The organism is Streptomyces sp. NPDC051211, from assembly GCF_040689505.1.
Taxonomy (GTDB): Bacteria; Actinomycetota; Actinomycetes; order Streptomycetales; family Streptomycetaceae; genus Streptomyces.
Map to the genome: position 1 here is coordinate 119,702 of NZ_JBFBAV010000014.1, position 56,859 is coordinate 176,560.

General features: G+C 72.3%; 44 protein-coding genes and 1 other RNA gene (1 of these 45 running past the window's edge). 23 read left to right on the plus strand and 22 right to left on the minus strand.

The window, feature by feature from the left end; genetic code table 11:
- Both AB0447_RS16710 and AB0447_RS16715 read right to left on the minus strand, forming a co-directional pair.
- On the minus strand, positions 1–404 hold the 5' portion of the coding sequence (locus AB0447_RS16710; RefSeq protein WP_366477386.1) for a nitrate/nitrite transporter. It extends 976 nt beyond the left edge of the window; 404 of the gene's 1,380 nt are visible here — the first part of the coding sequence; its start codon is at positions 402–404; its stop codon lies beyond the left edge, outside the window.
- A gap of 95 nt (positions 405–499) precedes the next feature.
- A complete protein-coding gene (locus AB0447_RS16715; protein ID WP_366477443.1) occupies positions 500–1,483 on the minus strand; it encodes a LysR family transcriptional regulator in 984 nt (327 codons plus the stop codon).
- 87 nt (positions 1,484–1,570) lie between these two features.
- Here AB0447_RS16715 and AB0447_RS16720 point away from each other — a divergent pair, with 87 nt between their 5' ends.
- Positions 1,571–2,887, plus strand: a complete 1,317-nt coding sequence (locus AB0447_RS16720; protein WP_366477387.1) for an MFS transporter — start codon at positions 1,571–1,573, stop codon at positions 2,885–2,887.
- A 129-nt stretch (positions 2,888–3,016) separates the two neighbouring features.
- Entirely contained in the window at positions 3,017–4,570 is a 1,554-nt protein-coding gene (locus AB0447_RS16725) for an SH3 domain-containing protein (protein WP_366477389.1), read from the plus strand.
- Positions 4,571–4,633: 63 nt separating this feature from the next.
- Here AB0447_RS16725 and ssrA read toward each other — a convergent pair.
- From ssrA to ftsE, 5 genes are all read right to left on the minus strand, one after another.
- Positions 4,634–5,022: a transfer-messenger RNA gene (ssrA, locus tag AB0447_RS16730) on the minus strand.
- Positions 5,023–5,107: 85 nt separating this feature from the next.
- Positions 5,108–5,593: an SsrA-binding protein SmpB gene (gene smpB / locus AB0447_RS16735; protein ID WP_366477390.1), complete on the minus strand. Its 486-nt coding sequence runs from the start codon at positions 5,591–5,593 to the stop codon at positions 5,108–5,110.
- 18 nt (positions 5,594–5,611) lie between these two features.
- Complete coding sequence (locus AB0447_RS16740) at positions 5,612–6,838, minus strand: S41 family peptidase (protein WP_366477391.1); 1,227 nt, start codon at positions 6,836–6,838, stop codon at positions 5,612–5,614.
- 67 nt (positions 6,839–6,905) lie between these two features.
- Positions 6,906–7,871, minus strand: coding sequence for a permease-like cell division protein FtsX (ftsX, locus tag AB0447_RS16745; RefSeq protein ID WP_366477392.1), 966 nt, complete (start codon positions 7,869–7,871; stop codon positions 6,906–6,908).
- 25 nt (positions 7,872–7,896) lie between these two features.
- Positions 7,897–8,586 carry a cell division ATP-binding protein FtsE gene (gene ftsE, locus AB0447_RS16750; RefSeq protein WP_351320538.1) on the minus strand — a complete coding sequence of 230 codons (690 nt, stop codon included), beginning with the start codon at positions 8,584–8,586 and terminating at the stop codon, positions 7,897–7,899.
- A gap of 248 nt (positions 8,587–8,834) precedes the next feature.
- On the opposite strand from ftsE, the gene AB0447_RS16755 reads away from it, so the two are divergent.
- A complete protein-coding gene (locus AB0447_RS16755) occupies positions 8,835–9,026 on the plus strand; it encodes a hypothetical protein (protein ID WP_366477393.1) in 192 nt (63 codons plus the stop codon).
- Between the two features lie 127 nt (positions 9,027–9,153).
- Here the strand turns inward: AB0447_RS16755 and prfB are convergent, their stop codons facing one another.
- The gene (prfB, locus tag AB0447_RS16760) at positions 9,154–10,263 is read right to left on the minus strand and encodes a peptide chain release factor 2 (RefSeq protein ID WP_366477394.1); all 1,110 of its coding nucleotides are present in this window, start codon (positions 10,261–10,263) and stop codon (positions 9,154–9,156) included.
- A gap of 273 nt (positions 10,264–10,536) precedes the next feature.
- Here prfB and AB0447_RS16765 point away from each other — a divergent pair, with 273 nt between their 5' ends.
- Complete coding sequence (locus AB0447_RS16765; RefSeq protein WP_366477395.1) at positions 10,537–11,586, plus strand: 2-oxoglutarate and iron-dependent oxygenase domain-containing protein; 1,050 nt, start codon at positions 10,537–10,539, stop codon at positions 11,584–11,586.
- A gap of 837 nt (positions 11,587–12,423) precedes the next feature.
- Here AB0447_RS16765 and AB0447_RS16770 read toward each other — a convergent pair.
- Together AB0447_RS16770 and AB0447_RS16775 are read right to left on the minus strand one after the other, a co-directional pair.
- On the minus strand, positions 12,424–13,692 hold the full coding sequence (locus AB0447_RS16770) for a serine/threonine-protein kinase (protein ID WP_366477396.1): 1,269 nt from the start codon (positions 13,690–13,692) through the stop codon (positions 12,424–12,426).
- A gap of 145 nt (positions 13,693–13,837) precedes the next feature.
- Complete coding sequence (locus AB0447_RS16775; protein ID WP_366477397.1) at positions 13,838–15,625, minus strand: protein kinase; 1,788 nt, start codon at positions 15,623–15,625, stop codon at positions 13,838–13,840.
- Between the two features lie 381 nt (positions 15,626–16,006).
- Here AB0447_RS16775 and AB0447_RS16780 point away from each other — a divergent pair, with 381 nt between their 5' ends.
- The 5 genes from AB0447_RS16780 to AB0447_RS16800 all read left to right on the plus strand — a co-directional run bounded on the left by AB0447_RS16780 (position 16,007) and on the right by AB0447_RS16800 (position 25,233).
- Positions 16,007–19,138 (plus strand): FtsK/SpoIIIE domain-containing protein, encoded by a 3,132-nt coding sequence (locus AB0447_RS16780; RefSeq protein ID WP_366477398.1) that lies wholly within the window; start codon positions 16,007–16,009, stop codon positions 19,136–19,138.
- A 98-nt stretch (positions 19,139–19,236) separates the two neighbouring features.
- Complete coding sequence (locus tag AB0447_RS16785; protein WP_366477399.1) at positions 19,237–20,616, plus strand: ABC transporter substrate-binding protein; 1,380 nt, start codon at positions 19,237–19,239, stop codon at positions 20,614–20,616.
- Positions 20,617–20,729: 113 nt separating this feature from the next.
- A complete protein-coding gene (locus AB0447_RS16790; RefSeq protein WP_366477444.1) occupies positions 20,730–21,992 on the plus strand; it encodes a sugar ABC transporter permease in 1,263 nt (420 codons plus the stop codon).
- Entirely contained in the window at positions 21,989–22,855 is an 867-nt protein-coding gene (locus tag AB0447_RS16795; RefSeq protein ID WP_366477400.1) for a carbohydrate ABC transporter permease, read from the plus strand. The genes AB0447_RS16790 and AB0447_RS16795 overlap by 4 nt, the downstream gene beginning before the upstream one ends.
- Before the next feature lie 119 nt (positions 22,856–22,974).
- Positions 22,975–25,233, plus strand: a complete 2,259-nt coding sequence (locus AB0447_RS16800) for a bifunctional glycosyltransferase family 2 protein/CDP-glycerol:glycerophosphate glycerophosphotransferase (protein ID WP_366477401.1) — start codon at positions 22,975–22,977, stop codon at positions 25,231–25,233.
- Here AB0447_RS16800 and AB0447_RS16805 read toward each other — a convergent pair whose 3' ends face one another.
- Both AB0447_RS16805 and AB0447_RS16810 read right to left on the minus strand, forming a co-directional pair.
- A complete protein-coding gene (locus AB0447_RS16805) occupies positions 25,234–25,818 on the minus strand; it encodes a DUF6232 family protein (RefSeq protein ID WP_366477402.1) in 585 nt (194 codons plus the stop codon). It abuts the gene before it with no gap.
- A gap of 102 nt (positions 25,819–25,920) precedes the next feature.
- Positions 25,921–26,556 (minus strand): TetR/AcrR family transcriptional regulator, encoded by a 636-nt coding sequence (locus tag AB0447_RS16810; RefSeq protein ID WP_366477403.1) that lies wholly within the window; start codon positions 26,554–26,556, stop codon positions 25,921–25,923.
- A gap of 155 nt (positions 26,557–26,711) precedes the next feature.
- Between AB0447_RS16810 and AB0447_RS16815 the strand changes: the two genes are divergently transcribed.
- The 6 genes from AB0447_RS16815 (at position 26,712) to AB0447_RS16840 (ending at position 31,177) form a co-directional block, all read left to right on the plus strand.
- A complete protein-coding gene (locus AB0447_RS16815; RefSeq protein ID WP_366477404.1) occupies positions 26,712–27,620 on the plus strand; it encodes an ABC transporter permease in 909 nt (302 codons plus the stop codon).
- A complete protein-coding gene (locus AB0447_RS16820) occupies positions 27,613–28,431 on the plus strand; it encodes an ABC transporter ATP-binding protein (RefSeq protein ID WP_366477405.1) in 819 nt (272 codons plus the stop codon). The genes AB0447_RS16815 and AB0447_RS16820 overlap by 8 nt, the downstream gene beginning before the upstream one ends.
- A gap of 176 nt (positions 28,432–28,607) precedes the next feature.
- On the plus strand, positions 28,608–29,552 hold the full coding sequence (locus AB0447_RS16825) for a pentapeptide repeat-containing protein (RefSeq protein ID WP_366477406.1): 945 nt from the start codon (positions 28,608–28,610) through the stop codon (positions 29,550–29,552).
- 11 nt (positions 29,553–29,563) lie between these two features.
- Complete coding sequence (locus AB0447_RS16830) at positions 29,564–30,088, plus strand: hypothetical protein (RefSeq protein ID WP_366477407.1); 525 nt, start codon at positions 29,564–29,566, stop codon at positions 30,086–30,088.
- 10 nt (positions 30,089–30,098) lie between these two features.
- Positions 30,099–30,935: a helix-turn-helix transcriptional regulator gene (locus AB0447_RS16835; protein WP_366477408.1), complete on the plus strand. Its 837-nt coding sequence runs from the start codon at positions 30,099–30,101 to the stop codon at positions 30,933–30,935.
- Positions 30,932–31,177 (plus strand): DUF397 domain-containing protein, encoded by a 246-nt coding sequence (locus AB0447_RS16840; protein WP_366477409.1) that lies wholly within the window; start codon positions 30,932–30,934, stop codon positions 31,175–31,177. Before AB0447_RS16835 ends, AB0447_RS16840 begins: the two co-directional genes overlap by 4 nt.
- Before the next feature lie 66 nt (positions 31,178–31,243).
- Here AB0447_RS16840 and AB0447_RS16845 read toward each other — a convergent pair whose 3' ends face one another.
- The 3 genes from AB0447_RS16845 to AB0447_RS16855 form a co-directional block, all read right to left on the minus strand.
- Positions 31,244–36,208: an NAD-glutamate dehydrogenase gene (locus AB0447_RS16845; RefSeq protein ID WP_366477410.1), complete on the minus strand. Its 4,965-nt coding sequence runs from the start codon at positions 36,206–36,208 to the stop codon at positions 31,244–31,246.
- A 360-nt stretch (positions 36,209–36,568) separates the two neighbouring features.
- Positions 36,569–37,225: an HAD hydrolase-like protein gene (locus AB0447_RS16850; protein WP_366477411.1), complete on the minus strand. Its 657-nt coding sequence runs from the start codon at positions 37,223–37,225 to the stop codon at positions 36,569–36,571.
- Positions 37,222–37,722, minus strand: a complete 501-nt coding sequence (locus AB0447_RS16855) for a hypothetical protein (protein WP_366477412.1) — start codon at positions 37,720–37,722, stop codon at positions 37,222–37,224. The genes AB0447_RS16850 and AB0447_RS16855 overlap by 4 nt, the downstream gene beginning before the upstream one ends.
- 593 nt (positions 37,723–38,315) lie before the next feature.
- Between AB0447_RS16855 and AB0447_RS16860 the strand changes: the two genes are divergently transcribed.
- Positions 38,316–38,852 carry an Rv3235 family protein gene (locus AB0447_RS16860; protein ID WP_366477413.1) on the plus strand — a complete coding sequence of 179 codons (537 nt, stop codon included), beginning with the start codon at positions 38,316–38,318 and terminating at the stop codon, positions 38,850–38,852.
- A gap of 97 nt (positions 38,853–38,949) precedes the next feature.
- Here the strand turns inward: AB0447_RS16860 and secA are convergent, their stop codons facing one another.
- Positions 38,950–41,733, minus strand: coding sequence for a preprotein translocase subunit SecA (secA, locus tag AB0447_RS16865; RefSeq protein WP_366477414.1), 2,784 nt, complete (start codon positions 41,731–41,733; stop codon positions 38,950–38,952).
- A 226-nt stretch (positions 41,734–41,959) separates the two neighbouring features.
- Between secA and AB0447_RS16870 the strand changes: the two genes are divergently transcribed.
- Positions 41,960–42,562 carry a GNAT family N-acetyltransferase gene (locus AB0447_RS16870; protein ID WP_366477415.1) on the plus strand — a complete coding sequence of 201 codons (603 nt, stop codon included), beginning with the start codon at positions 41,960–41,962 and terminating at the stop codon, positions 42,560–42,562.
- A 29-nt stretch (positions 42,563–42,591) separates the two neighbouring features.
- Positions 42,592–43,752 (plus strand): crosslink repair DNA glycosylase YcaQ family protein, encoded by a 1,161-nt coding sequence (locus AB0447_RS16875; protein WP_366477416.1) that lies wholly within the window; start codon positions 42,592–42,594, stop codon positions 43,750–43,752.
- On the opposite strand, the gene AB0447_RS16880 is transcribed toward AB0447_RS16875, so the two are convergent.
- The 6 genes from AB0447_RS16880 to mtrA all read right to left on the minus strand — a co-directional run bounded on the left by AB0447_RS16880 (position 43,749) and on the right by mtrA (position 51,038).
- Positions 43,749–44,459 (minus strand): response regulator transcription factor, encoded by a 711-nt coding sequence (locus AB0447_RS16880; protein ID WP_366477417.1) that lies wholly within the window; start codon positions 44,457–44,459, stop codon positions 43,749–43,751. The genes AB0447_RS16875 and AB0447_RS16880 overlap by 4 nt on opposite strands.
- Before the next feature lie 167 nt (positions 44,460–44,626).
- Positions 44,627–45,382 (minus strand): ribosome-associated translation inhibitor RaiA, encoded by a 756-nt coding sequence (gene raiA / locus AB0447_RS16885; protein ID WP_366477418.1) that lies wholly within the window; start codon positions 45,380–45,382, stop codon positions 44,627–44,629.
- 275 nt (positions 45,383–45,657) lie between these two features.
- Complete coding sequence (locus AB0447_RS16890) at positions 45,658–46,398, minus strand: ComF family protein (RefSeq protein WP_366477419.1); 741 nt, start codon at positions 46,396–46,398, stop codon at positions 45,658–45,660.
- 155 nt (positions 46,399–46,553) lie between these two features.
- On the minus strand, positions 46,554–48,383 hold the full coding sequence (locus tag AB0447_RS16895) for an LpqB family beta-propeller domain-containing protein (protein WP_366477420.1): 1,830 nt from the start codon (positions 48,381–48,383) through the stop codon (positions 46,554–46,556).
- The gene (gene mtrB / locus AB0447_RS16900; protein WP_366477445.1) at positions 48,367–50,310 is read right to left on the minus strand and encodes an MtrAB system histidine kinase MtrB; all 1,944 of its coding nucleotides are present in this window, start codon (positions 50,308–50,310) and stop codon (positions 48,367–48,369) included. The genes AB0447_RS16895 and mtrB overlap by 17 nt, the downstream gene beginning before the upstream one ends.
- A gap of 38 nt (positions 50,311–50,348) precedes the next feature.
- On the minus strand, positions 50,349–51,038 hold the full coding sequence (gene mtrA / locus AB0447_RS16905) for a two-component system response regulator MtrA (protein WP_189747360.1): 690 nt from the start codon (positions 51,036–51,038) through the stop codon (positions 50,349–50,351).
- 213 nt (positions 51,039–51,251) lie between these two features.
- Here mtrA and AB0447_RS16910 point away from each other — a divergent pair, with 213 nt between their 5' ends.
- From AB0447_RS16910 to AB0447_RS16930, 5 genes are read left to right on the plus strand one after another with little or no spacing between them, the layout of a single operon-like run.
- Positions 51,252–52,487, plus strand: coding sequence for a hypothetical protein (locus tag AB0447_RS16910; RefSeq protein ID WP_366477422.1), 1,236 nt, complete (start codon positions 51,252–51,254; stop codon positions 52,485–52,487).
- Positions 52,488–52,491: 4 nt separating this feature from the next.
- Positions 52,492–53,193 carry a DUF4129 domain-containing protein gene (locus AB0447_RS16915; protein WP_366477423.1) on the plus strand — a complete coding sequence of 234 codons (702 nt, stop codon included), beginning with the start codon at positions 52,492–52,494 and terminating at the stop codon, positions 53,191–53,193.
- Positions 53,190–54,431, plus strand: coding sequence for a DUF4350 domain-containing protein (locus AB0447_RS16920; RefSeq protein WP_366477424.1), 1,242 nt, complete (start codon positions 53,190–53,192; stop codon positions 54,429–54,431). Before AB0447_RS16915 ends, AB0447_RS16920 begins: the two co-directional genes overlap by 4 nt.
- Positions 54,428–55,411 (plus strand): MoxR family ATPase, encoded by a 984-nt coding sequence (locus AB0447_RS16925; protein ID WP_366477425.1) that lies wholly within the window; start codon positions 54,428–54,430, stop codon positions 55,409–55,411. Before AB0447_RS16920 ends, AB0447_RS16925 begins: the two co-directional genes overlap by 4 nt.
- On the plus strand, positions 55,411–56,721 hold the full coding sequence (locus AB0447_RS16930) for a DUF58 domain-containing protein (protein ID WP_366477426.1): 1,311 nt from the start codon (positions 55,411–55,413) through the stop codon (positions 56,719–56,721). Before AB0447_RS16925 ends, AB0447_RS16930 begins: the two co-directional genes overlap by 1 nt.
- Positions 56,722–56,859: the final 138 nt, after the last annotated feature.

Here is a 56,859-nt window from a genome sequence, read left to right on the forward strand (position 1 = left end):
ACCGCCAGGAAGGTGCCGTAGGAGGTTCCCGGCTCCATCACCACGAGCGCGGCCACGGTCGGCGCGAGCAGCAGCAGGGCGCTGACGACCGTCCAGTTCCGGCCACCGAACCGGGCGACGGCGAAGGTGTACGGCACCCGGACGAAGGCGCCGACGAAGGTGGCGGTGGCGATCAGGAAGAACTTCCCGGCCGGGTCGATGCCGTACTGCGGGCCCATGAAGAGGACCATGACCGACCAGAGGGACCAGATGGAGAACCCGATGTGCTCGGACAGCACCGAGTACAGGAGGTTGCGGCGGGCGGTCCGCTCACCCGACTCCTTCCAGAACGTCTCGTCCTCGGGGTCCCACCGTTCGATCCAGCGGCCGCCGGTCCGGGCTGCCCTCGGCAGAGTTTCGGTCATCACGCCTCCACAGCTGTCGCGTCGTGAGGCCCGACCTTAGGGATGGCGCGTTTCGCTCCCGGTCTCCGGACGGTGACCACCGGGAAACCTTGCTCTCACCCGCTGCCGGGCCCCGATGTGAGCGGTTCGGGTGTGAGCGGTTCCGGCAGCCAGCTGTCCGCCGGTACGCCGAGCCAGCCGTGCGCGGCGGCGAGGGAGCCGGCAGCGGCGCGCAGCGCATCGATCCCCGGGTGGCTGAAACCTTTCCGCCAGACCATGGACAGCGGGGACAGCGGTACGGGGTCCACCAGCGGCCGTTTCACGCTGCCGGGCATGTCCAGGAAGCCCACGGTCGCCAGGACCGGGTTGCGGGTCTTGGCCATCACCCGGCGGAACTCCTCCTTGCCGACGGCCACGGGTGCGGGCGGTGCGACCTCGATGCCCCGGCCGGCGAACAGGCGGTGGGCGAGGTCGGTCCACTCCGCGGTGCGCGGGTTGCCGGCGCCCGCGTACACCGCCTGCCCGGCGAGTGCCGCGACCGGCACGGCCGGGTGCCGGGCCAGCGGGTGGTCCTCGGGCAGCAGCACGGCGAGCGGCTCGTACCGTACGGGCTGCCGGGCGAGCCGGGCCCGTACGGCCGGCTCCAGTCCGCCGACCCGTCCGAAGGAGACGTCGAGGCGGCCGGCGAGGATCTCGGCGGCGGCGTGGGTCAGGCCGCTCTCGAAGCGGGCCATCAGTTCGCAGCCGGGGGCCAGTTCGCGGGCCCGTTCCAGGACGGTCCGGGCGGTGCCGGGCCCGTCGGTGTTGAGGTCCACCAGCAGGGCGCGGCCGGTGTCCCCGGCGAAGGCGGCGGCCAGGTCCTCGTGGGCTGCCAGGACCCGGCGGGCGTGCGGCAGCAGCCGCTGCCCGTCGGCGGTGAGTTCGACCTGCCGGGTGGTGCGGACGAACAGGTCGGCGCCCAGCTCCCGTTCCAGCCGGCGCACGTCCCGGCTGAGGGCCTGCTGGGCGACGTACAGGCGGGCGGCGGCCCGGGTGAAGTGGAGTTCTTCGGCCACCGCCAGGAATCCGCGGAGCAGGCGCGGTTCGACATCGCGGTTCATCACCGCAGGAGATTAACAACGCCGTCGCGTGAATGGGGGCCGTACAGGTGTTGGACCGCGGTCCGGGTGCGCGGCGAGGCTCATCCCATGACCTCGATCTCCCGCCGCCCTGCCGCGCCCGCGCCCCTCCTCACGGCCACCGGCCAGACCCTGGTGCTGGCCGAGACGGGCCCGGCGCCCGCCCGCCGGCGGCCGCAGCAGCCGCAGCGGCCGGGGGCGTTCGCCCCGTACCGCGCGCTGTTCCGCCGGCCGGGCACCCGCGGGTTCACTGCGGGCAATCTGATCGCCCGGCTCCCCATCGGCATGTTCGGGGTGAGCGCGGTGATGATGATCGCGAGCCAGCGGGGCTCGTACGCCCTCGCGGGCGCGGTCGCCGCCACCGGGATGGCCGCCACCGCGGTGGTGGCCCCGTGGATCGCCCGCCTGACCGACCGGCACGGCCAGGCCCGGATCGCCCTCCCGGCCACGGTCGTCTCGGTCCTCGGCGCGCTGTCCCTGATCCTTTGCGTCCGCCACCAGGCCCCCGCCTGGACCCTGTTCGCCAGTTACGCGGGGACCGCCGCCACCCCCAACATCGGCGGCATGTCCCGGGCCCGCTGGACCCATCTGCTGCGCGGCGACGCGGCCGCGCACCACACGGCGATGTCCTTCGAGCAGGCGGCGGACGAGGCCTGCTACATGCTCGGGCCGGTCCTGGCCGCCTTCCTCTGCACCGCCGTCTTCCCGGAGGCCGGCACGCTGGCCGGGGCGGTGTTCCTGCTGACCGGCATGCTGGTCTTCACGGCCCAGCGGGGCACGGAACCGCCCGTCTCCCCGGCCCGGCACCACGCCTCGCCGCTGCGCACGCCCGGCATGCGGCCGCTGCTGCTGCTCTTCCTCGCCCTGGGGGCGCTGTTCGGTTCGATGGAGATCGCCTCGATCGCCTCGCTCGACGCGCGGGGCCTGGGGGCGGCCTCCGGGCTGGTGCTGGCGCTCCAGGCGGCGGGTTCGTGCGTGGCGGGCCTGGTCTACGGCACGGTGCGGCCGAAGTCCCTGCGGGTGTGCGTCCTCGTACTGGCCGCGGCGATGACCCTGCCGCCGGCCGCGGCCGTCACCGGTCTGCTGCCGCTGCTGGCGGTCGCGCTGCTGGTGGCGGGGATGGCCACTGCGCCGACCATGGTCACCGCCATGTCGCTGGTGCACCGGCTGACTCCGGCGGACCGCCTCAACGAGGGCATGACGCTGGCCGTCACCGCCATCCTCGCGGGGATCGCGGCGGGTTCGGCGACGGGCGGTGCGGTGGTGGAACACCTCGGCCCGACCGCGGCGTACGCCGTGCCGGTGGTGGCGGCGCTGGCCGCACTGGGAGGTTCCCGGGCGGCCCAACGGGCTTCCGGCGTCCGGGTGACCGAAGTCGCGTCCTGAACGACTCGGTGTCATGATCCGCTTTTACTGGTGGGGGCCTCTCGCCCACCGGCCGGCCGCGCTCAGCGGCCGCACGCCGGATCCGTCGCCTTCCCTCGCGGAGGAACCCCCTTGCCTGCTTACCGCTGCATGCCTGCGACCGCTCTGGTGGTCGCTGCCGTCACGGCGACCTGTCTGGTGCCCGTGGCACCGGCCTTCGCCGACTCGGCGAGCATCCGGTTCTCCCAGCCGTACGTGCCGTCCATTGCCCCCGGCAAGACGGGCCGCATCGTGATCGTGGCCGACAACGGGGCCGATCAGGCGGTCAGTTCGACGTTCCGGATCACCGCTCCGGAGCGGACGAGCTTCCCCGAGGCCCGTTTCTACTGGAACGGGCAGCGGGCGTCGGTGCCGTGCACCCGGTCCGCCGACGCGCGGCTGCTGACCTGCGACGCCGGCAACCGGGCCGGCTTCACCTTCCCGGCGAACGAGCGGACCCGGCTGGGCGTGGCCCTGCGGGTGCACGCGAACGCGCCGGAGGGCACCACGCTGGACGGCGGCGAGTGGGCGACCGGGGCGGATGCGCCCACGCTGTTCGCGGTGGCCACTCCGGTCACCGGTCCGAAGGGCGACAAGGGGGATCCGGGCGATCACGGCAAGCCCGGCATCCCCGGCCTGCCCGGCCACCACGGCAAGCCGGGCCGGCCCGGCCCGAAGGGCGAGAAGGGCGAGCAGGGGGAGCGGGGCGAGCGGGGTGAGCGGGGCGAGACCGGCCTCCAGGGCCCCGTCGGCCCTCGGGGCCCGCAAGGCCCCAAGGGCGACCAGGGTGACCAGGGCGAACAGGGCGAACAGGGCGAACAGGGCGAACAGGGCGAACAGGGCATCCCGGGCGAGCGCGGCCCGGCCGGCCCCCAGGGAATCCGGGGTCCGGCCGGCCCCCAGGGCCCGCAGGGACCGGAAGGCGGCCCGCAGGGTCCGGCCGGCCCCCAGGGACCCCGGGGACCGCAGGGAATCCAGGGACCGGCTGGACCTCGGGGCCCCCAGGGCACCAAGGGAGACCAGGGCGCCACGGGCGACCTCGGCCCCGCCGGCCCGCAGGGACCGAAGGGCAAGCCCGGCAAGCAGGGCGACCGCGGCCCGGCCGGGCCACAGGGCCCCAAGGGCCGCCAGGGCGAGAAGGGTCCCAAGGGCGAAAAGGGCAGGCAGGGCGAGAAGGGCAGGCAGGGCGAGCCCGGCCTCGCCGGCCCGCAGGGACCCCGGGGCCCGCAAGGTCCGCAGGGCCCGGCGGGCGGTCCCGCCGGACCGCAGGGTCCCCAGGGAATCCAGGGCCCGGCCGGCCCGCAGGGCCCCAAGGGGCCGAGGGGTGAGAAGGGCGAGAAGGGCAACCAGGGCAAGCCGGGCGTCTGCAGGAAGTGCGGCAAGCCCCACGGCCACGACAACGGCAAGCCCGGCCAGCCGAAGCCCCAGCCGCAGTACAAGGCCCGCATCGTGTCCCCGGACCACAAGCTGAAGGTCCGCTCCGGCCCGAGCACCGGATACGCCCAGACCCACAAGATCAAGAACGGCACCGTGGTCCCGGTGCAGTGCAAGGCCAACGGCCAGCAGGTCGACGGCAATTCGATCTGGTACAAGCTCGCCGACGGCCGCGGCTGGATCGCCGCCCGCTACGCGAAGAACCTCAACAAGATCCCGTACTGCTCCTGAGCAGCCGCACATGACGAAGGCCCCGCGACCGAACCGGTCGCGGGGCCTTCGCCCACATGGGATGAGTGGAGATGGCGGGAATCGAACCCGCGTCCAACGGTGCAGAAGCAGGGCTTCTCCGAGCGCAGTCCGCTGCGATTTTCTCGGCCCCGGAGATCACACGGACAAGTCTCCGACGGGCTCAGTCACTGTTTGATTTCCCTCCAACCCCCGTGACCGGGGCTAGAGGTTTAGATCCCTTGTTGACGCCAGGATCCGGACCGGGACCACTTCCGGGCTGACGCTCCTCACAGAGGCTTCAGCTCACTGTTATTAGGCAGCGAGGGTGAAGCGGGAGTTATCGCTCTTGGAGTTGGCGATTATTGTTTGCGACATATGGTTAGCGAGATCATTGCCGCTTCCTCGGCTCGCTTCCCCTGCATCGACATCCGCTGTCGAAACCGATCATCCCCATGTTTTTTTAACAAGCTGCTCCCACCCGCAAGCGGGGGGTGCTGACGCCATGGTACGCGAAGTGGACCACCGCGTGCCAGGAGATTAAACAGTACCGCGCTGCTTGCGACGGATGGCCGAGATCGCCCGGTTCGTCTCGCGGGTGTCCTGCTTCTCCCGCAGCGTCTGCCGCTTGTCGTACTCCTTCTTGCCCTTCGCCAGCGCGATCTCCACCTTCGCGCGGCCGTCCTTGAAGTACAGCGACAGGGGCACGACCGTGTGACCCGTCTCGTCCGCCTTCCGCTCCAGCTTGTCGATCTCCTCCCGGTGCATGAGGAGCTTGCGCTTGCGCCGGGCGCTGTGGTTGGTCCACGTCCCCTGGCTGTACTCCGGCACGTGCACGTTGTAGAGCCACACTTCGCGCCCCTCCACCGACACGAATCCGTCCACCAGCGAGGCCCGGCCCTGGCGCAGGGACTTGACCTCGGTGCCGGTGAGCACGAGGCCGCACTCGTAGGTGTCGAGGATCGTGTAGTCGTGCCGCGCCTTCTTGTTCTGGGCGATCAGCTTGCGCCCTTTTTCCTTAGCCATAGTGCGGTCATTTTCGCACTAAGGGGTGCCCCCGAGGCCACCCAATACCGTGCGGGCCCGCTCCTCGGTCCGCTCGCCGCCGGCGTTGAGGTCCGGGGTGATGCCCCTGCCGTCCAGGCTGCGGCCCGCGGGCGTGCGGTACGTACCCACCGTCAGCTCGGCCACCGAGCCGTCGGGGAGCTCCGTCGGCAGCTGCACCGAGCCCTTGCCGAAGGTACGGCTGCCCACGGCGACGGCGCGGCCGCGGTCCTGGAGGGCTCCGGTGAGCAGTTCGGCGGCGCTCATCGTGCCCCCGTCCACCAGCGCCACCAGCGGGCGGACGGTGTCGCCGCCGCGGTCGGCGTAGAGGGCGCGCTGGGCACCCCGTACGTCGTAGGTGGCGACCAGGCCGCCGTCGAGGAAGGCGGAGGCGGCCCGCACGGCCTCGGCGACCAGGCCGCCGGGGTTGCCGCGCAGGTCCAGCATGACGCCGGCGCCGGGCGGGGCGCCGCGGACGGCCTCGCGGACCCGGTCGCCGGAGCCGCGGGTGAAGGCGGACACCTTGATCACGGTGATGCCGCCGGGGAGGCTGCGGACGGTGACCGGCTCGATGCGCAGCTGGGCGCGGTGCAGGGTTTCGGTGCGGTCCCGGCCGTCCCGGCGCAGGTCCAGCACCACGGCGGTGCCGGCGGTGCCGCGCAGCAAGGTGACGACCTCGGCGGTGGTGAGGCCGGTGACCGGCTTGCCGTCCACGGCGAGGAGCCGGTCGCCGGCCCGGATGCCGGCCCGGTCGGCCGGACCGCCGGGCTGGACCCGGTCGACGGAGATGCTGCCGTCGCGGTGGCAGCCGGCCCACAGGCCGACCCCGGTCCAGCGGCCGTCGAGGTCTTCTTCGAAGCCGGCGTACTCGGTGCGGTCGTAGACCACGCCCCAGCGGTCGCCGCTGCGGCTGACCACCTCCTGGGCGGCCTTCTTGCCGGACTTTCCGTCGGCGACGGCCTCGGCGGCGGCCCGGGCCACCGCTTCCCGGTCGGCGGTCCCCGGCCGCGCCGGGGAGGCGGCGGGGCCGGCGGCATCGGCAGCGGCGGGGTCGGCCGGTGCGGCGGCCGGTGTCCCGGCCCGGGCGATGTCGACCGTACGGTCCGCCGTTTCGCCGAAACAGCCGGTGCTGGCGGCCGTGCCGAGGGCACCGAGTAAGGCCAAGGTGAGGACGGCCCCGCGACGCAGGTCGCGGGGCCGGAGACAGTACGGGGGGCGGCCCGGCATGGCGCCGAGTCTAGGACAAACCCCGCGGCGGGACGGCTGGTTGCCCGTACCGCTCAGGGGGCGCTTGTCACACCTTCAGGTACTTGCGCAACGCGATGAACGCGGCAAGCGAGGGCATCAGCACGCCGATGACGAGGACCAGCGGCAGCTTGGTCAGCACCGAGTCCCAGCCGATGAAGTTGATCAGCTCCATCTTGGTGCGCAGCGCGGCCCCGTGGTCGATCACGAAGTACTGGCCCGCGCCGAGCATCCCGCAGGCGAGGACGGCGCCGATGAGGCCGGCGAAGGCGGCCTCCATGATGAACGGGACCTGGATGTAGAAGCTGGAGGCGCCCACCAGCCGCATGATCCCGGTTTCCCGCCGACGGCTGAACGCCGAGACGCGCACCGTGTTGACGATCAGCAGCAGCGCCACGATCAGCATGATCAGCATGATGCCGAGGGCGGCGTAGTTGAGGTAGTTCAGCATCCGGAACAGGTTGTCCAGGTAGGAGCGCTGGTCCTGTACCGAGTGCACCCCGTCGCGGCCGGCGAAGGCACTCGTGATGACCTTGTACTTCTCCGGGTCCTCGAGCTTGACCCGGAAGGACTCCTGCATCTGGTCCGGGGTGATGGTGGAGGCCAGCGCGGTGTGCCCGTACTGCTCCTTGTAGTGCTTGTAGGCCTCGTCGGCGGACTCGTACCGGACCGTCTCGACGATGTCGAGCTTCTTGAGCTCGCCCTCGATCTGCTGCTTCTGCTCCGCGGTCACCGCGCCCTTGGCGCACAGGGCGCCGCCGGTGCCGGTTCCGGCGCCCGTCCCGCCGGCGCCGACCTTGGCACTGTCCTCCGCGTCGTTCTTGTTGCAGAGGTAGATGGTGACGTTGACCTTGTCGTACCAGTAGCCCTTCATCTTGCTCACCTGGTCGCGCATGAGCAGGGAGCCACCGAACAGGGCCAGCGAAAGGGCGACGGAAATGATGACGGCGAAGGTCATCGTCAGATTGCGGCGGAGACCGACGCCGATCTCCGACATGACGAACTGGGCGCGCATGGCGTCTCTACGGCCTTTCGGTCTTTCAGTGCTGGTAGCCGTAGACGCCGCGCGACTGGTCGCGGACGAGACGGCCCTGTTCGAGTTCGATGACGCGCTTGCGCATCTGGTCGACGATCTGCTGGTCGTGCGTCGCCATGATCACGGTGGTGCCGGTGCGGTTGATCCGGTCCAGCAGCTTCATGATGCCGACGGAGGTCTGCGGGTCGAGGTTGCCGGTGGGCTCGTCCGCGATCAGCAGGGCCGGCCGGTTGACGAAGGCCCGCGCGATGGCCACGCGCTGCTGCTCGCCGCCGGACAGCTCGCCGGGCATCCGCTCCTCCTTGCCGCCCAGTCCGACCAGCTCCAGCACCTGCGGGACGGCCTTGCGGATCTCGCCGCGGGGCTTGCCGATGACCTCCTGGGCGAAGGCCACGTTCTCCGCGACGGTCTTGTTGGGGAGCAGCCGGAAGTCCTGGAACACGGTGCCGAGCTGGCGCCGCATGTGGGGGACCTTCCAGTTGGAGAGCCGGGCGAGGTCCTTGCCCAGGACGTGCACCTGGCCGTGGCTCGCCCGCTCCTCGCGGAGGACGAGTCTCAGGAAGGTGGACTTTCCGGAGCCGGAGGAGCCGACCAGGAAGACGAACTCACCCTTGGCGATCTCCAGGGACACGTCCCTGAGTGCCGGGCGGTTCTGCTTCGGGTAGGACTTGGAGACACTGTCGAATCGGATCACGGGTGCACCACGGTCGCCGGGAGTAGGTGTGCGTGACCATACGCGAACGGGCGGGAGGCCGGGACCCAGCGTCCGGAGTTGCCCGATATATCCCTCACCATGTCCCTCGCCGAGTCCCGCCCGCGATACCGCACGGACGGTCGGGTCCCGGGCGGGCCGCGCCGAATGCCGCGCGAGCTGGCACAGTGGTAGGGGGAACGGTTGCGTTCCCCCCGCCGTTGTTCCAGGGGACGAGAGGAGGAGAGCGCATGACATATGACCGGCTCGTGTGCGCGAACTGCGCCGCGCCCGTCAGCCAGGGCCGCTGCCCGGTGTGCCGGGCCAACCGGGAGCGCCTCCAGCAGGAGCGCCCCTTCGCCGGCCTGAACCCCATGGCGCTCATCGCGCTCATGGTGGTGCTCTTGGCAGCTCTGGCTCTGGTGGCGTACCAGACCGCGTAGGGCTGTCCGTCGTCGGCGCTGTTCCACCGCGTCCCGATCATGCATGCAGAACACGGGTGGGGCCCGGACACCTGAAGGTGTCCGGGCCCCACCCGTGTTCTGTTCCGTACCGCTACCGGGGACGGGCCTAGGCGGTCTGCTCCTGCTGCTTGCGCCAGCGGATGCCGGCCTCGAGGAAGCCGTCGATCTCGCCGTCCAGGACGGCCTGCGGGTTGCCGACCTCGAACTCCGTCCGCAGGTCCTTGACCATCTGGTACGGGTGCAGGACGTAGGAGCGCATCTGGTTGCCCCAGGAGCTGCCGCCGTCCTTGAGGGCGTCCATCTTGGCCTGCTCCTCCTGGCGGCGCCGCTCGAGCAGCTTGGCCTGGAGGACGTTCATGGCGCTCGCCTTGTTCTGGATCTGGGAGCGCTCGTTCTGGCAGGACACCACGATGCCGGTCGGGATGTGCGTGATGCGGACCGCCGAGTCGGTGGTGTTGACGCCCTGGCCGCCGGGGCCGGAGGCGCGGTACACGTCCACGCGCAGCTCGGACTCGTCGATCTCGACGTGGTCGCTGGTCTCGACGACCGGGAGCACCTCGACGCCCGCGAAGGAGGTCTGGCGGCGGCCCTGGTTGTCGAAGGGCGAGATGCGCACGAGGCGGTGGGTGCCCTGCTCGACGGAAAGCGTGCCGTAGGCGTACGGGGCCTTGACCACGAAGGTGGTCGACTTGATGCCGGCCTCTTCCGCGTACGAGGTCTCGTACACCTCGGTGGCGTAGCCGTGGCGCTCGGCCCAGCGGAGGTACATGCGCTGGAGCCGCTCGGCGAAGTCGGAGGCGTCGACGCCGCCGGCCTCGGCGCGGATGTTGACCAGCGCCTCGCGCTCGGCGTACTCGCCGGACAGGAGGGTGCGGACCTCCATCTCGTCGAGCGCCTTGCGGACGAGCACCAGCTCGGCCTCGGCCTCGGCCAGGGTGTCGGCGTCGTCCATCTCCTGGGCGAGCTCGAACAGCACGGCGAGGTCGTCGATCCGGCCGCGCAGCGCCTCGGTCTTGCGGACCTCGGCCTGGAGGTGCGAAAGCTTGCTCGTGATCTTCTGGGCTGCCTCGGGGTCGTCCCACAGGGACGGCACCGCGGCCTGCTCCTCGAGCACGGCGATTTCTGCCCTCAGCTTGTCGAGGTCCAGGACGGCCTCGATCGACCCCATGGTCGAGGAGAGGGACTTCAGCTCTTCGGATACATCGACGACTGCCACGGGTCCAGCGTAGCCGGTCCCCGGACAGAGCCGTCCGGCGTACCCTCGGGCTATGCCCCTTCTCGTGAAACGACGCCATGTGGACTTCATGCGTGTCACCACGACGAGCTGTCTGCCGCCGGACTAGAACCAGCGCTTCACCCGCCTGATTCCTCCGGTCCTGTACGCGGCACACGCGGCCCCGGCGCCACCCCCTGCCGGCGGTCTCTCCCTCCACCCGCTCTCCCGCCATCCCTGGGAGCAGGACCCCGTGACATCCGAAACGGAGCCGTCATGCCGTCCGCGCACACCCCCGACCACACCCGCGACCACTCTCCGGTCTCTCCCGTCTCCTCTTCTCTGCCCGTGCTGGACCTCTCGCTGGCCGACGATCCCGCCCGGCGGGACGCCTTCCGCGAGGAGCTGCACGCGGCCGCCCGGGACACCGGATTCCTGCACCTGACCGGGCACGGCGTCACCGCCGCCGAGATCTCCCGAATACTGGATCTGACCAGGGCCTTCTTCGCCCTCCCGGAAGCCGACCGGCTCGCCGTGAGCAATCTGAACTCCCCGCACTTCCGCGGCTACACCCGGATCGGCCACGAGGTGACCGGCGGCTCCTCCGACTGGCGCGACCAGTTGGACGTGGGCGCAGAACGGCCGGCGCCCGAGCTGAAGCCCGGGGACCCGGCCTACCTGTGGCTGGAGGGGCCCAACCAGTGGCCGGCGGCCCTGCCCGAGCTGCGGACCGTCGTCCTGGACTGGCAGGAGCGGCTGGCGGCGGTGGCGCACCGGCTGCTGCGGGAGCTGCTGGCCTCGATCGGGGCCCCGGAGGACTTCTTCGACGCGGCGTTCGCGGACCGGCCGCACCTGCACACCAAGCTGATCCGCTACCCGGGGGCGGACCCGACCGGTGCCGGGCAGGGGGTGGGGGCACACAAGGACTACGGCTTCCTGACCCTGCTCCTCCAGGACTCGGTCGGCGGGCTCCAGGTGGTGAAGGACGGGGGGTTCCTGGACGTGCCGCCGCTGGAGGGTGCGTTCGTGGTGAACCTGGGGGAGCTGCTGGAGATCGCGACCGAGGGGTATCTGAAGGCGACCGACCACCGGGTGGTGAGCCCGCCGGGTGCGGTGGAACGATTCTCCGTACCGTTCTTCTACAACCCCCGGCTGGACACGGTCGTGGAGACGGTCCCGGGGGCTTACCTGGAGCACGCTCCGGGGCTGTCGCACGATGCGGCGAACCCCCTGTACAAGGAGTACGGCCGCAACGAACTGAAGGGCTTCGCCCGCGCCCACCCGGCAGTAGCCCGCCGCTGGCACCCGGACCTCCTGCCGGTGTAGCCGTCCACCGTCGCCGGGGCCGGGCCCCCCGGCGACGTCGGCAGGACTACGCGACGCGGAGCTCCCCGTGCCCCCCGCCGGGCACCGCCCCGGCGACGTTTGCGCGACGCGGAGCTCCCCGCGCCCCCCGCCGGGCACCGGCAGGGCCGGGTCGGTGGGCGGGGGGGCCGCTGCGCGGAGCCTTTCCCCACCCCGCCCCTTCCCGAACCGGGGGCAAGCCCCCAGCCCCCCGCCGGGCGCACGGGCTCCGCCCGGCACCGTTCCGTGCGCTCCGCGCCCGGCGCGCTCAAACGCCGCGCGGGCTGGATGTGCTGCGCCCATCCAGCCTCGCGCGGCGTTTGAGACCCGGCGCCCTTTCCGGCCCGGCGCCCATTTCCGGCCCGCCGGCATTCCCAGCCCCGCCGGCGATTGAGGCGCGGGGTCCGGGGCAGCGCCCCGGGAAGCCGGCCCGCAGGGCGCCACAAGCCCCGACACCGCGGCCGAAGGCCAGGGCCACCCCGCACGGCGGTACCCCCCAGCCCCGCCGGCGTTTGAGGCGCGGGGTCCGGGGCAGCGCCCCGGGAAGCCGGCCCGCAGGGGCACCACAAGCCTCCACCCACCCCCCCGGCCGAAACCCAGGCACATTCAGCCCCGCCCCGCGGTACCCACCCAGCCCCGCCGGCGATTGAGGCGCGGGCCCGGGCAGAGCCCGGTTACGGGAAGGGGCGGGGTGGGGAAAGGCTCCGCGCAGCGGGCAGCGGGCAGCGGGCAGCGGGCAGCGGGCAGCGGGCAGCAGGCAGCAGGCAGCAGGCAGCAGGCAGCAGGCAGCAGGGGCTACGGCAGCGGCGGCGGCCGGGGTTATGGGTGGGCTGGGACCGATTGTTTCGTGTCCGAGGGTGGGGGCGGGGCAGCGTCGGAGGTGGCGAACCACCCGCCCACCGCGACGGCCGCAGCCAGCACCACCGCAGCGGTGGTCAACAGCAGCCGCCGCCTGCGGACCGTGTCCGCCCGGTGCCGGGCGGAGCCCGGCCGGTGGCCCCCGGCCGGACGGGGCACGCGGGCCGTGCCCAGGGCGCCGCCCGCCAGTTCCTCCGGCCCCGGCACCCGCATGGACGTATGCGTGTCCCGGTTCGAGTCGGTCGAAGAACCCGGCACGAGCGGAACCACCCCCCGCCGCCTCTCCGCCCCGGAAGGAGCCGGCTCCTCCGGTACGGCGGCCACCGCCTCCGCCTGCTCCAGGTCGTCGGGCTCGTCCACGTCCAGCGGCGGCATCCCCGCCAGCAGCGGCAGCAGCTCGCGCAGCCGGACCGACATCTCCGAGGCGCGCAGCCGCGAGGCCGGCCCCTTGGCCAGGCACTGGACTATCAGCTGCCACAGCTCGTCCGGGATCCCGGGCAGCGGAACGACCGTCTCGGTGACATGACGGCGCAGCACCGCCCCGGGGTGCCCGCCGCCGAACGGCGTGAACCCGGCGAGCAGCTCGTACAGAACGGTCGCGAGCGCGTATATGTCCACCGCGGCCCGCGGCGGCAGCCCCTCGACGATCTCGGGGGCCAGGTAGTCCGGGGTGCCGATGATCCGGGTGGGCTGGGCGGAGCGCGCGGCGCCGGGCGGCGGTCCGGCCCGCCGCGGGGAGTCGATCAGCTTGGCCACGCCGAAGTCGGTGAGCAGCGCCGGGTGCGCGCCGCCGGGGCCGAGCGGGCCCTGCATGTCGAGCAGGACGTTCTCCGGCTTGACGTCGCGGTGCACCACCCCCGCCGCATGCGCGGCGGCCAGCGCGTCCGCGACGTCGGCGACGATCGCGACGGCCGCCTCGGGGGCGAGCCGCCGCTCGCGGTCGAGCCGGGTCCGCAGGTCGGTGCCGCGGACCAGGTCCATGACCAGCGCGAGGTCGTTGCCGTCGACGACGAGGTCGCGGACGGACACGACGTGCGGATGCTCCAGGCCGAGCAGCGCGCTGCGCTCCTGGACGAACCGCCCCACCAGCTCCTGGTCGGACGCGAGGTCCTCGCGCAGGAGCTTGACGGCGACGGGCCCGTCCGGGCCCTCCCCGAGCCACACCGTGCCGGCACTGCCGCGCCCCAGGATCTGGTGAGCGGTGTACCGGCTGCCGATCTTCCGTGCCACGACTGCTCCCTCAGCGGCTGGCGTACGCCCCAAAGCTACGCGGCCGCGTGAGCGTTGGAGGCCACTAGGGGGCTCGATTCGCGGCGACCTTCACTTCTGCGGGGGAAATCACGTCCCGGATGTCGACAAATCCACGAACTCGGCGCTACGGGGTGCCGGAACCAGAGCCTCCGCCGCTGCCGCCGCTGCCCTCGCTCCCGCCGAGCTCGCCGATCCAGTCCGCGACGCCGGAGCCCCAGGACCAGAGCTGGTCCCACCAGCCCTTGCCGGTGCCGACCCACTCCTGGAGTCCGGTGAACTCCCAGATCAGCCAGCCCGCCACGACGAAGATCACGATCATGAACAGGCAGCCCTTGAGGCAGCCCAGGCCCGGGATCCGCATCGGGTTGGCGCTGCGGCGGCGGGGCTCGCGGGGTTCCCGCTCGCGCGGGCCGGGCTGCTGGGGCGGCGGGGCCTGCGGCGGCTGGTACTGCGGCCGGTGCGGCTGCGGCTGCGGCTGGGGGCGCTGCGGCTGCTGGTACGCCTGCGGCGGGGGCTGCGGCTGGTAGTGCTGCGGCGGCGGGGGCGCGTACTGCGGCGGCTGCTGCTGGTACTGCGGCGGGGGCGCCTGGTGGTACCCCTGCGGCGGCTGCTGCTGGTACGGCTGGGGCTGCTGCGGCTGCTGGGGCCGACGTCGGCCGGGCTCCTGGTACGGCGGGGCCGGCGGCGGGGCCTGCCGCTGCGGGCGGCGCCGCAGGGGGTCCTCGCTCGGGTCCAGGTACTGGATCTGGGTCTGCTCGTTGCGGTCCCGGGCGGCCTGCATCTGGGACTGCCAGGGGTGCGGCGAGTCGGGGCGCTGGACGGGCGGCATGACGGCGGTGGGGTCGGCGGCCGGGGCGCCCTGGCCACCCTGGCCACCGGCTGCCCCGGGGCGGCCGGTGCTGGGCAGCACGGAGGTGGCGCCGTTCGGGTCGTACGCGCCGAGCGGGGACCCGCCCCCGCTGGGCAGCACCTGGGTCGCGTCGGCGGCACCCGGGATCTCCGGGACCGGCGCCGGCGACGGGTCGGGGGCGAGCAGGGCGCCGACCCCGAGGGCGGCCTCGACCTCGGGCGGGGCGGAGTGCACGCCGATGCCGGCGGCGACCACGCGCAGGGCGCGGGCCAGGCTCTCGGCGCTGGGGCGCTCGTCCGGCTCCTTGCGCAGGCAGCGCTCGATGACGGTCCACAGCGGCTCGGGCACCGTGGACGGGCGCTGCGGCTCCTCGCTGAGGTGCCGGTGCAGCACCTCCAGCGCGGTGCCGCCGGCGAACGGCGGGCGGCCGGTGACCAGTTCGTACAGCAGGATGCCGGCGCCGTAGATGTCGACGGCTGAGGTCTGCGGGCGGCCCTCGGCGGACTCGGGCGCCACGTAGGCGGGGGTGCCGACGAACTCGTGGGTGCGGGTCAGGCCCGGGGAGTCGGCCAGCCGGGCGATGCCGAAGTCGGTGAGCATCGGGCGCATCTGCCCGTCGCTCTCGTCCAGCAGCACGTTGGCGGGCTTCAGGTCGCGGTGGACCACGCCGTCGGCGTGGCTGGCGGCGAGCGCGTCCGCGATCTGGGCGGTCAGCAGGCTCGCGGCGACCGGCGTGAGGGGGCCGTTCTCCCGGATGTACTTGTGCAGGTCCGGGCCCTCGACCAGGTCCATGACCAGGGCGAGGAGGTCGCCCTCGACGACGAGGTCGCGGGTGCGGACGATGTTGGGGTGCGTCAGGCGGAGCAGGACCGAGCGCTCGCGCAGGAAGCGCATGACGATGTCGGCGTCGTTCGCCAGCTCTTCCTTGAGCACCTTGATGGCGACCGTCTCGCCGGGGCCGCCGGACTGTCCGGCATCCTGCTGGCGCGCACGCCAGACGGTGCCCGTGGCGCCGCGTCCGAGCGGCTCCTCGAGCAGGTACTTGCTGCCGACTGGCCGCACGTCTCGCGCTCCCCTGCTGTCGCTGTTGCTATCGGCCCACTCTAGGGGGTGTCCCCCCGGTAGACGCGGGGCACGGAGGGTTGGTTGCCGCACATATGTGCGAAGGGTGATGTTTGTGGGGTATGCCGGGGGCGGTTTACGTCCGTATTTTCGCGGCGGAACGATCGTTCAAGATCACTTGTTGGTGGGTGCCGGGCGTGTTGTCGGCGGCAGGTGCGAGGATGCACCCAGCACGGAACGGCGGGGCGGGAGCCCGGTGTTCCGGCAGACCTGACCGGACGGACGCGTCCGTGCCGGGTGGGGGGCGGACCGGGCAGCATGTCCCGTCGTCCGTGACCCGCCGGGCGCCGCACGCACCGCGCAGAAGGGACCGCGACGGCGATGCAGATCCGGCTGACCGTCATCGGGCCGCGCAACGGCCACCAGACCGTGCCCGCGACCTGTGACGTGCTCGTCACCGCGCCCGTCGGCACGACTCTGTCCGCGGTGGCCTCCGGCCTCGCCGCGACCGTCGGCGGCCCGGACACCGGGGGCACGGTCGTGCTGTACGCCGGCGCGGAACGGCTCGATCCGCAGCGCCGGGTGCTCGGGGAGCCGCCGCTGGTGGACGGGGCGGTCCTGGCCGTGCACACACCGGTCCCCGACACCGCCGGCATCACGACTTCGGGCGCGGCGGCCCAGCTCCAGGTGGTGGCCGGCCCGGACGCCGGCGGGGTGCACCTGCTGCACCCCGGGCAGCTGCGGATCGGGAGGTCCGGGGATGCGGACGTGCCGCTGGACGATCCCGACGTGTCGCGGCTGCACTGCGCGGTGGTGGTGGGTGAGGACGGGCGAGTGCGGGTGGCCGACCTCGACTCCACGAACGGGACCACGGTGGACGGCGGGACCGTCGGCGGCGAACCGGTCCTGCTGGCCCCGGGCGCTCTGCTCCGCATCGGCGAATCCACCCTCCGCCTCGCCTCGGCCCCCCAGATCCCGCTCCCCCTCACCCCCGACTCCGAGGGCCACCTGGCCCTCCCCCCGGCCCCGGACCTCTCGGCCCCGGACTTCTCGGCCCCGGGCGGGGCGGACGCGGGCGCGGGCTCCGGCCCCGCCGGATGGCCGCAGGCCGGCAGTCACGCCGGTGCGGAGCACCACGGCCCCGGGGCCACGCCCGCCGGCGCCCAGCCGCAGCCCGGCCCGTACGACCCCGCCGGGTCCACCGGCGCACCCCAGCCCGGCGCCGGCCCCGCCGGGTGGCCGCAGGCCGGTCATGCGGGGCCCCGCGGCGGCTCCGGCGCAGCCGCGGCTGCGGGCGCGGGCACGGCCGCCGGGCCGTACGCCCCCGGCGGGATCGACGGCAGCCGCGGGCCGGACGGCAGCGGCAGCCGCGACGGGCGGGCGGAAGAGGCCGGGCAGGTCGGGAAGGGCCGGCGGCGGGGCATCGGGGCGTGGGCGCGGAAGTGGGTGGGGCGGGACGAGGCCGAGCCGGTCGAGCCGGTGGCCGTCGAGGCCGAGGCGGGTTCCCTGCCCGGCCGGGACAACCCCGCCGCCCTGCTGCTGGCCGCGCTCGGGCCGACGCGGGAGCTGTGGGCCGGCGGCGGTGAGCCGCTCGGGGTGGGCCTCGGGGCCGGCTGCCGGGTGTCGCTGCGGGAGTCCGGCGCGCTCGGGCTGGCCGGCCCGCGGGCCCGGCTGACCGGCCTGGCCCGCTCGGTGGTGGCACAGCTGGCCGCCCGGCACTCCCCCGGCGAGCTGGAGATCGTACTGCTCGCCACCGACCGCGCCCGGCCGGTCCCGGACCGGGTCCGGGACTGGGGCTGGCTGGGCTGGCTGCCGCACACCCGGCCGGCGCACGGCCAGGACTGCCGGCTGCTGCTGGCCTACGACCGCGACCAGGCGGCCGCCCGGACCGCCGAGCTGACCCGGCGGCTGGACGACGGCCCGCTCGGCACCGGCTGGGCCGCCGCCGGCCCTGCCGAGGTGCGGCAGGCCTCGCAGGCGTACGAGGGCTCGTACACGCTGGTGGTGCTCGACGGGGATCCGGGGCCGGGCCCGCTCCGGGATCTGACCGGCCGGCTCGCCTCGCACGGCCCCGCCGCCGGGATCCACCTGCTCTGCCTCGCCGAGGCGCCGGCCGCCACCCCCGCCTCCACCCTCACCGAGACCTTCGAGGCGGCCTGCGCCGTCGTCCCGGCGTTCCGGGACTGCGGTGAGGTCGCGCTGCTCAGCGGGGACGTGGCCACCACGGTCCGCAGTTTCCCGGTCCGCGGCGGGCAGTTGACCGGGCACGGCCGGGGCGCCACCGCCGACGGCGTCTCCGCCGCCTGGGCGGAGCGGTTCGCCCGCGCCCTGGCGCCGCTGCGCCCGGAGGCCGGTACGCCCGGCCCGGCCCGCCCGGCGGCCGCGGCCGCGCTGCCGCAGACCGCGCGGCTCCTCGACGAGCTGGGGCTGGCGCGCGCCACCCCAGCCTCCCTGATGGCCCGTTGGGCGGCCGCCACCGAGCAGGGGCAGAGCGTCGGCGGGCTGGCCGAGGTGATCCTCGGCAGCGGCCGGCGCGGGCCGGTCGGGGCCGAGCTGGTGGCCGACGGGCCGCACCTGCTGATCGAGGGTCCGCCCGGCAGCGGGCGGACCGAGCTGCTCCGGTCGGTCGCCGCCTCGCTGTCCTCGGCCGCGCGCCCGGACCGGCTCGGACTGGTGCTGCTCGACGGGGCCGGCGGTGAGCGCGGCGAGGGCCTGGGCCCGTGCACCGAGCTGCCGCACGTCTCGGCGCACCTGGTGGCTTCCGATCCGCTCCGGATGCGCGAGTTCGCGCAGGCCCTCGGCGCCGAGCTGAAGCGCCGGTCGGAGCTGCTGGAGGGGATGTCGTTCAGCGAGTGGCACGCCCGGCGGGAGGTGTCCGACCGGATGGTCGCCCCGCGCCGGCCCAGCCCCGGCGAAGTGCGCGGGAACGGCGACCTCGACCCCCCGCGCTCCGGCACGCTGCGGCTGCGGGCGAACACCAGGACCGAGCCGGCCGCCGGGCCCGGCCCGCTGCCCCGGCTGGTGGTGCTGGTCGACGATTTCGATGCGCTGGTCGCGCCGGCGCTGGGCAGTACCGGCCGGCCGGCCGCCGGTTCGGTGGTGCGCGCCCTGGAGGCGGTGGCCCGCGAGGGCGGCCGGCTCGGGGTGCACCTGGTCGCGGCCACCGCCCGCCCGGAGCGCACCGCGGAGACCGAGCCGGCCCGGCTGGCGCGGCTGCGGGTGGAGCTGGACGCACCCGATCAGCCGGGCCCCGGCCGGGGTGTGCTGCGGTATCCGGACGGCCGCGGCATCCCCTTCCAGGGGGGCCGGGTGACCGGCCGGATTCCGCGGACGGCCACCCTGCGGCCGACGGTGGTGCCGGTGGAGTGGGACCGGATGGGTGATCCGCCGGCCCGTCGTCCGGTGCGCGAGCTGGGCAACGGCCCGACCGACCTCGCCCTGCTGGCCAGCGCCCTGGAGCGGGCCTCCCACCTGGTCTCGGCGATACCCGTGCTGTTCCCGGCCGCGCCCTGAGCCCGACGGCCTTCGGGCCGACGCGGTATTGCGGGCGGCAGGAGTGACGGCGTAGACCTTGTGGCACGGAACACACCACGGGCATCGGGGGCACAGCCATGCGCATCCGCGGACGAAGCCGTACGACGACGCACGCCTGGGTGGCGATGGCCGCCCTGGGCGCGCTCGCACTCACCGCCTGCGGGGGCGGGGACGGCGACGGAGGGAAGAAGGAAGGGGCCCCCTCGGGCGGGGCCTCCCAGCCCGGCGCCGGCGGGGTGCGGTTACCTTCCCTTTCCGGCGAGAAGATCGAGGTCGCGGCCGTGTGGACGGGCCCCGAGCAGGCCAACTTCACCAAGGTGCTCAAGGAGTTCGAGAAGCGGACCGGGGCGAGCGTCACCTTCGTGCCGGCCCAGGACCCGATCGTCAACTTCCTCGGTACCAAGGTGGCGGGCGGGCAGCCGCCGGACGTGGCACTGCTGCCGCAGGTGGGCGCGCTGGTCTCGGCCGTGCAGAACAAGTGGGCGCAGCCGGTGGGCCCGGAGGCCCAGGCGCAGCTGGACAAGAACTATTCGGCGGGCTGGAAGTCCCTCGGCGCGGTGGGCGGCACCCAGTACGGGGTGTATTACAAGGCCGCGAACAAGTCGCTGGTCTGGTACAACGCGAAGGCTTTCGAGGCGGCGGGGGCGAAGGTCCCCAAGACCTGGAAGGAGTTCCTGGCCACCGCCGAGACCATCTCGGCGTCCGGCATCCCGGCCGTCTCGGTGGGCGGGGCGGACGGCTGGACCCTCACCGACTGGTTCGAGAACGTCTACCTCTCCCAGGCGGGCCCGGAGAAGTACGACAAGCTGGCCAAGCACGAGATCAAGTGGACGGACGACAGCGTCAAGCAGGCGCTGACGACGCTCGGTGAGCTGTTCGGCCGCAAGGACTATCTGGCGGGCGGCCAGACCGGCGCGCTGGCGACCGAGTTCCCCAAGTCGGTGACGCAGACGTTCACCGGCGGCGACCAGCCGGCCGCGGCGATGGTCTTCGAGGGCGACTTCGTGGCGGTGAACATCGCGCAGACCGAGGCGAAGATCGGTGAGGACGCGCTGGTGTTCCCGTTCCCGGCGGTCGGTGAGAAGGCGCCGGTGGTGTCGGGCGGCGACGTGGCGGTGGCGCTGAAGCCGTCGAAGGGCGCGCAGGCCCTGCTGACCTTCCTGGCCTCGGCGGACGCGGCGGAGATCCAGGCCCGGGAGGGCGGGTTCGTGTCGCCGAACAAGTCGGTGCGGCCCGAGGCGTATCCGAACGACATCCAGCGGGAGATCGCGAAGGCGCTGATCGCGGCGGGCGACGACTTCCGGTTCGACATGTCCGACCAGGCGCCGGCGGCGTTCGGCGGCACGCCGGGCGCGGGTGAGTGGAAGGGGCTGCAGGACTTCCTGAAGAACCCGTCCGATGTCGCGGGCGCGCAAGCCCGGCTGGAGGCCGACGCGGCAAAGGCGTACGGGAACTGATCCCGGTGACCGGGACATCACGGCCCGGCACGACCGGGCCCACGACGACCCGTACGCGGCCACCACGGCCCGCCGCGAAGCAGCAGAACCAGCAGCGGCAGCGGCAGCGGCTCGTGGCGGCGGCCTTCCTGCTGCCCGCGCTGGTCCTGCTCGGCGCGCTGGTCGTGCAGCCGATCGGCTATTCCGTCTACCGGAGCCTCTTCGACCGGTCGGGCGGCTCCTTCGTGGGGCTGGGCAACTACGGGGAGATCCTGCGGGACGACACCATCCGCACCGCGCTGCAGAACACCGCGGTGTGGGTGGTGCTGGCGCCCACCACGGCGACCGTGCTCGGTCTGATCTTCGCGGTGCTGACCGAACGGGTGCGCTGGGGTACGGCGTTCAAGCTGCTGGTGTTCATGCCGATGGCGATCTCGATGCTGGCGGCGGGGATCATCTTCCGGCTGGTGTACGAGCAGGATCCCGACCGGGGTGTGGCCAACGCGGTGTGGGTGGGGGTGCACGACACCTTCGCGGAGAGTTCGGCGTTCCCGAAGGCCCGGCCGGGCCGTGATTCGCCGCTGGTGGCGGCGGGCGGCGGCGCGTACGTGACCCGTGATCCGGTGCGGGCGGGTGCGCCGGTGCTGCTGCCGCTGGTGGGGGTGGCGCCGGGGGCGCTGCCGGAGGGCACCAGGACCGCGGTGCCGGCCACGGCCGATCCGGGGAAGGTCACCGGGACGGCCTGGCAGGACTTCACCCGGGGCGGGGGCGGCCGGACGAACACGGTGGATCCGAGCGAGTCGGCGTTCGCGGGCATGCGGATCGAGGCGGTGAAGGACGGAAAGGTGGTGGAGTCCACCCGGGCGCGGGCGGACGGCACGTTCAGCCTGTCGGCGAAGGCCGACGGGGCGGTGCTGCGGCTGCCGGCGGAGAACTTCCGGGAGGCGTACGCGGGGGTGGACTGGCTGGGGCCGTCGTTGGTGACCCCGGCGGTCATCGGGGCGTACGTGTGGATGTGGGCGGGCTTCGCGATGGTGCTGATCGGGGCCGGGCTCGCGGCGGTGCCGCGGGAGCTGCTGGAGGCGGCCCGGGTGGACGGGGCGAACGAGTGGCAGGTGTTCCGGCGGATCACCGTGCCGGTGCTGGCGCCGGTCCTCGTGGTGGTCCTGGTCACCCTGGTGATCAACGTGATGAAGATCTTCGACCTGGTCTTCGTGATCGCGCCGGGGTCGGTCCAGGACGACGCGAACGTGCTGGCGCTTCAGCTGTACCGGACCTCGTTCGGGACGGACGCCGACCAGGGGGTGGGCAGCGCCATCGCGGTCCTGCTGCTGATCCTGGTGGTGCCGGTGATGCTGGTGAACATCCGCAGGCTGCGGAAGGAGAGGTCCCGATGAGCGCCCCCGCCAAGGCACCGCTGGCCGGCCGGCTGGCGGCACGGGCCGCCGGCGGGGCGGTCCGGGTCTTCCTGGTCCTCGCGGCCCTGTTCTGGCTGCTGCCGACGCTGGGCCTGCTGCTGTCCTCGTTCCTGGCGCCCGCCGATCTGAACCGGGAGGGCTGGTGGCAGGTGTTCGCGGAACCGGCCCGGCTGACCACCGGCAACTACGCGGACCTGCTGGCCAACGACACCATCACGGGTTCGCTGCTCAACACGGTGGCCATCACCGTGCCGGCGACCCTGCTGGTGGTGGTGCTCGGCGCGTTCGCCGGGTACGCCTTCGCCTGGCTGGAGTTCCCGGGCCGGGACTGGCTGTTCCTGATCGTGGTCGGCCTGTTGGTGGTCCCGGTCCAGGTGGCGCTGATCCCGGTGTCCGAACTCTTCGGCACCATCGGCCTGTTCGAGACCACGGCCGGAGTGGTGCTCTTCCACACCGCCTTCGGCCTCCCCTTCGCCGTCTTCCTGCTGCGCAACTTCTTCGCGGAGATCCCGCGCGAACTGCTGGAGGCGGCCCGGCTGGACGGGGCGGGGGAACTGCGGCTGTTCGCCCGGGTGGTGCTGCCGCTGGGCGGTCCGGCGATCGCCTCGCTCGGCATCTTCCAGTTCCTGTGGGTGTGGAACGACATGCTGGTGGCCCTGGTCTTCGCGGACTCGGCCTCGCCGCCCGTCACGGTGGCCCTGCAGCAGCAGGTACGGCAGTTCGGCAACAACATCGACGTCCTCGCGCCGGGCGCGTTCCTGTCGATGGTGGTGCCCCTCGTCGTCTTCTTCGCGTTCCAGCGGCAGTTCGTGACGGGGGTGATGGCGGGCGCGGTCAAGTAGCGGACACCGGCTGACGTGCGGAGTTGACACTCCGTAACCCGATTGCCACGTCTCGCGTAACCCGCTGATCGCCGGAGCGGTTCCTGGGCAATATGCCCGCGCCGACCCCTGGATGTGCCGTGCCCCGGTTCAGCGTCATCGTGCCCGCGTACAAGGTCCAGGCGTACCTGCAGGAGAGTCTGGACTCGGTCCTGTCCCAGTCGTACCCGGACCTGGAACTGATCGCGGTGGACGATGCCTCCCCGGACGCCTGCGGTTCGATCCTCGACGAGTACGCGGCCCGCGATCCGCGGGTCACGGCCGTTCACCTGGCGCACAACCTGGGCCTGGGCCCGGCCCGCAACGCGGGTCTGGCCCGGGCCACCGGCGATTACGTGGTGTTCCTGGACGGGGACGACACCCTCGCCCCGGGCGCGCTCCAGGCCATCGCGGACCGGCTGAAGGCCGCCGGCTCCCCCGACGTGCTGGTGTACGACTACGCGCGCACCTTCTGGACCGGTGAGCTGCTGCGCAACCGGCTGTCCCACCGGCTGTCCGAGGAGGGCCCGGCCAGTTTCCGGCTCGTCGACCGGCCGGCCCTGCTGGGCATGCTGATGGTGGTGTGGAACAAGGCGTACCGCCGGGATTTCGTGGAGCGGGAGGGCCTGGAGTTCCCGCCCGGCCTGTACGAGGACACGCCCTGGACGTATCCGGCGCTGCTGGCCGCCGAGTCGGTGGCGGTCCTGGACCGGGTGTGCGTGCACTACCGGCAGCGGCGGACGGGTTCGATCCTGACCACGACCAGCCCCCGGCACCTGGAGATCTTCGACCAGTACGACCGGGTGTTCGCCTTCCTGGGCGGCCGGCCGGAACTGGAGCGCTGGCGGCCGGTGGTGCACCGGCGGATGGCCGAGCACTACTGCGCGCTGTTCGCGGACCGGGTGCGGCTGCCGCGGGCGTCCCGGGCCGAGTTCTTCCGGCGGGCCGCGGACCAGCTGCGCCGCTACCGTTCGGCGGGGTCCGCGGTGCTGCCGGTGTCCCGGGTGGACCGGGTGCGGCACCTGCTGATGCGGTTGGGCGTACGGCGCCTCTACCGCAGCCTTTCGGTGCTGCGGGCGGCCGGGCTGTCGGCCGGGCGGGGCGCGGCGGCGGCCCGCCAGGGGCTGCGCGAGACGGTGTGCCGGCTGCACTACCGGCTCCAGCGGCTGCTGCCGGTCCGCTCCGATCTGGCGGTGTTCAGCGCGTACTGGCACGGCGGGTACGCCTGCAACCCGGCGGCCATCGAGGCGAAGCTGCGGGAGCTGGCGCCGGGCATGCGGACGGCGTGGATCTGCGGGCCGGGCCACGCGTCCTCGCTGCCGCGGCAGACCGTGGCGCTCCGCCCCGGCTCCTTCGCGTACTGGACGGCCCTGGCGCGGGCCCGCTATCTGGTCACCAACGTCAACTTCGACCGGGCGCTGGTCAAGCGCCGGGGCCAGATCCTGCTCCAGACCCAGCACGGCACCCCGCTGAAGCGGGTGGGCCTGGACCTGCAGGACCGCCCGGCGGCCACCCCGACCACGGACTTCGCGGGGCTGCTGCGGGGCGCCGACCAGTGGGACTACCTGCTGTCCTCGAACCGCCACTCCACCCTGGTCTGGGAGAAGGCCCTGCCCTCCTCCTACACCACCCTGGAGTACGGCTATCCGCGCAACGACGTCTTCCACCGGGCGACCGCGGCGGACGTGGCCGAACTCCGGGACCGCCTGGGCATCCCGGCCGGTTCGATCGCCGTCCTGTACGCCCCCACGCACCGCGATTACCGGCGCAGCCGGCCCGAGCACCTGGACTTCGAGCGGGTCCTGCGCGATCTGGGCCCCCGCTTCACGATCCTGGCCCGCGCCCACCTCACGTACGGCGACCTCCCGTTCTCGGGGGACCCGCACCCGCGGCTGATCGACGTGTCCTCCCACCCGTCGGTGGAGGAGCTGTGCCTGGCCTCCGACGCGCTGGTGACGGACTACTCCTCGCTGATGTTCGACTATGCGGGGCTGGACCGGCCGATCGTGATCCACGCGGACGACTGGGAGGCGTACGAGGCGGCCCGCGGGACCTACTTCGACCTGCGGTCCTTCCCGCCGGGTGCGATCGCCCGGACCGAGGACGAGCTGGTGGACATCTTCGCCACCGGCCACTGGCAGGGCTCGCGCTCGGCCCAGCTGCGGGCGGCGTTCCGGGCCCGCTTCTGCACGCTGGACGACGGGCACGCAGCGGAGCGGGTGGTGCGGCACGTGTTCCTGAACCAGACCTCGGGACTGCCGCCGTTCGTCCCGCTGGAGGACCGCAGCCCGGCCCCTTCCCCGGCCGCCTCCGCCCCGCAGGCCCCACTGGCCGGCCTGGGGGCGGGCCGCTGGCCGTAGCTACTTGATGATGCCGATGTTGTTGTTGCCGTAGGTGTTCACGGTGTCCCCGAAGTGGTAGTGCTTCGGGTTGACCATCAGCTTCTCCACGCGCACCTGGAACTCGGCCTCCGGATTGTCGATCGCGTTGACCAGGTAGAGGACCAGCTGGCGGAGCTGCTCCGGCTGGGGAAGCGTCACCAGGGCGACGGAGCTGCTGGCCGTCTCGACGGCCAGAACGTACTCGGACGGCGCCGACAGTTCTTTCACCAGCCGGACGAGCAGCACGATGAACACGATGACGCCGATGGCCCAGATCCCGTCGGCGGAGTCGTCGTACTCGTACGGGGAGGACGTTTCCTCGTTGTACATCTGGAGCAGTACGAACACCACGGACGTGATGCCGAACCACTTCAGGAAGCTCAGGAAGGCCTCCGCGCGCTTGGGCTTGAGCTCGAAGGTGTGGACCCGGGTGATGTTGTGCAGCGGGTACGCCGCCTCCCCCACCCACAGCAGCCGTTTGCTGATCTTGAGTTCGACGGTGTTTCCGCTGGGCGGAGGCGGCGGTGTGGGCAGTGAGCTTCCGGCCGTCCCGGTGATCTCCATGAGTCCCCCCGTATGCGCTCGGCCCTCCGAGCGCGTGGGGACCATTAAGTACGGCCACTCCCTACTCTGCGAGAGACGAAATACGGCCAATTCCCGTTCAGATCAAGCGACTTGGCCCGCGCGCAGGCCCGCGACCACGGACCGGGCCAGGTCGTCCAGGTAGGCGGCCGGAACGGCGTCCCGGACGACGGTCTGGCGCCAGTACAGCGGGCCGATCGCCAGGTCCAGCGCATGGTCCGGGTCCGTGCCCGCCGCCAGCTCGCCCCGCGACACCGCCTCCGCGACGATTCCCTCGGCCATCCGCCGCTGCCCCTCCAGCAGCGCCCCCCGCACCGCCTCCGCGATCTCCGGGTTCCGCGCCGCCTCCACCAGCAGGTCCGGGATCACCGCCGAGGCCACCGGGTGCTTCAGCACGTGGGACATGACCTCCAGCAGCGCCCGTACGTCCCCGTACAGGGAGCCGGTCGCCGGCACCGGCAGGCCGTCCGCCGCGAAGACGCCGATCAGGTCCAGCACCAGGTGCAGCTTGGACTTCCAGCGCCGGTAGACCGCCGTCTTCCCGACGCCCGCCCGCCGCGCGATCCCCTCTATGGACATCCGCGAGAAGCCGACCGCCGCCAGTTCCTCCACCACCGCCGCCCTGATGGCTTCGGTCACGTCCTCGCGCAGGACGGCGGCACCGGCCGGGGCCCGTCTGGGTGCGGGGGCGGCAGGGGTGGCGGCAGGGTCGTTGGTCATGCACAGAGCATAGCCGCGGACGCCGCCACCCCTCCGTCACGACGATACGGTTGCGTTCCGACGCGCTGCGCCCTACCCTCGCCGTAGCGACGATACGGACCCGTTCCATCGCCAGCGACGCCCCGAGACCCGGACCCCGGCGAAAGCGACCACCCGTGACCACGACGACCCTGGACAAACCCGCGGCGCCCCCGGCGCCCGGCCCCGCGGAGCTGGCGGCCGCCCACGGCCTCACCGTCAGCGGCGCCCGCCCCACCCTCCCGAGGTACGTCCGCGAGCTATGGGGCCGCCGCCACTTCGTGACCGCCTTCGCGACGGCCAGGATGGCCGCGCAGTACAGCACGGAGAAGCTCGGCCAGGTCTGGCACCTGGCCACCCCGCTGCTCAACGCGCTCGTCTACTACTTCATCTTCGGCATCGTCATGAGGGCCGGCCACGACGTCCCCGACTACGTCCCCTTCCTGATCACCGGCGTGTTCGTCTGGGACTTCATCGGCAGCTCCGTCAACGCCGGCACCCGCGCCATCCACGGCAACCTCGGCCTGGTCCGCGCCCTGCACTTCCCGCGCGCCGGCCTGCCCATCGCCACCGTCCTGCAGCTCTTCCAGCAGCTGCTGGTCACCATGGCGGCCCTGGTCATCCTGCTCCTCGGATTCGGGCAGACCCCGAGCCCGTCCTGGCTGCTGGCCGTCCCCACGCTCATCCTGATGGCCGTGTTCTGCGCCGGCTGCGCCATGATCATGGCCCGGATCGGCAGCCGGACCCCGGACATCAGCCGGCTGATGCCGTTCGTGCTGCGCACCTGGATGTACTCCTCGGGCGTCATGTGGAGCATCGACCGGATGCTCGGGAACGACCACCTGCCCGCCTGGGTGTCGATGGTGCTCAAGACCAACCCGGCGGCCGTCTACATCGACCTGATGCGCTTCGCCCTCATCGACAGCTTCGGCGCCCACAACCTCCCGCCGCACGTCTGGCCGATCGCGGCCGGCTGGGCGCTGCTCGCCGGCGTCGGCGGGTTCGTCTACTTCTGGAAGGCTGAGGAGGAGTACGGCCGTGGCTAGTACGACCACCCTGCGGCACCCCGCCCCCACCGCGGCGGCCGCACCCGACACCCGCATCCCCACCGTCATCGCGGACGAGGTCCACGTCATCTACAAGGTCCTCGGCAGCGGCGCCGGCCGCGGCAGCGCCACCGCCGCGCTCAGCCGGATCATGGGCCGCAAGAAGCCCGGCCCGGCGGTCCGCGAGGTGCACGCCGTCCGCGGCGTCAGCTTCACCGCGTACAAGGGCGAAGCCATCGGACTGATCGGCTCCAACGGCTCCGGCAAGTCCACCCTGCTCAAGGCGATCGCCGGGCTCCAGCCGGTGGCCGGCGGCCGGATCTACTCCCACGGACAGCCCTCCCTGCTCGGCGTCAACGCGGCACTGATGAACGACCTCACGGGCGAGCGGAACGTGATCCTGGGCGGCCTGGCCATGGGCATGACCCGGCAGCAGATCCGCGACCGCTACGACGAGATCGTCGACTTCTCCGGCATCAACGAGAAGGGCGACTTCATCTCCCTGCCGATGCGCACCTACTCCTCCGGCATGGGCGCCCGGCTCCGCTTCTCCATCGCGGCCGCCAAGAACCACGACGTCCTGATGATCGACGAGGCCCTGGCCACCGGCGACGCCCGCTTCCAGCGCCGCAGCCAGGCCCGCATCGAAGAACTCCGCAAGGAGGCCGGCACGGTCTTCCTGGTCAGCCACGGCATCGGCACCATCCGCGAGACCTGCGACCGGGCGATCTGGCTGGAGCGCGGCGAACTGCGCATGGACGGCCCGACGGCCGAGGTCTGTGACGCGTACGAGGCATTTGCCAAGGGCTAGGGATGCGCCGCTCGTGATCCCGGGAAGCCATGGGAAACATGAGCAGAACACCCACGCCCCGCGAAGGCGCGAGCCGCTCGGCCCTACGACGGGTGGCCGCGCGCCGGCGGGTACGCAGGCGCCGCCGCCTCCGCCTTCGCCAGAGCGGCGGTGCGGGCGGCGGGAAGCAGTGGCCCATGATGGCGGCCGCCTGGCTCCCCGGCATCGCCGCGGTGGCGGCGGCCCTCTTCACCTGGATTTCGATCGGGCAGGCCAAGAAGGAGCTGCGCATCACCGAGGACGCCCAGATCGCGGCACGGTTCAACGCGGCGGTCGCCCACCTGGGACACGAGTCCCGGGACGTCCAGTTCGGCGGCATCTACGCCCTGGAGCGGGTCATGGAGGACTCGGCCAGCGACCAGCCCCGCGTCGTCTCGGTGCTGTCGGCGTTCGTGCGCCGGCACTCACCGGTTCCCCCCGGGGGATTCGCGGAACAGCGCGGTGCGGCGCCCCAGCTACCCGTCGAGGTGGTTGCCGCGATCAACGTTCTGGCCAAACAGCCCCCGGACCGGAAACAGCAGGGCGAGGTCGATCTGAGGCGAACCGACCTGCGGGCAATGGAGCTGAACGGGCAAACCCCCGACACACGGCCGCTGCACCCTCGCCAGCCGAGCCTGGCATCCGCGCAACTCACCGGAGCCGATCTGCGCGGAAGCCGCATCTTCAGCACCAATCTGGATGATGCGAACCTCGAGGGGGCGAATCTCAACCGCGCCGTCTTCGTGGACGTGCACATGAACGGGGCGCACCTGGGCAAAGCGGGGCTCGTGAATGCGGACCTGGCCGACTCCCACCTGTCCGGGGCCCGTTTGAAAGAGGCAGATCTCAGAATGGCCCACCTGCAGAACACCGACCTCGACCGCGCCGACCTCAGCGACACGAAGCTCACCGGCGCCGATTTCAGCGGGGTGTCCCTCAGACACACGCGCCTGGAAGGCTCGGGCATCACGGTTGACCAGCTCCTCTCGGCACTCCCCTACTCCACGACGCGCCTTGACGAGGAGGTGCGCAACGACCCCCGTGTGCGTGCACGGATCGAAGAGGTCGAGAAATTGCAGTCGCCGGCGACTCCCGCGCCGTAGAGCATGACGCCATGCCGGAACAGTGGGAGGACCTGCCCGCCGAGGTGCGCGAGCAGGTGGACGCGGCCCTGGCCAAGGGCCGGATCATGGAGGCGGTCAAGGCCGCCTGGGACGAACTGCGCGAGTGGGGGCTGGGGCTACGGGAAGCGCAGGAGTTCGTGTACGCCCGGTACGAGGCCCTGGGCGACCGGGGGAACCCCGACGACCCGCTCGACGTCGACTCGCTGGCTGCCCGTGCGGCCGCACTTCCCAGCCGGGTCGTGCGCATCGAGGCCGTCTGGGACGGGGACACCGTCCACGACTGGTTCGTGCTGCTGATCGCGGTCCTGGACGAGCCGGCCGGGGAGCAGTGCCTGGCGACCGTCTACAACCGCAACGGCCCGCATACCGAGGCCTCCCGCGCCAGGGCGGCGGGCCGCGCACTGGCGGCGCACCTCGGGGTGCCGTTCCGCTTCGCCAGCCCGGATGGCCCGGACAACTCGTACAACGGATCTGTACGAGTTCACCCTCTGGACAGTTCCGGTCACCGTACGTGACTCTGCTTGCATGGCGAGTGTCGACACTGACGGTGGCCCCGAGGCCGAACCGGACAAGCACCTGCGGAACTTCGGCGACACGGTCAAAGCCTTCCGCAAACGGGCCGGCCTGACCCAGGAGCAACTGGCCCCGGAGATCGGGTACTCCGTCCAGTACGTCGGCTCGGTCGAGCAGGGCCGACGCCACCCCTCGGATAAGTACGTGACCCAGCTGGAGGAGGTCCTCGACGCCTTCGGCGTCATCCGGCTGGCGGCCAAGCACCTCAACCGGCAGCGGGGGCTGGCGTCCTGGTTCCACCGGTGGGCGGAGCTGGAGGAGTCCGCCGTCGCCCTCAACACGTACGAGTGCCGGTCGGTACCGGGCCTGTTACAGACCGAGACCTATGCCTGGGCCCTGATGGCGGACGCCCTACCGCCGCTGCCGCGCGAGAAGGCGCAGGCCCGCATCACGGCCCGGCTGCAACGCCAGCAGCTGCTGACCCGAACGCCGTACACGGCCTTCAGCTTCATCATCGACGAGGCCGTTCTACGACGGCAGACCGGCGGACCGGAGGTGACCCGCGAGCTGATCGACCACCTGCTGGAGTGTGCCCAACTGCCCAACCTGGATCTCCAGATCATGCCGCTGATCAGCCCACGGCACGCCGGACTCGGGGGTCCCTTCTGCCTCCTCGAAACCGAGGACCACGCATGGGCTGGCTACGGCGAGGGGCAGCAGCTGGGGCGGGTACTCACCGACCCGAAAGACCTCAGCCTGCTCCACCAGCGGTATGCCAAACTTCGCATTCAGGCCCTCAATCCGGCAGACAGCGCCGGGTTGTTGACGCGAATGCGAGGATCCCTGTGAACAACGCCCAGCTCCGGTGGTTCAAGAGCAGTTACAGCAGCGCCGACGGCGACAACTGCGTCGAAGTCGCCCTCTCCTGGCACAAGTCCAGCTACAGCAGCGGCGACGGCGACGACTGCGTCGAGGTCGCCACCTGCGCAGACACGGTCCACGTCCGGGACTCCAAGGTCACCGCCGGCCCCGAGCTGGCCCTCGGCCCCGCCGCCTGGACCCGGTTCATCGGCCACGCCGCCTCCGCGTAAGCCGAAGGCCCCGGCCCCCGGAACGGATCCGGGGCCCGGGGCCTTCGTACGGCCGGTAGCGGCAGGCTACGCGTGCGAGCGCAGCAGGCTGCGCATCGTACGCATCGCCACCGACAGGTTCGCCAGGTCGAAGTCGTCCGAGCCCTGGATCTCGTCCAGCGTCGTCCGCGCCCGGCTGATGATCGCCGCGTTCTTCTCCTCCCACGCCTTGAAGCGCTGCTCGGGAGTCGAGTCGCCGTTGCCCACCGCCAGCACGTCGGCCGTGAGGGCCGCGTGTGCCGCGAACAGGTCCTCGCGGATGGAGGCGCGGGCCATGGACTGCCAGCGGTCGGCCCGCGGCAGTTCGATGATCCGGTCCATCAGCTTGGTGATCTCCAGGCGGTCGGCGAGGTCGTAGTAGACCTCGGCGACGTCCAGCGGGGCGATGCCGGTGCGGTCCGCGATGGCGACGATGTCCAGCGTCGGGAAGGCGGAGGAGAACCCGGCGACCTTCGCGCCCAGCTCGTCCGGTACCCCGGCCGCGGTCAGCTCGTCCAGGACCAGCTGGTACCACTCCAGGTCCGCGCCGCGCAGCAGCTTCGGCATGTCCGCCCAGACCGCCGTGACCCGGTCGCCGAAGAAGGCGATGGTCTCGGTGATCTCCAGCGGCTGCGGCCGGTTGTTGAGCAGCCAGCGGGTGCCGCGCTCGACCAGGCGCCGCGAGTGCAGCCGGATCCGGGTCTGCACATCGGCCGCGACGGTGTTGTCGAGGGACTCGACGCCGTCCCAGACCTCGGCCAGGCCGAAGATCTCGCGGGCCGAGAGCTGCGCCCGGACGATCTCTTCCAGGGAGGCGCCGGTCTCCTCGCGGAGGCGGTGCAGGAAGGTCGAGCCGCCGGTGTTGACGGTGTCGTTGACCAACAGGGTGGTGATGATCTCGCGGTTCAGCGCGTGTGCGTCGATCTGCTCCGGGAACTTCTCGCGCAGCGCGGTCGGGAAGTAGGCGTGCAGCAGGCGGCGCAGGTACGGGTCGTCCGGGAGCGCGGTGTGGATGAGCTCGTCCGCCACCGTGATCTTGGTGTAGGCGAAGAGGACGGCCAGTTCCGGCTGGGTCAGGCCCTTGCCCTGGTTGAGCAGCTCGCGGATCTGCCGGTCGTTGGGCAGGAACTCCAGGGCGCGGTCCAGCTTGCCCTCGCGGCCCAGGCGGCGCATGAAGCGCTGCTGGGCGTGCAGCAGGCTGGGGGCCTGGGCGATGCCGTTGGCGAGGGCGGTGTTCTGCGCGTAGTTGTTGCGCAGGACGAGCCGGCCGACCTCGTCGGTCATCTCGGCGAGCAGCTTGTTGCGCTGCTTGACGGTCATGTCGCCGTCGGCGACGACCGCGTTGAGCAGGATCTTGATGTTCACCTCGTGGTCGGAGGTGTCCACGCCGGCGCTGTTGTCGATGGCGTCGGTGTTGATCTTGCCGCCTTCGCCGCCGGCGCCGAGACGGGCGTACTCGATCCGGCCGAGCTGGGTCAGGCCCAGGTTGCCGCCCTCGCCGACGACCTTGACCCGCAGGTCCTGGCCGTTGACGCGGATCGCGTCGTTCGCCTTGTCGCCGACGTCGCCGTGGGTCTCGGCCGACGCCTTGACGTACGTACCGATGCCGCCGTTCCACAGCAGGTCGACCGGGGCCTTCAGGACGGCCTGCATCAGCTCGGCGGGGGTCATCTTGGTGACGCCCGCGTCGATGCCGAGGGCTTCGCGGATCTGCGCGTTGACCGGGATGGCCTTGGCGCTGCGCGGGTGGATGCCGCCGCCCGCGGACAGCAGCTCGGTGTTGTAGTCGGCCCACGAGGAGCGCGGCAGGTCGAACAGGCGGCGGCGCTCGGCGTAGGAGACGGCCGCGTCCGGGTTCGGGTCGATGAAGATGTGTCGGTGGTCGAAGGCGGCGACCAGGCGAATGTGCTCGGAGAGCAGCATGCCGTTGCCGAAGACGTCGCCGGACATGTCGCCGACGCCGACCACGGTGAAGTCCTGGGTCTGGGTGTCGTGGCCCAGCTCGCGGAAGTGCCGCTTGACGGACTCCCAGGCGCCGCGGGCGGTGATGCCCATGCCCTTGTGGTCGTATCCGGCGGAGCCGCCGGAGGCGAAGGCGTCACCGAGCCAGAAGCCGTACTCCTCGGCGACCCCGTTGGCGATGTCGGAGAAGGTGGCGGTGCCCTTGTCGGCGGCGACGACCAGGTAGGTGTCGTCCTCGTCGTGGCGGACGACGTCGCGCGGCGGCACGACCTCGCCGGCGATCATGTTGTCGGTGATGTCGAGCAGCGCCGAGATGAAGATCTTGTACGAGGCGATGCCCTCGGCCAGCCAGGCGTCGCGGTCCACCGACGGGTCGGGCAGGTTCTTGGCGACGAAGCCGCCCTTGGCGCCGACCGGCACGATGACGGTGTTCTTCACCATCTGCGCCTTGACCAGGCCGAGGATCTCGGTACGGAAGTCCTCGCGGCGGTCGGACCAGCGCAGGCCGCCTCGGGCGACCTTGCCGAAGCGCAGGTGGACGCCCTCGACGCGCGGCGAGTACACCCAGATCTCGAAGGCCGGGCGCGGGGCCGGCAGGTCGGGGATGGCCTGCGGGTCGAACTTCATCGACACGTAGGAGTGCGACTCGCCGGAGCCGTTCTGCTGGAAGAAATTCGTCCGCAGGGTGGCCTTGATGAGGGTGAGGAAGGAGCGCAGGATGCGGTCCTCGTCGAGCGAGGCGACCTGGTCCAGGGCCCCGTCCAGCTCCTCCAGCATGGCGTCGACGAGCTCGCTGCCGGCGGACTGGCGGCCCGGCGACATCCGCGCCTCGAAGAGGGAGACCAGCAGCCGGGTGGTGTGGACGTTGTTGCGGAGGGTGTCCTCCATGTAGTCCTGGCTGAAGGTGGAGCCGGCCTGGCGCAGGTACTTGGCGTACGCGCGCAGGACGACGGCCTGGCGCCAGGTCAGCCCGGCGCTCAGCACCAGGGTGTTGAAGTTGTCGTTCTCGGCCTTGCCCTGCCAGACGGCGGCGAAGGCGTCCTGGAAGCGCTCGCGGGCGTCGTCGCCGAAGTAGCTGTCGCCGTTGCCGGCGGAGCTGGGCAGCCGGAGACCGAAGTCGTAGATCCAGGCGTTGGCGCGGTCGGAGCGGCGCAGCTCGTACGGGCGCTCGTCGGTGACCTCGACGCCCAGGCGCTGGAGCACCGGCAGGACGGCGGACAGGGAGACCTGCTCACCGGCGCGGTAGATCTTGAACCGGCGTTCGCCGGGGCCCGCGCCGACCGGCTCGTAGAGGGAGAGCGCGAAGTCGCGGTCGCTGACGGCGAGCTTCTCCAGGTGGATCAGGTCGGCCACGGCCGCGCGCGGCGAGTGGTCGGCCTTGTAGCCCTCGGGGAAGGAGGTGCCGTAGCGGCGCAGCAGCTCGGCGGCGCGCTCCTCGCCGCACTCGGCGATCAGCGCCTCCTGGAAGCCGTCTGCCCAGGACCGGACGGCCTCGACCAGGCGGGCCTCGAGCCGCTCGACGTCGGAGTCGGTGAGCGCGGGCAGCTCGGTGCCCTGCGGGACGCGGACCACGAAGTGGATGCGGGAGAGGATCGACTCGGTGTTCCAGGCGGTGAAGTCGACGCTGGTGCCGCCGAGCTCCTCCTTGAGAATGTCCATCAGGCGCAGCCGGACGCCGGTGGTGAACCGGTCGCGGGGCAGGTAGACCAGCGCCGAGTAGTAGCGGCCGTACTCGTCCTGGCGCAGGTACAGCCGCAGCCGGCGGCGTTCCTGCAGGTAGAGGACGGAGGTGGCGATGGCTTCGAGCTGGTCGACCGGGGTCTGGAACAGCTCGTCGCGCGGGTAGGTCTCGAGGATCTGCAGCAGGTCGCGGCCGTCGTGGCTGGCGGGCGAGAAGCCGGCCAGCTCCAGGACCTCGGCGACCTTGCGGCGGATGACCGGGACGCGGCGCACGGACTCGGTGTAGGCGGCGGAGGAGAACAGGCCGAGGAAGCGGCGCTCGCCGACCACGTTGCCGTCGGCGTCGAACTTCTTCACGCCGACGTAGTCGAGGTAGCTGGGCCGGTGCACGGTGGCGCGGCTGTTGGCCTTGGTCAGCACGAGCAGCTTGTGCTCGCGGGCCTTGGCGCGGGCGTCGGCGGGCAGCCGGTTGAAGGACGGCGAGACGGGGTGCGCGTCCTGGCCGCTGTGGTGCGGGTCGGAGCGCAGGATGCCGAGGCCGGTGCCGGGGACGGCCGCGAGGGAGTCGCCGTCCACCAGGTTGTACTCGCGGAAGCCGAGGAAGGTGAAGTGGTCGTCGGCGAGCCAGCGCAGCAGCTCGCGGGCCTCTTCGGTCTCGTACTCGCGCAGGTCCGGGGCGGTGGGCTCGTCGCTGAGGCCCTCGGCGATGCGCAGCGCGGCGTCGCGCATCTTCTCCCAGTCCTCGACGGCCTCGCGGACGTCGGACAGGACGCGCAGCAGGTCGGCGGTGATCTGCTTGAGGTCGGCGCGGTCGGTCTCGCGGTCGATCTCGACGTGGATCCAGGACTCGACGAGGGAGTCGTGCGGGCGCGCGGTCTTGGGGCCGTGGGCGTCGCAGTCCGAGCCGAGGATCTCGATCAGCTTGCCGGTGACGTCACGGCGGACGACGACCTGCGGGTGGATCACGACGTGGATGCCGCGGCCCTGCCGGGACAGCTCGTTGGTGACGGAGTCCACGAGGAAGGGCATGTCGTCGGTGACGACCTCGACGACGGAGTGGCTGGAGGTCCAGCCGTTCTCCTCGACGGTGGGGGTGTGGACGCGCACGTTCGCGGTGCCCTGCGGCCGGTTCTCGGCCAGCCGGTAGTGCGAAAGGGCCGCGCCGAAGACGTCGACCGGGTCCCGGTCGATCAGGTCCTCGGGTGCGGTGTGCAGGTAGTAGCGCTGGAGGTAGGAGAGCACGGTGTCCCGGTCGGGCTGCTCTCCCTGCTCGGACCCAGTCGGAAGTAGCCCCCCGGCCGGGCTGTTCTCAGCTACCCGGGCCGCCCGTGCGAGCAGCTCGGCCTTTGCTTCGTCCAGCTTGGTCTGCATGTCCTCATGGCTCCTGTCGCGCGCCGTTGCGTGACGTAGGTAAAGGAAGGAATAGAGAGTCGCGACTCGCGAATCGCCATCGACGCTATGTCGTCGTCGGATGCAACCGGGCCGGAATCGGCCATGATCGGCGAGGGATTCCGGGTGTTCCGGGAGCGGGGACCAGCGAAGGCCCGGGCACGGACGTGCGCCGGGCGCAGGCCGGGGGCAGCAGTGCCCCCGATGACTATCGCGCTGATCACGGGTACAAGGCTATCTCGCTCCACCCCCGGCACGTCATGAGCTGTATGTGTACAAAACAGGGGGTGGAAGTTTGACACTCTGGACAGCGACGCCGGCCCCGGTGCATGCGAGCAGGTGCTATTCGGCCAGCTCGCGGGCTGCGCGTACGGCTTCCTCCAGCGTGTCCACGACGGGGACACCGGCTGATTCCAGACTGCTTCGGCTGTGCGAACCGCCGGTGTAGAGGACGGCGCGGGCGCCCACGTGGGCGGCGGCCGCGGCATCGTCCAGGGCGTCTCCGATGAGGACCGTACGCCCGGCGGTCACACCGGCCGGGGCCATGGCCGCCAGATGGCGTACGAGGTGACCGGCCTTGGTGGTGTGGGAGGGGCCGATGCGGCCGTCGATCCGGACGAAGTGGCTCTCGATCCCGTGGGTCCGGACGAGCGGTACGAGCCGGTCGTGGGGCGCGAGGGACAACAGGGACTGGCTGAGGCCGGCCCGCTGCCAGTCGCCGAGGAGGGTTTCGGCACCTTCGGCGAGACCGGCTTCCGAGGCGGCGGCCCAATAGTGCCGGTGGAAGGTCTCGTCCATGACGAGCCACTCCTCCTCGGTGGGGAGCCGGCCCATGATCCGCTCGTAGAACATCGGAACGGGGACGACGTACAGCTCGCGGTAGCGCTCCAGGGTGATCGGCTCGAAGCCGAACTCGGCGAAGGAGGCGTTGGTCGCGGCTATGACGGCATCGATGTCGTGCAGCAGGGTGCCGTTCCAGTCCCAGACGATGTGGGTCATCGCAGCAGCCCCGGAATCTCCTGCACCCCGAACCACAGCAGCTCGTGGTCCTCGGCGCCGTCGACGGTGAACTGTGCGTCGTCGTCCCCGGCGTCGGCGGCCGGCAGGGCGGCGGCCGCGGCGGCCACGTCCTCCTCGGCGTCACCGGCGTCGACGTGCACGGCGGCGGCGGTGGAGAGCCGCACGGCGGCGTCCAGGGCCACCTGCCCCAGTGTCGCCTCGTCCAGGCCGGGGGTGGCTCCCACGGCCTTGTCCGGAACGTCCACGGCGATGACCACGCGGCGGCGGGGGGCGCCGGCATCCTCGGCGATCATCCGCAGCGAGGCGGCGGCGGCGCGGCTGAGGGCGGCGTACTCCAGCTCTTCGATGTCGTCCGAGACGTACCACTCCCGCAGCGCGGGCGTCACGGTGTAGGCACGCAGGGGGGCGGGGCCCAGCTCGCCCGCCTTGTGCGCCTCGGCGAGCCCGGGGAGGGTCAGGGGGACGTACACGCGCATGGCCGGCTGCTTTCCGTAGTCGAGAACGCCCCCAGGATACGGCGACCACCCCCCAAGTCCACGGCGTTACGCCGACCCCCGCTGCGGGCCCCCCGCTGCGCGGGCTGTTCCCCTACCCGCCCCTTCCCCCTGTGCCGGATATGCGGCTCCGCCGCGTGGGGGGGCTCCGCCCCAGACCCCGCGCCTCAAACGCCGGCGGGGCTGAATTCAGCCCGCGCGGCGTTTGAGCGCACGGGCGCGGAGCGCACGTACGGGGGTCTGGGGGCTTGCCCCCAGTTCGGGAAGGGGCGGGTAGGGGAAAGGCCAAGCGCAGCGCGCCCGCCCGTCCACACGACGCCGCGCCGTGCCCCGCCCGCCGTCCCCCTTCGGGTTGCGCAGAGCCTCGGCCCACCGTCAACACGGCAGCGGCCGGAAAGCCCCGGCAAGCCCGCCGAAGGGCCGCGGAGGGGGCCGGCCACCCTGATAGGTGAAGCTGCCATGGCCGGGCCGGCCGCCCCGACGCCGATTGCGGCAAGCGACGGGCCGGTCGTACACATCCCCCACCAAGTTACTTCCCGGTACATGCGTACCGGCCCGCCCACGGGGAGACGGCGATGAACCCAACCGGCACGTACGACGGCGACGAGCCCCGCCAGGCCCGGACGACACCCGGGGCCCGGACGACACCCGGGGCCGGCGGGCAACGGGCGCGGGCCGTCGCGCGGACCCGCCCCGCCGGGCGGCGCGACCAGCGGCGCCCGGCCGGGCAGCCCCGGTTCCGCCCGGGCCCGGCCGACCCGCGCCGGATGGCCGCAGCCCCGCACGCCTGGTTCGCCGAGGCGCTGCTCGCCGTGCTCAGCGGCCGCCGCCCCGTCCACTTCCTCCTCGGCCACACCGTGGGCCCGGCCTACGAGCAGCTGATCACCCTCACCCGCAACGGCCCGCCCCGCGACGGCCTCCGCCCGATCCTGCGCCACTGCGGCCGCTTCCGCCCCTGCCCGGGCGTCATCGAGGCCTTCGCCCGCATCGCGATCGGCGACCGCGTCACGGCCATGGCCTTCCGCCTCGAACAGGGCACCGACCTCCGCTGGCGCTGCGCAGCAGTCGAAGTCGGCCCCGGCCACGAAACGGCGGCCGGCTCACAGCCGTAGCCCGGCCCCCGCCACGGCCCGACGCCACGGACGCAACGCGGCCGGGGCCGGACCCCGTGAAGGGTCCGGCCCCGGCCGGTGGAACCACAGGAGGCGGTTACTTCTTGCGGCGGCGGCCGCCCGAAGCGCGCTGGGCCTTGCGGCGCTCCGCGCGGGTCAGGCCGTCGCCCTCGCCCGCCGGCAGCCCGTCCGCGTCGAAGTCGCCCTCGATCACACCGCCCTCGCCATCCACCGTCGGCGCGGAGAAGTGCAGCCGGTCCGGCCGCTGCGGCGCGTCCAGACCCTTCGCACGGATCTCCGGCCGCGGCACGACCGGCTGCTCGGCCGCGACGGGGACTTCCTCGACCTGCTGCTCGACCTGGACCTCCAGGTTGAACAGGTAGCCGACGGACTCCTCCTTGATGCCGTCCATCATCGCGTTGAACATGTCGAAGCCCTCCCGCTGGTACTCGACCAGCGGGTCCTTCTGCGCCATCGCCCGCAGGCCGATGCCTTCCTGCAGGTAGTCCATCTCGTACAGGTGCTCACGCCACTTGCGGTCCAGCACCGACAGCACCACGCGCCGCTCCAGCTCACGCATGATGTCGGAGCCGAGCTGCTTCTCGCGCGCCTCGTACTGCTCGTGGATGTCGTCCTTGACGGACTCCGCGATGAACTCCGCCGTGATGCCGGCGCGGTCGCCCGCCGCGTCCTCCAGCTCCTCCACCGTCACCTTGACCGGGTAGAGCTGCTTGAACGCGCCCCACAGGCGCTCCAGGTCCCACTCCTCCGCGAACCCCTCGACCGTCTCGGCCTGGATGTACGCGTCGATGGTGTCGTCCATGAAGTGGCGCACCTGCTCGTGCAGGTCCTCGCCCTCCAGGACCCGGCGCCGCTCGCCGTAGATGACCTCGCGCTGCTTGTTGAGCACCTCGTCGTACTTCAGGACGTTCTTGCGCGTCTCGAAGTTCTGGGTCTCGACCTGCGACTGGGCCGACGCGATGGCCCGCGTCACCATCTTGTTCTCGATCGGCACGTCGTCCGGCACGTTCGCCATCGCCATGACCCGCTCGACCATCTGCGCCTTGAACAGGCGCATCAGGTCGTCGCCGAGCGACAGGTAGAACCGGGACTCGCCCGGGTCGCCCTGTCGGCCGGAACGGCCGCGGAGCTGGTTGTCGATACGGCGCGACTCGTGCCGCTCGGTGCCCAGCACGTACAGCCCGCCGAGCTCCTTGACCTCTTCGAACTCGGCCTTCACGGCCGCCTCGGCCCTGGCCAGCGCCTCGGGCAGGGCGTGCGCCCACTCCTCGATGTGCTCCTCCGGGTCGAGGCCGCGCTGCCGCAGCTCCGCCTCGGCGAGGTCGTCGGGGTTGCCGCCGAGCTTGATGTCCGTACCGCGGCCGGCCATGTTCGTGGCGACGGTGACCGCGCCGCGGCGGCCGGCCTGGGCGACGATGGAGGCCTCGCGCTCGTGCTGCTTGGCGTTGAGCACCTCGTGCGGGACGCCGCGCTTGCTGAGCTGCTGCGAGAGGTACTCGGACTTCTCGACCGAGGTGGTGCCGACCAGGATCGGCTGGCCCTTCTCGTGCTTCTCCGCGATGTCGTCGACGACGGCGGCGAACTTGGCGACCTCGGTGCGGTAGATGAGGTCCGGCTGGTCCTTGCGGACCATCGCGCGGTTCGTCGGGATCGGGACGACGCCCAGCTTGTAGATCTGGTGGAACTCGGCGGCCTCGGTCATGGCCGTACCGGTCATGCCGGACAGCTTCGAGTACAGGCGGAAGAAGTTCTGCAGGGTGATCGTGGCGAGGGTCTGGTTCTCGTCCTTGATGTCCACCCCTTCCTTCGCCTCGATCGCCTGGTGCATGCCCTCGTTGTAGCGGCGGCCGGCCAGGATGCGACCGGTGTGCTCGTCGACGATCATGACTTCGCCGTCCATGACGACGTAGTCCTTGTCCTTCTTGAACAGCTCCTTCGCCTTGATGGCGTTGTTCAGGTAGCCGACGAGCGGGGTGTTCACCGACTCGTAGAGGTTGTCGATGCCGAGCCAGTCCTCGACCTTGGCCACACCGGCCTCGTGGATGCCGACGGTCCGCTTCTTCTCGTCGACCTCGTAGTCGCCGGTCTCCTCGATGCCCTTGAGCGGCTGGCCGGGCTCGCCCTTGGTGAGCCGGGTGACCAGCTTGGCGAAGTCGCCGTACCACTTGGTGGCCTGGTCGGCGGGGCCGGAGATGATCAGCGGGGTACGGGCCTCGTCGACGAGGATCGAGTCGACCTCGTCGACCACGGCGAAGTTGTGGCCGCGCTGCACCAGCTCGTCCTTCGACCACGCCATGTTGTCGCGCAGGTAGTCGAAGCCGAACTCGTTGTTCGTGCCGTACGTGATGTCGCAGGCGTACTGCTCGCGGCGCTGCGCGGGCGTCATGTTGGCGAGGATGCAGCCGACGGTCAGGCCCAGGAACTTGTGGACCCGGCCCATCATCTCGGAGTCGCGCTCGGCCAGGTAGTCGTTGACCGTGATCAGGTGGACGCCCTTGCCGGACAGCGCGTTCAGGTACGCGGGCAGGGTGCCGACCAGGGTCTTGCCCTCACCGGTCTTCATCTCGGCCACGTAGCCGAGGTGCAGGGCCGCACCGCCCATCATCTGGACGTCGTAGTGGCGCTGGCCGAGCACGCGCTTCGCGGCCTCGCGGACCGTCGCGAAGGCCTCCGGGAGCAGGTCGTCCAGGCTCTCGCCGTCCTGGTACCGCTGCTTGTACTCGTCCGTGAGCGCCCGCAACTCGGCGTCGGAGAGGTTGACGAAGTCCTCTTCGATGGAGTTGACCTGGTCCGCGATGCGGTGCAGTTTGCGCAGGATCTTGCCTTCGCCTGCACGCATGAGCTTGTTGAAGACGGACACCGAGGTTTGTCTCCTTGCCGGTCGGGCCTGGCACTGGTTCGTGACGGGCACGGCAGGTGGACCCCACCGCAACGGCCATCGTAAGCGAGGACGCCGCCGCGTCGGGAGGCCCGACGTGTCCGCAGGGCGGCACGCGCCCGGAATGAGAACGTACGGGGGACACGGAAGGTGCCGCCCTCACCGAAATCTGTTCGCCCGGAGGGCGGACCGGCAGCAGAATCCGTTCATGGAACCGATCACCCTGACCACCGAGCGGCTGACCCTGCGCCCCCACCTTCCGGCGGACGTCCCCGAGGTGCACGCGGCCTGCCGGGACGCCGACATCCAGCGGTGGATCCCGGTGCCCGTCCCGTACCGGCCGGAGGACGCGCAGAGCTTCGTGGAGAAGGTCCCGGACAACTGGCGCAACGACACCGAGTACAACTTCGCGGTGCGGCTCGGGGCGGGGGACGGCCCGCTGGTCGCCGCCGTCGGCGTGATCCTGCGCGGCCCCCACGCGCACGAGATCGGCTACTGGACGGCGGCCGGGCACCGCGGCCGCGGCTACATGACCGAGGCGGTGCACGCCGTGGCCCGCTGGGCCTTCACCGAGGCCGGCTGTGTGCGGCTGATCTGGCGCGCCGGGATCGGGAACACCGCCTCCCGGGCCGTCGCCGAGAAGGCCGGCTTCCGGATCGAGGGCGTGCAGCGCGCGGGCATGGAGCACCGCGACACCCTCCGCGACTGCTGGGTGGGCGCCCTGCTGCCCTCGGACCTCGGCCTGCCGTCCCGGCTTCCGTACCTGCCCTCGCCCTCGCCTTCTCCCTCGCCCTCGCTTCGGGAGGGCTGATTGTCAGTGCCTGGTTCTAGGGTTCGTCCATGACCACGGTTTCTCTTACGGCGGACGAGGCCCGGCGGATCGCGCTGCGCGCGCAGGGCTTCCTCGGGGCGCCGGACCGCCGCGGCGGGGTGCGCGGCGTGCTCCGGCACCTGGGCGCGGTGCAGCTGGACACCATCTCGGTGCTGGCCCGCTCGCACGAGCTGATCCCTTACGCCCGGCTCGGCGCGGTGGGCCGCCCTGAGGTCGAGCGGGCCTACTGGACCGACAACCACGCTTTCGAGTACTGGTCGCACGCGGCCTGCATCCTGCCGATCGAGGAATGGCCGCATTTCGCGTTCCGGCGCCGGGTCCGGCGGGAGCACGGCTACCGCTGGCACAAGATGAAGGACCGGGAGGGCTCGTGCGCCCTCGTCCTGGACCGGCTGAAGGCCGAGGGACCGCTCACCTCCACCGAGCTGGGCGGCGCGAAGAACGGCGGCCCCTGGTGGGACTGGTCCGAGACCAAGATCGCGGTGGAGTGGCTGCTGGACACCGGTGACGTGGTCTGCACCGAGCGCCGGGGCTGGAAGCGGGTCTACGACCTGGCCGAGCGGGCCGTGCCGGACGAGCTGCTGCACGACGACCTGGACGACGGGGAGTGCCTGCGCCGCCTGGTCGCCCTGGCCGGTCAGTCCCTGGGCGTCGGGACCCGCGCCGACATCGCGGACTACCACCGGATCAAGGGCGATCAGTTCGACGCGGTGGTCGCGGACTCCGGCCTGGTGCCGGTGGAGGTGGAGGGCTGGGGCAAGCCCGCCTGGGCCGACCCGGCGGCGCTGGCGACGGCCCCGCGCGGCCGGCACCGCACGACCCTGCTGTCCCCCTTCGACTCGCTGGTCTGGGACCGGCCCCGCACCGAGCGGATCTTCGGCTTCAGCCACAAGCTGGAGGCGTACGTCCCCAAGCCGAAGCGGATACACGGCTACTTCGCGATGCCGCTGCTGGCGGGCGGCCGGCTCCAGGGGCGGGCGGACCCGGCCCGCGAGGGCAGCACCCTGGTGGCCCGCCAGCTCTCCCTGACCTCGCCGAAGGCGGCCCGTCCGATGGCGGAGGCCCTGCGCGAGGCGGCCGAGTGGGTCGGCTGCGACTCCGTCCGGGTGGAGCGCGCCCAGTCCCCGGCGGAAGCCGCCGCCGTCATCGCGGAACTGGCCGCGCTCTAACGGATTTCGAGGATCTTCTCGCGCATCGCGTAGACGACGGCTTCCATCCTGGAGTGCAGCTGGAGCTTCTCCAGGATGTTCCGCACGTGGTTCTTCACGGTGTTCTCGGAGATGAACAACTCCTTGGCGATGTCCCGGTTGTTCATACCGGTGGCCACCAGCTTCAGGACTTCCAGTTCCCGGTCGGTGAGCCGCGGCGCCGGCAGCAGCCGGCGCTCGTCGGTGCGCTGGATCATCGACTTGAATTCGGTGAGCAGTTTCGACGCCATCGAGGGGCTGATCTGCGACTGCCCGTCGGCGACGGCGCGGATCGCGGTGGCCACCTCGTCCGTCGAGATCTCCTTCAGCAGGTAGCCGGTCGCGCCCGCCTTGATCGCGTCGTAGAGGTCGGCTTCCTCGTCGCTGATCGTCAGCATGATGATTTTCGCGGAGGGCGCCACCTCCTTGATGGAGGTGCAGGCCTCGATCCCGCCCCGCCTGGGCATCCGGACGTCCATCAGGATGATGTCGGGCAGCAGGTCGGCCGCCTTGTCCACCGCCTCCGCGCCGTCCCCGGCCTCGCCGACGACCTGGATGTCCTCCTCCTGCTTGAGGACGATCTCCAGTCCGCGCCGGAACAGCGCGTGGTCGTCGACTACGAGGACCCGGATCGGCTCACGGCAGCCCGCACCGTCCTCGTCGTGCTCCGGTCCGAAGCTGTCCGTCATCGTTCCTCCCCCTGCAGGCCCATGGACCGTGGCCCGAACTCCAGTTGACTGCCCGCCATGATTCCATGCCACGGCGCCGGGCAGCCGGTCGCTTTCAGGCCGGTTGGCTCATACGGGTGCCCCCGCGGCCGCCTGAGCGGTCCGCGGGGGCACTCGAAGGGGGCGCGTCAGCCGCCGAGGGCTCCGCCTGCTCCGCCGGCTTCGACCGTGCCGGAGGTCGCGGCGTCGGGGCTGAGGTGAATCACGCCGTAGTCGTAGGCGTGGCGCCGGTAGACGACGCTGGGCTGCTTGGTCTCGGAATCGACGAACAGGTAGAAGTCATGGCCGACCAGCTCCATCTCGTAGAGAGCCTGGTCGAGCGACATGGGTGCCGCCGCGTGCGTCTTCTCGCGGACGATCAGCGGGCCTTCGCCCTGCACTTCGATCGATCCGATCCGACTCGTCGGGATCGCGTCCGCCTGCTGTTCGGGTACCACCTGTCCGCTTCCGTTCAGGTGTGCGGCGTCGGGCACGACGTCGGCGACTTCGGCCGCCGAAAGCCTGCCGTTGCCGCGGCGGGTCTGGCGCTTGTCGTGCCGCTTGCGCAGCCGGGCCTCGAGCTTGTCCTGGGCCAAGTCCAGCGCCGCATACGCGTCGGCGGCGGCGGCCTCGGCACGGATCACCGGGCCTCGCGAATGAAGGGTGATCTCCACGCGGTCGGAACGGTCGGCCTGGCGCGGGTTGTGTTCCTTGGACACCTCGACGTCCAGGCTGATCACCTTGGCGTCGAGCTTCTGGATCCGCTCCGGATTCAGCTTCTCGGCGACGTGCTTGCGGAACCGCTCGGGCACTTCGGTCTTGCGGCCCTTGACGACGATGTCCACGCAGAACTCCGTTCCCGGATGGCCCCGCCCCTCGTCGGGCGAGGCGTCTCCCTCTTGCACCAGACTCCGGTGAACACCGGAGTCTCGGACTTGGCGACTTTCACCTCCTCCTCCCCCATCGGCAAGATCACCACCCCACCGACTTCGGGAGTCGAGAGACACCACCTGCACACACGTGTCCCGACTGCGTCGGCGCCCAAGGATCGCCAGTTCCTTACAACCGAACATAGCTCTGATGGCCGGTTGTCGGCACCCGCTACCGGGATGAACCTCCGTCCAGGTGGTCATTCCCTCGTACTACCTGCAACGATGCGCGTTCCCCTGCAGTTCCAAATCTATTCGCAACTTTTTTGCTCCGAACGATTTTCCGAGCCTTTCGCGGGCGTGCCGAAGGACTCCGCGGGCGCCGCGACCACTGCCGCCGCCGTCACCGGCAGGCCGGCCTCCCGCACCGCCCGGGCCGCCTCCGCGAGGGTCGCTCCGGTGGTGATCAAGTCGTCCACCAGGACCAGCCGCCCGCCGGCCGCCACCCGGGCCCCGTCGCGGCGCACCTCCAGCGCCCCGGCCAGGTTCTCCCGGCGCTCCCGCGCCCCCAGCCCGGCCTGGTCCGCCACCGTCCGCCGCTGCCGCAGTACGGGCGCCACCCGCGCGGCGGTCCCGCCCCGGCGCAGCTCCGCGGAAGCCGCCAGGGCGATCCTGCGGGCCGGATCATGGCCGCGCGCCCTGACCTGCCGCCGCGCCGACGGCACGGGCACCAGCACCACCTCGGGCCCGTCCTGGCCCCCTGCGGGGCCCGCCCGCACCGCCGCGGCCAGCGCCCGCCCCAGCGGCCCGGCCAGCGGAAGCGCCCCGCGCTCCTTGTGGGCCAGCAGGACGGCCCGTACGGCGCCCCGGTACGCGGCGGCAGCCTGTACCACCGGCAGCCCCGCCGGCTCCGCCCGCGGCCGCACAGCCCCCGTCCTCGCCCCGCTCAGCGCCTCGCGGCACTCCCCGCACAACAGCATCCGAACCTCCCCGCACCCGGCGCACTCCACCGGCAGCACCAGTCCGACGAGCTCCTGCCACCACCCGCGCATGACTCCACGGTGCCGGAGCCGGCCAGCGCTGTGCGACCCCTGTGGAAAACCCCCGGGGGCGGAGCGGGAAACGCCGGAGAAGGCCGGCGAAACCGAAGCAGGCCGAAGAAAAGGCCGAAAAGCGCCGTCGAGCCGCTCGCCCGAAAGAAAGCAGGTCAGCCCGGGTAGACGGGGGAGCTGCCGGCCGCCGACACGGTGAGCCACTGCGCGCCCGGCGGCAGCCACACGATGCCGTCGTCACTGGAGTAGGCGACCACCGGCTTCTTCTCGTCCTCCGACGCGGCGACCTCGCTCAGGCCGGTGGCGCCCGGCAGGCTGCCCGCCACCATCGACCCGTCGGCCTGCATGTACCGGGCCTGCATGACCCCGCCGCTCTCCCGGCCCACCACCAGCAGCCGGCCCCGCGGCGCCCAGCTCATCGCCGTCACGTCCGCCATCTGCGGGGCGGCCGGGCGCAGCTCGCGCACCGAGACCCGGCCCGCGTCCGCGGCTCCCTCGGGCCGCTCGACCCGGCCGATGTACAGGTTCTTCCGCCCGTCCTTGGAGAACAGCAGCGCGATCCGCACCCCGTCCGAGGAGACCCGCAGCGCCTCGATGCGCCGGCCGTCCAGCCCGGCCACCTCGACCTTCTGCGGGGTGCCGGTGCCGGCCGGCACCCGCCACAGCACCGGGTGCTGAGGGTCCCGGTCGGCGACCCACAGGTCGCCCCGGCCGTCCCAGCTGGGGGCCGACAGGCCGTCCTTGACCCGGCTGGTGAGCAGCGGGGCGGGCAGCGGTCCGGCGGTGGTCAGCGACACCACGTACAGGTTGTGCCCGTCCTCGGAGACCACTCCGGCGCGCTTCTCCTCGTACGCGACGGCCGCGGTGCCCACCTTCAGCTGCGGGGCGGAGGACAGCGGGCCGCCGACCGGCACGGCCCGCTCGAACGAGTGCTCCGGGTCGCTGGGCAGGTCGACGCTCAGCAGCTTGTGGCCCTCGATGTAGTACTCGTGGCGGGGGCTCGGCACCCGGTTGGCGATGGTGGCCGCCACCGACTCGTCCACTCCGCACAGCACCGACTTGTCGGGGCGCACCAGCTCGACCCGGGCCAGCCGGGACGAGGTCAGGTCGCGGACGGTGTACATCAGCTGGGTGGCCATCTTCTGGCACTGCGGTTCGGTGACGTTGTCGACCTTGTCGTTGAGCGGGACGCGCAGGGTGTTCTGGGCGTCGTACGACAGGGACTTGGTGCCGTCCTTGAGTGCCGTCCCGGTGGGGAAGCTGGAGGTGACGACCGGGCCGAGCCACTTGGACGGCCCGTCCAGCAGCGACTGCACGGTCTGCGTCATCTTGTCCATGCGCGAGTCCGGGTCGGTGCGCTGGCGCACGTACACGGGGTCGGCGACGAGGGTGCCCGAGGCGAAGTAGTACTTGTTGACGGGCATGAAGATGCGCTGGAAGTCGGACTCGCTGAGCACCAGGCCGTCGGGCAGCGAGGAGATCCGCCACTCGTTGCCCTGCCGGACCAGCTCCAGGTACTGCTCGAACTGCACCCCGCCGGTCTCCGGGTGGTAGGCGCTGCGCTCGTCGACGGTGGCGACCTTGTTGCCGGACAGCTTGAAGCGGGGGGCCTCGGGTTCCTTCTGGTGCTTGCCGGGCTTGTCGGGCGAGCGGCCGAGGCCGGCGGAGAGCACGGTGATGCCGGAGCCCGGCTTCCAGGTCTTCGCGGCTTCGGTGGTCAGGTACTGGCGGGCGGTGGACAGCTGCGGGTCGTCGCTGGTCATCGCCTCCAGGAAGCCGCCGACGATCTCCGACGGGCTGGCGTTGGCGGCCGGCGGCACGCCGTACACGCGGACCTGTGAGTCGGCGCCCTGGGAGTGCGAGACGGCCCGCACCTCGCCGTGGGTGGGCATGGAGGCGCAGCCGGCCAGCAGCAGGCCGGCGCCGCCCAGCGCGAGGGCGCCCCCCGTGCGCTGCGCCCGGCTGTCCCTAGACCTGGCCTTCACCGGGTTCACCCTCTCGTTGTGTGGTCTCGGCCGGGCGGGCCACCACCCGGGCGCCGTTGCCGGGCAGGGCCGTCGGGTCGGCCGGGACCGGTACGGCGGTGCTCACCGCGGGCCGCGGCGGTATCGGCGAGCGGTGGTCGGGTCCGGTGCCCGGGGTGCGCCGGTCTCCGGGGCGCGGGCGTCCGCCCGGCTCCGCGCCGCCGCCGTGGCGGGCGGCGGCCCGGTCCGCGGCGGCCTTCTCGGCGGCGGCCTTCTCCGCGGCGGCCCGGGCCCGGTTGCCGCGCGAGTCCTCGGGCTCCAGGGGGATCGGGGAACCGCGCAGCGGCTCGTCGGCGGTGCGGGGCAGGGTGAGCCGGAACTGCGAGCCGCCGCCCGGTTCGCCCCAGGCCTGCAGCCAGCCGCCGTGCAGCCGGGCGTCCTCGACGGCGATGGACAGGCCGAGGCCGGTGCCGCCGGTGGTGCGGGCCCGGGCCGGGTCGGCCCGCCAGAAGCGGTTGAAGACGCGGGTGGCCTCGCCGGGCTTGAGACCCACGCCGTAGTCGCGGACGGCCACGGCGACGGCGCCGCCGGCCGAGGCCAGCCGGACCACGACGTCCCGGCCCTCGCCGTGCTCGACGGCGTTGACGACCAGGTTGCGCAGCACCCGCTCGACCCGGCGGGCGTCCGCTTCGGCGACCACCGGCTGGGAGTCGCCGAGCACCCGGATCCGGCTGCCCTTGCGCTCGGCGAGCGGCTCGGCGCCGTCGATGACGCGGCGTACGACGTCCCGGAGGTCTATCGGCTCCGCCTCCAGGGCGGCCGCGCCGGCGTCGAACCGGCTGATCTCCAGCAGGTCGGCGAGGAGCGACTCGAAGCGGTCGAGCTGGCCGGCGAGGAGTTCGGCGGACCGGGCGGTGATGGGGTCGAAGTCGGCGCGGGCCTCGTGGATGACGTCGGCGGCCATCCGGACGGTGGTCAGCGGGGTGCGCAGCTCGTGCGAGACGTCGGAGACGAACCGGCGCTGCATCCGGGACAGGTCCTCCAGCTGCTGGATCTTGTTCTGGAGGTTCTGGGCCATCTTGTTGAAGGCTTCGCCCAGGCGGGCGATGTCGTCCTCACCGGTGACCTTCATCCGCTCCTGGAGGCGGCCGGCGGAGAGCCGTTCCGCGATCCCGGCGGCCATCCGGACGGGGGTGACGACCTGGCGTACCACGAGCCAGGCGATGGCGCCCAGCAGGACGACGACGAACAGGCCGGCGGTGGCGATGGTGCCCTTGACCAGGTTGAGGGTCTCCTCCTCCTGCGTCAGCGGGAAGAGGTAGTAGAGGTGGTACGGCTCGCCGTTGATGTCGGTCAGGCGCTTGCCGATGACCAGTGCGGGCTCTGCCGGGGTGTTCGGCGCGCTGTATTTGATCTCGGAGAAGGTCTGGTAGGCGCCGGCCCGGGTGTCCACGGCCCTGCGCAGCGCCTCGGGCACGCTCACCGCCGGGTCGACATCGCCGGAGGCACGCGCTCCGCGTACCCCGGGCCCGATTTCCCCGGTGCCCAGGGCGACCACCTCGAAGGCGGTCTGCCCGCCGCTGGCGAGCTGCTTGACCAGCAGGTTCATCCAGGTGCTGGCGTCCCGGCCGAGCTTGTTGTCGACGGCGGTGGGGTCCTGCCCGTCCGCCGCGGACGGGGCGTTCGCCCGCTCCTGGGCGACCGCGAAACCGCCTGCGGCCTGGCTCTGCGCGGCCTCCTCCTTGGCGTCGAGGAGCCCGTTGCTGACCTGCCCTATGACGACGAAGCCGAGCAGCAGGACCACGCCCAGGGACATCAGCAGGGTGGCGGCGACCACCCGCAGCTGGATGTTCCGCCGCCACATCCGGACAGCCGGAAGCAGCGGCCTGCGCACCAGTCGGGCGAGGAGCCGCAGGACGGGGCCGCCGGGCGCCCCGTCGTGGAGCATCCGGCCGGCCCGCGGGGACCTGCCGGGGTTCATGCTGCTCAGCTCGGTCCGGCCTTGTAGCCGACGCCGCGGACCGTCACCACGATCTCGGGGCGCTCCGGGTCCTTCTCGACCTTGGAGCGCAGCCGCTGCACGTGCACGTTGACGAGGCGGGTGTCGGCCGCGTGCCGGTAACCCCAGACCTGCTCCAGCAGCACCTCGCGGGTGAACACCTGCCAGGGCTTGCGGGCGAGGGCGACCAGCAGGTCGAACTCCAGCGGGGTCAGCGCGATCGATGCTCCGTCCCGCTTCACCGAGTGGCCGGCCACGTCGATGACCAGGTCACCGATGGCCAGCTGCTCCGGTGCGGGCTCCTCCGAGCGGCGCAGCCGGGCCCGGATGCGTGCAACCAGCTCCTTTGGCTTGAACGGTTTGACGATGTAGTCGTCGGCCCCTGACTCCAGGCCCACCACCACATCCACGGTGTCACTCTTGGCGGTGAGCATGACAATAGGCACGCCGGACTCGGCGCGGATCAGCCGGCAGACCTCTATGCCGTCCCGTCCGGGCAGCATGAGATCCAGCAGCACCAGGTCTGGCTTGGCCTCGCGAAAGGCAGCCAGGGCCTTGTCGCCGTCCGCCACGAACGACGGCTCGAAACCTTCTCCACGCAGCACAATGCCGAGCATCTCGGCCAGCGCGGTGTCGTCGTCGACGACAAGGACGCGTCCCTTCATGGTTGACATCATCCCATTAGCCAATCGTGACCCGGCGTGACCTGGCACACAGCGGGCCTCCTGTGATCCAGTCGTCCAGTCTGCCGCCTCGGCAGGCGACAATTGAAGGTGTGAGCAGGGCCGGAATACGGGGGAGGGCCGGTCCGCCCGGAGATCGCACGTGGCACGATGGCAGCCGACCAGCGCCCCGCCCCCTCCGCACGGGCACCCCCTGAAGGAGCGACGATGAACGACTCTCCGGGCTGGGCCTCGCCCGGATCCGACCCGTCCGACCGCGAACAGGGCGCAAACCCGCAGCCCGCGCAGCCGGACCGGCCCGATTCCAAGTGGTCCGCGGAGCAGCCGCCGCCCGGCCAGTGGTCGAACCCGGGCACCGGCCAGACCCCGCCGCCGGCCCCGCCGCAGCCCGGCGCCGGCTGGGGCGGGTACGGAAAGCAGCCCGGCGGGCCGCCGTACGCCCCGGGCGGCTGGGGCAAGCCCCCGGCCGCCAAGCCCGGCGTGATCCCGCTGCGTCCCCTGGGCCTCGGCGAGATCCTGGACGGCGCGGTCACCACGATGCGCACCCACTGGCGCTCCGTACTGCCCCTCACCCTGGCCGTCGCCGTCGTCATCCAGCTGATCAGCCTCTCCCTGCAGCGCACCGTGCTGTCGGACTTCCTCGTCACCCCCGACGAGAACGCCACCCCCGACGAACTGCTCGACTCCCTCGGCGGCAGCCTGGTCGTCAGCCTCACCGACAGCTTCATCCAGCTCGTCGGCTCCGTCATCGTCACCGCCCTACTCACGATGATCTTCAGCAAGGCGGTGCTCGGCCAGGCCTCCAGCATCCGCGAGGCCTGGCACGGCGCCCGCCCCCAGCTCCCCAAGCTGGCCGGACTGGCCCTGCTGCTGACCCTCGGCGCCCTCGCGATCGCCGCCGTACTGATGCTCCCCGGCGTCGCCGCCGGAAGCGTCGGCCTCCTCGTGTTCGGACTCATCGTGGCCCTCGGGCTCATCGCCTGGCTGTGGACCAAGTTCGCGCTGGCCTCCCCCGCGCTGATGCTGGAGCGGGCCGGGATCGCCCAGTCGCTGCGCCGGTCCTCGAAGCTGGTCGGCGGCTCCTGGTGGCGGATCTTCGGCATCTCCGTCCTCACCAACATCATCACCGGGTTCGTGGCCGGCCTGATCGTCGCCGTCTTCACCTTCATCGGCGGCCTCGTCAGCAGCGACGGCCTCTCCGGCGTCCTCGACGGCCGCGGCGTCGACAGCTGGCCCTTCCTGATCATCTCGGGGATCGGCACGGTCATCGCCCTGACCATCGTCCTGCCGATGCAGGCCGGCGTCACCGTCCTCCTGTACATCGACCAGCGGATCCGCCGCGAAGCCCTCGACCTGGAGCTCGCCCGTGCGGCCGGCGTCGAGAACTACGGCGGCAACCAGGGCGGCACCCCCGGCAGCACCCCGCCGCCGGCCGGGAGCTGATGCGGTGACCGGCACGGGGGGCCTGCCCATCAGCGAGACACCGCCGGTGACGACACCGCGCGACGCGGCCCGCGAGGCCGCCGAGCGCGAACTGTCCAAACCGAGGTACCACGAGAACGACCCCAGCCTGGTCGACCGGGCCATGCGGAAGTTCTTCGAGTGGGTCGACGACCTGTTCGGCGCCGCCTCCGGGGCGACCCCCGGAGGCACGCTGGGCATCATCGTGGTCATCCTGCTGATCGTGCTGGCCGCCGGCCTGCTGTGGTGGCGGCTCGGCACCCCCGAACGGGCCGCCGGCCCCGCAGGCACCCTCCTCGACGAGCGGGCCCGCACCGCCGCCGAATACCGGACCGCAGCCGACGCCCACGCGGCCGCGGGCCGCTGGACCGAAGCCGTCCAGGACCGGATGCGCGCCCTCGTGCAGTCCCTGGAGGAACGCACCCTCCTGGACCCCCGCCCCGGCCGCACCGCCGACGAGGCCGCCGCCGAAGCCGCCGCCTCCCTCCCCGCCCACGCGGCGGACCTCCGTACCGCCGCCCGCGTCTTCGACGACGTCACCTACGGCGGCCGCACCGCCGACCAGGCCATGTACGTACGGCTCCGCGAGCTCGACCTCACCGTCGAACGCGCCCGCCCCGCACTGGCCACAGCCGCCGCCGGTGCCGCCCCCGCCGCCGGGCCCGAACACCCCGGAGCCGCCTCATGACCGGCCCCGACCGGCACGAGGCCCAGCCGCGCCCAGCCGCCCCCGCAGAGCCCCGTACCTCGACCGCCCTCGACGCCGCAGCCCTGTGGCGGCGGGCCCGCGGCTTCCTGCTCTTCCTCGCCGTCCTCCTCGCCGCCGGCATCGTCCTCGCCGCCTTCGACTCCGGCCGGCAGCACGCCGCCCTCGACCCCCGCTCCGCCGACCCGCTCGGCAGCCGCGCACTCGCCCAGCTCCTCGACGAACGCGGGGTCACCACCCGGGTCGTGACCTCCACTCAGGAGGCCGCCGACGCCGCCGGACCCGACACCACCCTCCTCGTCACCGACCCCGGCCTCCTCGGACCCGCCCAGCAGCACACCCTCCGCACCGCCATCGACCTGTCCGGCGGCCGCACCGTCCTGCTCGGCCCGCGCGGCAGCACCGCCCGCGCCCTCGCCCCGGGCGTCGAAAGCCGCGCCGCCACCGGCGACGAACTCCGCGCCCCGGACTGCGCACTGCCCGCCGCCGTCTCCGCGGGCCGCGCCCAGACCGGCGGCGACGTCCGCTACACCACCGCCAACCCCGAGGCCACCGGCTGCTACCCGGACGGCGGCAGGCCGACCCTGCTCGTCCTCCCCGCGACCGCCGGCGGCGACACCGTCCTCCTCGGCAACAGCGCCCTGCTCCACAACGAGAACCTCGCCGAACAGGGCAACGCCTCCCTCGCCCTGCACCTCCTCGGCTCCCGCCCGCACCTCGTCTGGTACCTGCCCTCCGTCGCCGAACTCGCCGAATCCGGCGGCGCCGAGGACAAGTCCCTCCTCGAACTCGTCCCGGCCGGCTGGGGCTGGGCCCTGCTCCAACTCGCCCTCGCCGCCGTCCTCGCCGCCCTGTGGCGGGCCCGCCGGCTCGGCCCGCTCGTCACCGAGCACCTGCCGGTCGTCGTCCGCGCCTCGGAAGCCACCGAGGGCCGCGCCCGCCTCTACCGCAAGGCCGGCGCCCGCGACCGCGCCGCCACCGTGCTGCGCGCCGCCGCCCGCGAACGCCTCGCCGCACTGGTCGGCGTACCGGCCGCCGGGGCACACGACCCGGGCGTCCTGCTGCCCGCCGTGTCCGCCGCAGCCGGCCCGGCCCAACCCCAGCCCCCCGCCCGGGATCTGACCCACCTTCTCTTCGGCCCCACCCCCGCCGACGACGCGGCACTCGTCGCGCTCGCCGACCACCTCGACGCCCTCGAAAGAGAGGTCCGCACCTCATGACGTCCCCGACCACCGAGTCCGCCGCCTCGGCGGACCGCGCCCGCGCCTCCCTCGAAGCGCTCCGCACCGAGATCGGCAAGGCCGTGGTCGGCCAGGACTCCGCCGTCACCGGTCTCGTCGTCGCCCTGCTCTGCCGCGGACACGTCCTCCTCGAAGGCGTCCCCGGCGTCGCCAAGACCCTCCTCGTGCGGGCCCTCGCGGCCTCCCTCGAACTCGACACCAAGCGCGTCCAGTTCACCCCCGACCTGATGCCGTCCGATGTCACCGGCTCCCTGGTCTACGACGCCCGCACCGCCGAGTTCTCCTTCCAGAACGGCCCCGTCTTCACCAACCTGCTGCTCGCCGACGAGATCAACCGGACCCCTCCCAAAACCCAGTCCTCCCTCCTGGAGGCCATGGAGGAACGTCAGGTCACGGTTGACGGCACACCCCGCCCGCTGCCCGACCCCTTCCTCGTCGCAGCCACCCAGAACCCCGTCGAGTACGAGGGCACCTACCCCCTCCCCGAGGCCCAACTCGACCGCTTCCTCCTCAAACTGACGGTCCCGCTGCCGTCCCGCGAGGACGAGATCGGCGTCCTGACCCGGCACGCGGCCGGCTTCAACCCCCGTGACCTCAAGGCCGCCGGCGTACGCCCGGTCGCCGGCCCCGCCGACCTGGAGGCGGCCCGCCAGGCCGTGGCCCGCGTCTCCGTCTCCCCCGAGATCGCCGGGTACGTCGTCGACATCTGCCGCGCCACCCGCGAATCGCCGTCCCTGACCCTGGGCGTCTCCCCGCGCGGCGCCACCGCCCTGCTGGCCACCTCCCGCGCGTGGGCCTGGCTGACCGGCCGCGACTACGTCACCCCCGACGACGTGAAGGCCCTCGCCCTGCCGACCCTCCGCCATCGCATCCAGCTCCGCCCGGAAGCGGAGATGGAAGGAGTCACGGCCGACTCGGTCCTCTCGGCGATCCTGTCCCACGTCCCCGTGCCCCGCTGATGGGATTCACCGGACGCGCCGCACTGCTGGCGGCCCTCGGCAGCATCCCGGTCGGCATCCTCGAACCCGGCTGGACCGGGATCCTCTCCGTCAACGGCCCGCTGGCCCTGGCCTGCGCGGTCGACTGCGCCCTCGCGGCACCGGTCCGTACGCTCCGACTGGCCCGCTCCGGTGACACCTCCGTCCGCCTCGGCGAAACCGCGGACGTCCACCTGACCGTCACCAACCCGGGCACCCGGCCGCTCCGCGCCCGCCTCAGGGACGCCTGGCCGCCCAGCAGCTGGCTGCCCGGCACCGACACCGAGGCCTCCCGGCACCGGCTGCTGGTCCCGCCCGGCGAACGCCGGCGCCTGACCACCCGCCTGCACCCCACCCGCCGCGGCGACCGCGAAGCCGCCCGGGTCACCATCCGCTCGTACGGGCCGCTGGGCCTGTTCACCCGCCAGGGCTCGCACGAGGTCCCCTGGACGGTCCGGGTCCTGCCCCCGTTCACCAGCCGCAAGCACCTCCCGTCCCGCCTGGCCCGGCTCCGCGAACTGGACGGCCGCACCAGCATGCTGACCCGCGGCGAAGGCACCGAGTTCGACAGCCTCCGCGACTACGTGCCCGGCGACGACACCCGCTCCATCGACTGGCGCGCCACCGCCCGGCAGCACAAGGTCGCCGTGCGCACCTGGCGCCCCGAACGCGACCGGCACATCCTGATCTGCCTCGACACCGGCCGCACCTCGGCCGGCCGCGTCGGCGACGCACCCCGCCTGGACGCCTCGATGGACGCGGCCCTCCTCCTCACCGCCCTGGCCACCCGGGCCGGCGACCGCGTGGACCTTCTGGCCCACGACCGCCGCACCCGCGCCCAGGTCCAGGGCCGCCCGCCCGGCGACATCCTGGCCGCGTTCGTCAACGCGATGGCCCCGCTCGAACCCGAACTGGTCGAGACGGACGCCCGCACCCTGATCTCCACCATCCTCCGCAACGCCCCGCGCCGCTCCCTGGTGGTCCTCCTGACGAGCTTGGATGCCGCCCCCATCGAAGAGGGCCTGCTCCCGCTCCTCCCCCAGCTCACGCAACGCCACACGGTCCTGCTGGCCTCTGTGGCAGACCCCCACGTAGCGACCATGGCCGCATCCCGCGGCTCCGTGGACGCCGTCTACGAGGCCGCGGCCGCCACCCAGTCCCAAACACAGCGCCGCCGCACCGCGGACGAACTGTCCCGCCACGGCGTCACGGTCGTCGACGCCACCCCCGACACCCTCGCCCCCGCCCTGGCAGACGCCTACCTATCCCTCAAATCCGCCGGCCGCCTCTAACCCCCTCCCGAGGCCTCACTGCCCCGGGATCCGGTTAACGGGTCCTGAACGCAGAAAAGCCCCGCACCATAAGGTGCGGGGCTTTCCCACAATGATTGTTCGGCGGCGTCCTACTCTCCCACAGGGTCCCCCCTGCAG

Bases quoted from the DNA above. Each gene is read 5' to 3' on its own strand.
- AB0447_RS16715 (WP_366477443.1), bottom strand. From the start codon at position 1,483: ATGAACCGCGATGTCGAACCGCGCCTGCTCCGCGGATTCCTGGCGGTG.
- AB0447_RS16720 (WP_366477387.1), top strand. From the start codon at position 1,571: ATGACCTCGATCTCCCGCCGCCCTGCCGCGCCCGCGCCCCTCCTCACG.
- AB0447_RS16725 (WP_366477389.1), top strand. From the start codon at position 3,017: ATGCCTGCGACCGCTCTGGTGGTCGCTGCCGTCACGGCGACCTGTCTG.
- smpB (WP_366477390.1), bottom strand. From the start codon at position 5,593: ATGGCTAAGGAAAAAGGGCGCAAGCTGATCGCCCAGAACAAGAAGGCG.
- AB0447_RS16740 (WP_366477391.1), bottom strand. From the start codon at position 6,838: ATGCCGGGCCGCCCCCCGTACTGTCTCCGGCCCCGCGACCTGCGTCGC.
- ftsX (WP_366477392.1), bottom strand. From the start codon at position 7,871: ATGCGCGCCCAGTTCGTCATGTCGGAGATCGGCGTCGGTCTCCGCCGC.
- AB0447_RS16755 (WP_366477393.1), top strand. From the start codon at position 8,835: ATGACATATGACCGGCTCGTGTGCGCGAACTGCGCCGCGCCCGTCAGC.
- AB0447_RS16765 (WP_366477395.1), top strand. From the start codon at position 10,537: ATGCCGTCCGCGCACACCCCCGACCACACCCGCGACCACTCTCCGGTC.
- AB0447_RS16780 (WP_366477398.1), top strand. From the start codon at position 16,007: ATGCAGATCCGGCTGACCGTCATCGGGCCGCGCAACGGCCACCAGACC.
- AB0447_RS16785 (WP_366477399.1), top strand. From the start codon at position 19,237: ATGCGCATCCGCGGACGAAGCCGTACGACGACGCACGCCTGGGTGGCG.
- AB0447_RS16795 (WP_366477400.1), top strand. From the start codon at position 21,989: ATGAGCGCCCCCGCCAAGGCACCGCTGGCCGGCCGGCTGGCGGCACGG.
- AB0447_RS16805 (WP_366477402.1), bottom strand. From the start codon at position 25,818: ATGGAGATCACCGGGACGGCCGGAAGCTCACTGCCCACACCGCCGCCT.
- AB0447_RS16810 (WP_366477403.1), bottom strand. From the start codon at position 26,556: ATGACCAACGACCCTGCCGCCACCCCTGCCGCCCCCGCACCCAGACGG.
- AB0447_RS16825 (WP_366477406.1), top strand. From the start codon at position 28,608: ATGATGGCGGCCGCCTGGCTCCCCGGCATCGCCGCGGTGGCGGCGGCC.
- AB0447_RS16830 (WP_366477407.1), top strand. From the start codon at position 29,564: ATGCCGGAACAGTGGGAGGACCTGCCCGCCGAGGTGCGCGAGCAGGTG.
- AB0447_RS16835 (WP_366477408.1), top strand. From the start codon at position 30,099: ATGGCGAGTGTCGACACTGACGGTGGCCCCGAGGCCGAACCGGACAAG.
- AB0447_RS16845 (WP_366477410.1), bottom strand. From the start codon at position 36,208: ATGCAGACCAAGCTGGACGAAGCAAAGGCCGAGCTGCTCGCACGGGCG.
- AB0447_RS16850 (WP_366477411.1), bottom strand. From the start codon at position 37,225: ATGACCCACATCGTCTGGGACTGGAACGGCACCCTGCTGCACGACATC.
- AB0447_RS16855 (WP_366477412.1), bottom strand. From the start codon at position 37,722: ATGCGCGTGTACGTCCCCCTGACCCTCCCCGGGCTCGCCGAGGCGCAC.
- AB0447_RS16860 (WP_366477413.1), top strand. From the start codon at position 38,316: ATGAACCCAACCGGCACGTACGACGGCGACGAGCCCCGCCAGGCCCGG.
- AB0447_RS16870 (WP_366477415.1), top strand. From the start codon at position 41,960: ATGGAACCGATCACCCTGACCACCGAGCGGCTGACCCTGCGCCCCCAC.
- AB0447_RS16875 (WP_366477416.1), top strand. From the start codon at position 42,592: ATGACCACGGTTTCTCTTACGGCGGACGAGGCCCGGCGGATCGCGCTG.
- AB0447_RS16880 (WP_366477417.1), bottom strand. From the start codon at position 44,459: ATGACGGACAGCTTCGGACCGGAGCACGACGAGGACGGTGCGGGCTGC.
- AB0447_RS16890 (WP_366477419.1), bottom strand. From the start codon at position 46,398: ATGCGCGGGTGGTGGCAGGAGCTCGTCGGACTGGTGCTGCCGGTGGAG.
- mtrB (WP_366477445.1), bottom strand. From the start codon at position 50,310: ATGCTCCACGACGGGGCGCCCGGCGGCCCCGTCCTGCGGCTCCTCGCC.
- mtrA (WP_189747360.1), bottom strand. From the start codon at position 51,038: ATGATGTCAACCATGAAGGGACGCGTCCTTGTCGTCGACGACGACACC.
- AB0447_RS16910 (WP_366477422.1), top strand. From the start codon at position 51,252: ATGAACGACTCTCCGGGCTGGGCCTCGCCCGGATCCGACCCGTCCGAC.
- AB0447_RS16920 (WP_366477424.1), top strand. From the start codon at position 53,190: ATGACCGGCCCCGACCGGCACGAGGCCCAGCCGCGCCCAGCCGCCCCC.
- AB0447_RS16925 (WP_366477425.1), top strand. From the start codon at position 54,428: ATGACGTCCCCGACCACCGAGTCCGCCGCCTCGGCGGACCGCGCCCGC.
- AB0447_RS16930 (WP_366477426.1), top strand. From the start codon at position 55,411: ATGGGATTCACCGGACGCGCCGCACTGCTGGCGGCCCTCGGCAGCATC.